41 protein-coding genes and 1 pseudogene (2 of these 42 running past the window's edge) are annotated in these 57,671 nt (G+C 58.9%); 27 read left to right on the top strand and 15 right to left on the bottom strand.

Annotated elements, in window-relative coordinates; all coding sequences use genetic code 11:
* The 6 genes and pseudogenes from CRN80_RS26785 to CRN80_RS26760 all read left to right on the top strand — a co-directional run.
* Positions 1-1,729: the 3' portion of a type VI secretion system Vgr family protein gene (locus CRN80_RS26785; protein ID WP_098952015.1), read on the top strand. Its footprint begins 791 nt before the window's first position; the window shows 1,729 of its 2,520 coding nt (coding positions 792-2,520); its start codon lies beyond the left edge, outside the window; its stop codon occupies positions 1,727-1,729.
* Positions 1,726-3,522, top strand: coding sequence for a triacylglycerol lipase (locus CRN80_RS26780; protein ID WP_098952014.1), 1,797 nt, complete (start codon positions 1,726-1,728; stop codon positions 3,520-3,522). The genes CRN80_RS26785 and CRN80_RS26780 overlap by 4 nt, the downstream gene beginning before the upstream one ends.
* Before the next feature lie 83 nt (positions 3,523-3,605).
* Positions 3,606-4,763, top strand: coding sequence for a T6SS immunity protein Tli4 family protein (locus CRN80_RS26775; RefSeq protein ID WP_256588581.1), 1,158 nt, complete (start codon positions 3,606-3,608; stop codon positions 4,761-4,763).
* The gene (locus CRN80_RS26770; protein WP_256588580.1) at positions 4,760-6,094 is read left to right on the top strand and encodes a T6SS immunity protein Tli4 family protein; all 1,335 of its coding nucleotides are present in this window, start codon (positions 4,760-4,762) and stop codon (positions 6,092-6,094) included. Before CRN80_RS26775 ends, CRN80_RS26770 begins: the two co-directional genes overlap by 4 nt.
* A 20-nt stretch (positions 6,095-6,114) precedes the next feature.
* Positions 6,115-9,673, top strand: a pseudogene (gene tssM, locus CRN80_RS26765) (type VI secretion system membrane subunit TssM).
* Between the two features lie 49 nt (positions 9,674-9,722).
* Entirely contained in the window at positions 9,723-11,045 is a 1,323-nt protein-coding gene (locus tag CRN80_RS26760) for a hypothetical protein (protein ID WP_098952012.1), read from the top strand.
* 150 nt (positions 11,046-11,195) lie between these two features.
* Here the strand turns inward: CRN80_RS26760 and CRN80_RS26755 are convergent, their stop codons facing one another.
* Positions 11,196-11,423, bottom strand: coding sequence for a hypothetical protein (locus CRN80_RS26755; RefSeq protein ID WP_044273243.1), 228 nt, complete (start codon positions 11,421-11,423; stop codon positions 11,196-11,198).
* A 237-nt stretch (positions 11,424-11,660) separates the two neighbouring features.
* A complete protein-coding gene (locus tag CRN80_RS26750; protein ID WP_098952011.1) occupies positions 11,661-12,614 on the bottom strand; it encodes an AraC family transcriptional regulator in 954 nt (317 codons plus the stop codon).
* Positions 12,615-12,716: 102 nt separating this feature from the next.
* Between CRN80_RS26750 and CRN80_RS26745 the strand changes: the two genes are divergently transcribed.
* Entirely contained in the window at positions 12,717-13,967 is a 1,251-nt protein-coding gene (locus tag CRN80_RS26745; RefSeq protein WP_098952010.1) for an MFS transporter, read from the top strand.
* 40 nt (positions 13,968-14,007) lie between these two features.
* On the opposite strand, the gene yecR is transcribed toward CRN80_RS26745, so the two are convergent.
* Positions 14,008-14,310, bottom strand: a complete 303-nt coding sequence (yecR, locus tag CRN80_RS26740) for a YecR family lipoprotein (protein WP_032892382.1) — start codon at positions 14,308-14,310, stop codon at positions 14,008-14,010.
* Positions 14,311-14,431: 121 nt separating this feature from the next.
* Positions 14,432-14,731: a hypothetical protein gene (locus tag CRN80_RS26735; protein WP_014718001.1), complete on the bottom strand. Its 300-nt coding sequence runs from the start codon at positions 14,729-14,731 to the stop codon at positions 14,432-14,434.
* Between the two features lie 411 nt (positions 14,732-15,142).
* On the opposite strand from CRN80_RS26735, the gene CRN80_RS26730 reads away from it, so the two are divergent.
* The 3 genes from CRN80_RS26730 (at position 15,143) to CRN80_RS26715 (ending at position 27,973) form a co-directional block, all read left to right on the top strand.
* A complete protein-coding gene (locus tag CRN80_RS26730) occupies positions 15,143-17,182 on the top strand; it encodes a M3 family metallopeptidase (RefSeq protein ID WP_169918620.1) in 2,040 nt (679 codons plus the stop codon).
* 92 nt (positions 17,183-17,274) lie between these two features.
* On the top strand, positions 17,275-22,479 hold the full coding sequence (locus tag CRN80_RS26725; RefSeq protein WP_098952008.1) for a DUF6543 domain-containing protein: 5,205 nt from the start codon (positions 17,275-17,277) through the stop codon (positions 22,477-22,479).
* Positions 22,480-23,149: 670 nt separating this feature from the next.
* Entirely contained in the window at positions 23,150-27,973 is a 4,824-nt protein-coding gene (locus CRN80_RS26715; protein ID WP_098952006.1) for a hypothetical protein, read from the top strand.
* Positions 27,974-28,620: 647 nt separating this feature from the next.
* Here CRN80_RS26715 and CRN80_RS26700 read toward each other — a convergent pair.
* Both CRN80_RS26700 and CRN80_RS26695 read right to left on the bottom strand, forming a co-directional pair.
* A complete protein-coding gene (locus CRN80_RS26700) occupies positions 28,621-29,895 on the bottom strand; it encodes a glycoside hydrolase family 68 protein (RefSeq protein ID WP_032892378.1) in 1,275 nt (424 codons plus the stop codon).
* Positions 29,896-30,108: 213 nt separating this feature from the next.
* Positions 30,109-30,987: a LysR family transcriptional regulator gene (locus CRN80_RS26695; RefSeq protein WP_032892377.1), complete on the bottom strand. Its 879-nt coding sequence runs from the start codon at positions 30,985-30,987 to the stop codon at positions 30,109-30,111.
* Between the two features lie 155 nt (positions 30,988-31,142).
* Between CRN80_RS26695 and CRN80_RS26690 the strand changes: the two genes are divergently transcribed.
* The 8 genes from CRN80_RS26690 (at position 31,143) to CRN80_RS26650 (ending at position 37,142) form a co-directional block, all read left to right on the top strand.
* Positions 31,143-31,568, top strand: coding sequence for a VOC family protein (locus CRN80_RS26690; RefSeq protein ID WP_014718007.1), 426 nt, complete (start codon positions 31,143-31,145; stop codon positions 31,566-31,568).
* 112 nt (positions 31,569-31,680) lie between these two features.
* Complete coding sequence (locus tag CRN80_RS26685) at positions 31,681-32,937, top strand: cation:dicarboxylate symporter family transporter (protein WP_098952005.1); 1,257 nt, start codon at positions 31,681-31,683, stop codon at positions 32,935-32,937.
* A gap of 104 nt (positions 32,938-33,041) precedes the next feature.
* Entirely contained in the window at positions 33,042-33,623 is a 582-nt protein-coding gene (locus tag CRN80_RS26680) for a TetR/AcrR family transcriptional regulator (protein ID WP_032892373.1), read from the top strand.
* Between the two features lie 56 nt (positions 33,624-33,679).
* A complete protein-coding gene (locus CRN80_RS26675) occupies positions 33,680-34,807 on the top strand; it encodes an alkene reductase (RefSeq protein WP_098952004.1) in 1,128 nt (375 codons plus the stop codon).
* Positions 34,808-34,851: 44 nt separating this feature from the next.
* Positions 34,852-35,595, top strand: coding sequence for an SDR family oxidoreductase (locus CRN80_RS26670; protein ID WP_032892370.1), 744 nt, complete (start codon positions 34,852-34,854; stop codon positions 35,593-35,595).
* Between the two features lie 92 nt (positions 35,596-35,687).
* Entirely contained in the window at positions 35,688-36,074 is a 387-nt protein-coding gene (locus CRN80_RS26665; RefSeq protein WP_032892368.1) for a nuclear transport factor 2 family protein, read from the top strand.
* A 313-nt stretch (positions 36,075-36,387) separates the two neighbouring features.
* The gene (locus tag CRN80_RS26655; RefSeq protein WP_003190416.1) at positions 36,388-36,609 is read left to right on the top strand and encodes a PLDc N-terminal domain-containing protein; all 222 of its coding nucleotides are present in this window, start codon (positions 36,388-36,390) and stop codon (positions 36,607-36,609) included.
* A gap of 14 nt (positions 36,610-36,623) precedes the next feature.
* Entirely contained in the window at positions 36,624-37,142 is a 519-nt protein-coding gene (locus CRN80_RS26650) for a hypothetical protein (protein ID WP_098952003.1), read from the top strand.
* A gap of 15 nt (positions 37,143-37,157) precedes the next feature.
* On the opposite strand, the gene CRN80_RS26645 is transcribed toward CRN80_RS26650, so the two are convergent.
* Positions 37,158-41,303, bottom strand: coding sequence for a CheR family methyltransferase (locus CRN80_RS26645; RefSeq protein ID WP_098952002.1), 4,146 nt, complete (start codon positions 41,301-41,303; stop codon positions 37,158-37,160).
* A gap of 308 nt (positions 41,304-41,611) precedes the next feature.
* Between CRN80_RS26645 and CRN80_RS26640 the strand changes: the two genes are divergently transcribed.
* On the top strand, positions 41,612-42,469 hold the full coding sequence (locus tag CRN80_RS26640) for an SDR family oxidoreductase (protein ID WP_098952001.1): 858 nt from the start codon (positions 41,612-41,614) through the stop codon (positions 42,467-42,469).
* 699 nt (positions 42,470-43,168) lie between these two features.
* Here the strand turns inward: CRN80_RS26640 and CRN80_RS26635 are convergent.
* From CRN80_RS26635 to CRN80_RS26595, 6 genes are all read right to left on the bottom strand, one after another.
* Positions 43,169-43,408 carry a hypothetical protein gene (locus CRN80_RS26635; protein WP_032892362.1) on the bottom strand — a complete coding sequence of 80 codons (240 nt, stop codon included), beginning with the start codon at positions 43,406-43,408 and terminating at the stop codon, positions 43,169-43,171.
* On the bottom strand, positions 43,405-43,662 hold the full coding sequence (locus CRN80_RS26630; protein ID WP_003190423.1) for a DUF6555 family protein: 258 nt from the start codon (positions 43,660-43,662) through the stop codon (positions 43,405-43,407). Before CRN80_RS26630 ends, CRN80_RS26635 begins: the two co-directional genes overlap by 4 nt.
* A 102-nt stretch (positions 43,663-43,764) precedes the next feature.
* Entirely contained in the window at positions 43,765-44,046 is a 282-nt protein-coding gene (locus CRN80_RS26625) for a hypothetical protein (RefSeq protein WP_032892361.1), read from the bottom strand.
* Between the two features lie 40 nt (positions 44,047-44,086).
* Complete coding sequence (locus CRN80_RS26620; RefSeq protein ID WP_098952698.1) at positions 44,087-45,376, bottom strand: SDR family oxidoreductase; 1,290 nt, start codon at positions 45,374-45,376, stop codon at positions 44,087-44,089.
* A gap of 80 nt (positions 45,377-45,456) precedes the next feature.
* A complete protein-coding gene (locus tag CRN80_RS26615) occupies positions 45,457-46,209 on the bottom strand; it encodes an OBAP family protein (protein ID WP_098952000.1) in 753 nt (250 codons plus the stop codon).
* A 986-nt stretch (positions 46,210-47,195) separates the two neighbouring features.
* Positions 47,196-47,603, bottom strand: coding sequence for a low affinity iron permease family protein (locus CRN80_RS26595; RefSeq protein ID WP_003190428.1), 408 nt, complete (start codon positions 47,601-47,603; stop codon positions 47,196-47,198).
* Positions 47,604-47,726: 123 nt separating this feature from the next.
* Between CRN80_RS26595 and CRN80_RS26590 the strand changes: the two genes are divergently transcribed.
* Entirely contained in the window at positions 47,727-48,227 is a 501-nt protein-coding gene (locus CRN80_RS26590) for a CinA family protein (RefSeq protein ID WP_069558777.1), read from the top strand.
* Positions 48,228-48,246: 19 nt separating this feature from the next.
* Here the strand turns inward: CRN80_RS26590 and CRN80_RS26585 are convergent, their stop codons facing one another.
* Positions 48,247-48,525, bottom strand: a complete 279-nt coding sequence (locus CRN80_RS26585) for a hypothetical protein (protein ID WP_098951999.1) — start codon at positions 48,523-48,525, stop codon at positions 48,247-48,249.
* Between the two features lie 5 nt (positions 48,526-48,530).
* Entirely contained in the window at positions 48,531-48,785 is a 255-nt protein-coding gene (locus CRN80_RS26580) for a hypothetical protein (protein WP_003190434.1), read from the bottom strand.
* A 192-nt stretch (positions 48,786-48,977) separates the two neighbouring features.
* On the opposite strand from CRN80_RS26580, the gene CRN80_RS26575 reads away from it, so the two are divergent.
* The 7 genes from CRN80_RS26575 to CRN80_RS26545 all read left to right on the top strand — a co-directional run.
* Positions 48,978-50,192: an EAL domain-containing protein gene (locus CRN80_RS26575; protein WP_098951998.1), complete on the top strand. Its 1,215-nt coding sequence runs from the start codon at positions 48,978-48,980 to the stop codon at positions 50,190-50,192.
* A gap of 20 nt (positions 50,193-50,212) precedes the next feature.
* Positions 50,213-50,635 carry a hypothetical protein gene (locus CRN80_RS26570; RefSeq protein WP_032892354.1) on the top strand — a complete coding sequence of 141 codons (423 nt, stop codon included), beginning with the start codon at positions 50,213-50,215 and terminating at the stop codon, positions 50,633-50,635.
* Between the two features lie 137 nt (positions 50,636-50,772).
* On the top strand, positions 50,773-52,107 hold the full coding sequence (locus CRN80_RS26565) for an EAL domain-containing protein (protein ID WP_098951997.1): 1,335 nt from the start codon (positions 50,773-50,775) through the stop codon (positions 52,105-52,107).
* A 324-nt stretch (positions 52,108-52,431) separates the two neighbouring features.
* A complete protein-coding gene (locus tag CRN80_RS26560) occupies positions 52,432-53,097 on the top strand; it encodes a response regulator transcription factor (protein WP_032892352.1) in 666 nt (221 codons plus the stop codon).
* 151 nt (positions 53,098-53,248) lie between these two features.
* Positions 53,249-53,914, top strand: coding sequence for a response regulator transcription factor (locus CRN80_RS26555; protein ID WP_003190442.1), 666 nt, complete (start codon positions 53,249-53,251; stop codon positions 53,912-53,914).
* Between the two features lie 29 nt (positions 53,915-53,943).
* On the top strand, positions 53,944-56,304 hold the full coding sequence (locus CRN80_RS26550) for an ATP-binding protein (RefSeq protein ID WP_098951996.1): 2,361 nt from the start codon (positions 53,944-53,946) through the stop codon (positions 56,302-56,304).
* A protein-coding gene (locus CRN80_RS26545; protein WP_098951995.1) for an ATP-binding protein crosses the window boundary here: on the top strand, positions 56,301-57,671 show its 5' portion. It continues 972 nt past the right edge of the window; the window shows 1,371 of its 2,343 coding nt (coding positions 1-1,371); it begins with the start codon at positions 56,301-56,303; its stop codon lies beyond the right edge, outside the window. Before CRN80_RS26550 ends, CRN80_RS26545 begins: the two co-directional genes overlap by 4 nt.

The raw sequence follows: 57,671 nt of genomic DNA, 5'->3' as shown, positions 1-57,671 counted from the left end.
CGGCCGCTACAAACGCGACATCGCCGGCAAACCCTTCACCAAGACTCGACTCACCGCCCTGCGCAATGACGCCAAACTGGCCCACCTGGCCGGTGACGACGCACGCCTGCAACCGGGGCTGGCGTTCGACCTCAACGAGCATCCCCGCGAAGACTTCAACGACCGTTGGCGCACCATCGCCATCAAGCACGAAGGCAAACAGCACACCAGCTTGCAAGAAGAGGCGTTCGGCAGCGACCACGGCACCTCTTATGAAATGAACGCCAGCGCCATCCGCTGGACCTCCGACTGGAAAGCCCCGCTGCGCGACAAACCCTGCATCGACGGCCCGCAGATTGCCACGGTGGTTGGTCCGCCAGGGGAAGAGATCTATTGCGATGAATGGGGCCGGGTGAAAGTGCAATTCCCGTGGGATCGTGCGGACAAAAACAACGATCAGAGTTCGTGCTGGATTCGTGTGGCTCAGGGTTGGGCCGGAGCGACCTGGGGCGCCATGGCCGTGCCGCGCGTGGATCAGGAACTGATCATCAGCTTTCTGGATGGTGACCCGGACCAGCCCATCGCCACAGGCCGGACTTATCGCGAGACCAATTTGCCGCCCTACGAGCTACCTAAGCTCAATGCCGTAGCGACAACCAAAAGTCGCGAATTCAAGGGGACCCGCGCCAATGAGTTGCGCATTGACGACACCACCGCGCAAATCAGCGCGGCGTTGATGAGTGATCACGAGCACAGCGCGCTGCATCTGGGTTACCTCACTCACCCCCGCCATTACGGTGGCGGTAAACCCAGGGGGGAGGGGTTTGAGTTACGGACGGATGGGCACGGTGCGTTGCGCGCGGCAAAAGGTTTATTGCTGACTGCGGAAGCGCAACTGAAGGCCGCTGCGGGCCAACTGGAGCGCCAGCAAGTCATTGAGGTGCTGCACACCGCCCTGGCATTGGCCAAGCAGCTAGGCAGTTCGGCGGAGGTTGCCCAAGGCATTGTCCAGGATTGGCAACCGCAACAGACGCTTACCGAGGCCGTCAACACCCTGGGGCAGGGCGCCAATGACCAGCCCAATGGCACGGGCACTGGCGCGCAGCCCATCATCGCCCTGAGCGGGCCCGCGGGTATTGCTGCCGCCACATCCCGCAGCATTGCCATGGGCGCAGGCGAACACATCGACAGCGTCGCGCAACAGAACCTGCAACTGACCGCCGGTAAAAAAGTGGTGATTAACGCGGGTGACGAGCTGGGCCTGTTCGCCCAGGGCGGTGACATGCGCCATATCGCCCAGAACGGTCAACTGCTGCTGCAGGCCCAGCACAACAGCATCCAGGTGCAAGCAGATCAGAGCGTGGAAATCAGCGCCAGCCAGCAACACGTGCTGGTGGCGGCGGACAAACACATCACCCTGCTGTGCGGCGGGGCCTACATCAAGATGCAGGGCGGCAATATCGAGCTGGGCATGCCCGGCGATTTCATTGTGAAAGCTGCGAACAAACAATTCATTGACCCCAGCCATGCCGCGACGCAACTCAACAGCTGGCCCAGCACCTCGTTCAACGAACGCTTTCAACCCTTTTTCAACGGTCAACCCATGCGCAACCGTGCCTACGCCTTGGTTCGCAAAGACGGCGCACGCTTCGAGGGCTGCACCGATGGCGAAGGCTACGTCACCCTGCAACAGGGCATGACACTGGAAGGGTTGACATTGGAATGGCTAGAAAACGGAGACCCCACATGACCAATAGCCCGACGACGCCCCGTGTCGCCCCCATGCACTACAACGCGCGGGGCAACCCTGTGCATACCTGGACCCTCACGCCCAGCCATATCACCGACCCGGTGCACTGCATATTGCCGCCGGACGGGGTGCTGCCGGTGATTTTTGTGCCGGGGATTATGGGGTCGAATTTGAAGAGCAAGCCGGAGAAAGGAAAGGATAAGAAAAAGGCGGGGCCCGTCTGGCGGTTGGATGCGGGGTTCATGGGTAAGAATATGTGGTTGGCCCTGAACTGGATAAACAAAAAGGCGGGTATACGACAGCAACTATTGCACCCAGCCAGGGTAGAGGTTGATAACAAAGGCGCAGTGCCGGAGCGCTCTGTCGGCACGGTCATAGTGCCGCCAGAGCCGGACAGGAAAAAAACAATCCTGGCTCTGACCAAGCGCTACGAAGAGCGGGGCTGGGGCGAGGTCAGCGAAACCAGCTACCACGCGTTTCTTCTGTGGCTGGAAGACACCCTTAACAGCGAATTCATGCCGCACAAATGGCCGCAGTTCGACATTCGGCCTGAGCATCTGCATACCCGCAGTGTCGAGCCCGGCCCGGTTCAAGTCACCGAGTTGAAACCCGAAATGCCCATCGCCATGCCGGGGTTGGGCGCTAACCTGGCGGCGCAGTTGCCGTCGATTATTTCGCACGAGTTGGCGGCGCGTGGTGGCTACCGCATGCCAGTGCATGCCTGTGGTTACAACTGGCTGGACTCCAACGAGGAGGCCGCTTCAAGGCTGGCTGAGCGTATTGATGAACTCATGCAGCAGTACGGTCGCAACTGCCAACAGGTGATTCTGGTTACCCACTCCATGGGCGGGCTGGTGGCACGGCGATGCGCGCAGCTACCGGGTATGGCCGACAAAATTGCCGGCGTCGTGCACGGCGTGATGCCCGCCATCGGGGCGCCGGTCGCTTACCGTCGCTGCAAGGTCGGCATGCGCGACGAAGACCCCATTGCCGGTGCGGTCATTGGCCCCACCGGTCAGGAGGTCACCGCTGTATTTGCGCAGGCACCCGGTGCCTTGCAATTACTGCCCACCCAGGACTATGCCCCGGGCTGGCTGCGGCTGGTTGACGAGCGCGGAGCCCCGGCTATGCCGCGTCAACCGGTAAAGGATCCTTACGAAGAGATTTATCTACGCCGTGACCGCTGGTGGGGATTGTTGCGTGAAGAGTGGTTGGCACCGAAGGATGGGGATCCGATTACGTGGGAAGATTTTGAGGAAAACATGTCGGAAGCGAAGCGGTTCCATCAGAAACTCGCTGGCTCCTACCACCCTCAAACCTACGTTTACTACGGCAACGACGATAAGCACCCCAGTTTCGAATCCATCACTTGGGAAATGCGTCGTGGGTCTCGCCTCAATGGCCCTTATGCCTCAAGCCCGGATGCTTTCACGGTGTCCAGCCTGCAAATGCATGAGGTGCGTGACGACGGGCGAAGCCCGTTGTACGTAGGCGGGCAAGCCGAAAGTGTAATGCCCCCACGCGGTGACCCGAATGCGCCAGTAAAGACCGTACAGACCAGCTATTGGGAACTGCATTGCCGTATGCAGGACGGCGCTGGCGACGGCACCGTACCGGTGAGCTCCGGCCGCGCGCCGATCAGGCAGGTCCGCCAGGGTTCTGTCCGCCAGCAAGTGCAGGCCCCAGGGTTCGATCATGAAGCGTCCTACGCCAACCCGCTCACCCAGCAATTCACCCTCTACTCCCTGATCAAGATCGCGGCGAAAGCCAAGAGGCCTCTATGCGCAGGTTGACCGTTTTTTTTACATGCCTGCTGCTTGGATCGGTTGCAGGGTGCACCACTTTCAGACAACCCAGTGAACAGGAGAAACAAATCGTGCACGAACTGACCAGCAACATGCGCACCTGGGCGCTGGGCCGTGGGCTGATAGATTTGCCCGCCAACTGGACGGGGGGCGGGGATGTGAAATTGTACTACGGGCTGGGGGCCGATCATGCATCCGTTGAAGTGCGGGTGTTGGGCGAAGGGGTGTCACAGCAACGCTTTTCCGCTGCCTTGCAGGAGCGGGCCAGCCGGATCGCCGCGGTCAAAAATTATGAGATGGATGACGTATCAATGCTGGTGTCAGCCAAAGCGCAGACACCGCAAAGTGTCATGTTGCAATACTACCGGCGTCCAACACCGCGTCAGACTTTCGTTCACGAACTCCACCTGCTGGTCGATGATGTCTACGTCATGCTCCGAGCAGACTCCTTCAAGGGTAATACCGCCCCTGTTGAAGATCGTCTGTTAAAACTTTCAAAAGAGATCTTCAAAGTCACCCCTGAAACCGCAGGCGCAGGCTTTGCACTGGACTCCATTGTCATTCGCAGTCATCACGATCAGGAGATCGCTAGTTTCGACTTTAGCCCACCAGCCTCAGATGTCTCGCTGAGTATCTATATCAACGCTTTGTCGCCTGATGATGAAGAACGCTTGCACGTGCGCACCCCCAAAGACGGGCAAATTTTTCTCGCAGGGGATTACGAAAATTTGCGGGCGAGGAAAATTACCTTGGCCGGCATGCAAGCTGAAGAGTCCCTGATCGGCTTCAGCGATGACACTCACCGTCAAATACTCTTTGTGAGCGAAAACTACCGGGACAATCCTTCGCTGGCTCGGCCTGGCATGAGCATCCGTTTGTCGGCGGGTGGCATGAAAGGAGAGCCAGTTGATCCCAACGAACCCGAAGACCTAGTGCGCTGGACCCTTCCCCAGTTCGCCAACAAAGGCTACGAACGGCCTCTCTGGCAACAACCCGCGTCACCAGAACCCGTCAACCCCTCGCTCACCGACTACGAAGCCATGGCCGTGTGGGACGCCATCCTCAAATCCGTACGCATTCGCTACGGCTCGGTCGTGCCCAAGCCGGACCCCTGGGCCAACATTCGCGGGCCTAGTGCCGAGGAGGTTGCCGAAAGCAAACGCATCCTCGATGAGTTCATTGCCAGCTTGGAAAAACGTAGGTCGTTACCAGGGGATAGCGATCAATGAATAGCGCCCACCGGCTTTATTTTGGCCGTCTTCATCCTAAAGCCCCCCAGCTTCTTTTCATGGGCTTGACGCTCGCGTTGCTTGCGGGCTGCGCCGCCTTCAAACAACCCAGTGAACAGGAGAAACAAACCGTGCACGAACTGACCAGCAACATGCGCACCTGGGCGCTGGGCCGTGGGCTGATCGACTTGCCTTCCAGTTGGACCGGCGGAGGGGATGTGAAGTTGTATTACGGGCTGGGGGCCGATCATGCATCCGTTGAAGTGCGTGTGCTGGGCGAGGGGGTGTCACAGCAACGCTTTTCCGCTGCCTTGCAGGAACGGGCCAGCAGGATCGCCGCGGTCAAAAACTATGAGATGGATGACGTATCAATGCTGGTGTCAGCCAAAGCGCAGACACCGCAAAGTGTCATGTTGCAATACTACCGGCGTCCAACACCGCGTCAGACTTTCGTTCACGAACTCCACCTGCTGGTCGATGACGTCTACGTCATGCTCCGAGCTGACTCCTTCAAGGGTAATACCGCCCCTGTTGAAGATCGTCTGTTAAAACTCTCAAAAGAGATCTTCAAAGTCACCCCCGAAACCGCAGGCGCGGGCTTTGCGCTTGGGCCGGTTGTCATTCGCAGTCATCACGACCATGAGATCGCCAGTTTCTATTTTCACCCCCCTGCTTCAGACGTATCGCTGAGCGTCTACTACAACGCCTTATCACCTGATGATGGAGAACGTTTGCATGTCCGAACCCAAAAAGACGGGAAAATATTCCTCGCTGGCGATTATGAACAACTGCGTATAGGCAAAATCACATTAGCCGGAATGCAAGCCGAAGAATCCTTGATCGGCTTCAGTTATGACACACATCGTCAAATACTTTTCGTCAGCGAGAACTATCGAGATAACCCATCCCTAAGCCGTCCAGCTATGAGTATTCGCCTATCGGCAGGCGGAAAGAAGCGTACCGCCATAGATCCTGATAAACCCAGGGATCTTGTGCGCTGGACCCTTCCCCAGTTCGCCAACAAAGGCTACGAACGGCCTCTCTGGCAACAACCCGCGTCACCAGAACCCGTCAACCCCTCTCTCACCGACTACGAAGCCATGGCCGTGTGGGACGCAATCCTCAAATCCGTACGCATCCGCTACGGCGCGGTCGTGCCTAGACCTGACCCTGAGGCCAACAGTCGCGGCCCCAGTGTCAAGGAGGCTGTCGAAAGCAAACGCATCCTCCATGAATTCATCGCCAGCGTTGAAAACGCAAGCCATGCCCCCGGGCGTGGCTCAGCGGGAGCAAAAGGGATGCGTTCACCGTGTGTAAGCAACGAACTCTAAAAAAGCGTTAGGAGCGATTCATGAAAACAGTCTGGAGTTACCTCAAACGCTGGGGCCTGCCGGTGCTGCGCCAATTCAACCAGGCATGGCCGGTGTTGGTGCTGTTGGGCGTGATGTTCTTGCTGGTCGCCATCTGGTGGCTGGGCCCGCAGTGGACGTGGCGTGAGCGCCAACCGTTGGGCGAGCTGGCGATGCGGGTCTCGGCCAGTGTGGTGGTGATCGTGGTGCCGCTGCTGATCTGGGCGTGGCGCGTGCGCGAGCGTTATCAGCGTTTGCAGGTTGAGCGCCAGCACGAGGCTGCCGTGCAAGCCGACCCTTGCTTGCCTTATATCGAAGCTCAAGAGCGGGCGCTGGACCGCAGCCTGGGCAATTTGCTCAACAACATGGAGCGCCGCCGTTCACTGTATCAACTGCCGTGGTACCTGGTGCTCGGTGAGGAGAATGCCGGCAAGACCAGCCTGATCACCCGCTCCAACCAAAGCTTTTCGTTGTCTCATGTGACCAAGGCTGGGGTCAGGGCTCAGGAAGAGCAATTGGCCTATCCGGTGGATTGGTGGATCGGGGACGAGGCGGTGTTGATTGACCCACCGGGTGAATTTCTCAGCCACCCGGATTCACCGGCTGAAAACGTCGAGCAGCAGGGCAAGGTCAAGCCGGTGTTGCCCGCCGGCACTCATGCGCGCCTTTGGTCGCACCTGCTCGACTGGCTGACGCGTAACCGCAGCCGTCGGGCATTGAACGGCGTGGTGCTGGTAATTGATATACAGGCCTTGTTGGCGCAACGTCCCGAACAACGCGAGGCCCACGCCAACCTGCTGCGAAGGCTTCGAGGAGTTCTTCGCCCGGTTGTCACGCAGTGGTCGCGAAGATCTGCTGGGTTTCACGTTCAGCCTGGACGCGGTGGATGACTTTGATGCCTGGCTGGCGGAGCTGACGCGTCAATATCAAGCCTTTGTCGATTGCCTCTGCGAACAGGTTTTCAACAGCACCCGGGAGTCGCGCACGTTGGATGAGCGTGATCGCTTGCAGGCGCTGATGCATCAGATGGCGGGCTTGCGCCCCGCGTTGTTTGGCTTCCTGACTGAAATGCTTGGCAGTGATCGGTTCACCACACCCGCGTTGGTGCGCGGGCTTTATTTTTCCTCGGTGTTGCAGCAGGGCGCTCTTAGTAACGCTTTCATCAAAGAAGCAGGGCAGGCGTATCAACTGCCACCACCGCCACCGGAGGTCAAACCGGCCGGTGGCACGGCTATCTACTTTGCCCAGCAACTGTTCCAGCGGGTGATCTACCCCGAAGCGGGCCTGGCGGGCGACAACATCAAGGTGGCTCGCAGCAAACGGCGGCTGCTGATCGCCGGGTTCAGCGTTGCGTCTTTGGGGTGTCTGGTGGTCGTTGGCACCTGGCAGTTTTACTTCGATATCAACCGCAACAAAGCGGCCAACGTGTTGGCCAAGAGTCAGGAGTTCAGTGAGCGAGACATCGACGCCACGGTCGACCCCACAGGGCGCAACTTGTTGCTGCCTCTGGACCAGATTCGCGATGCGGTGTTGGTCTACGGTGATTACCGTGAAGCCTGGCCGTTGTTGTCGGATATGGGCTTGTACCAGGGCAGGGCGATTGGCCCGACGGTGGATGAAGCCTATTTGAATCTGCTGTCCAAGCGCTTCCTGCCGGCCATTGCCAGCGGGGTGCTGGAGGCTATTAACACCGCGCCCGCCGGCAGCAATCAGCAACTGGCAGCCTTGCGCGTGTACCGCATGCTCGAAGAACGCCCCAACCGCCGTCCGGCGATTGTCGAGGAGTGGGTCGCCAAGCAATGGCAACGGGCCTATCCGGGCCAGGGCCAACTGCAGGCCGACTTGATGGGCCACCTGGGCTATGCGCTGAAATACGCCGATGCCGACCTGCCGAACTACCGCGAGCGCATCACTCAAGTGCAGCAGCAACTGCGCCAGTTACCCATGGCTGAACGGGTGTATATGAGCCTGAAACAGGACGCCTTGGAGCGTATGCATCGGCCGCTGGACCTGCGCACTGAGGTCGGCCCGGCGTTCGATATCGTCTACCGTGCGCTGAACACCGATCAAGCCGGCAGCGGTCTGCAATTGCCGCCGCTGCTCACCGCCAAGGGTTTCAAGGATTACTTCGAACCCGGTACCAAGGGCATTATCGAGCTGGCGATGATTGACCAGTGGGTGCTTGGCGAACGACAACGCCTGGACTACTCCGACGAAGACCGCAACGTGCTGACCCAGCGTATCCGCGCCCTGTACAGCGCCGACTACGTCGACAGCTGGCGGCGTGCGCTGAACCAGTTCGCGGTGACCGACTTTGACGACCTCAGCCACGGCGTGGCGGTGCTGGAACAAGTCACCGGCCCGGCCGCACCGCTACGACGCCTGTTGGAAACCCTGCGTGACAACAGCGTGATCTACCCGGCCGTGCCCCTGGCTGAGGGGCAAGCGCCGCTCAAGCTGGTCAAGGTGCCCGAGGGGCAACAACAGGCAGCAGGGATTCGGCGCGCATTTTCAAGTCTGTCAGAACTGATCACCGCACGAGGCGAGCAGCCGTCCTATTACGAAGAAACCCTGCGTTCGGTCAGCGCCGTCTATGACTACGCCAAGGCCGTGCACGACAACCCGGACCCCGGCAAAGCCGCCCTTAAAACCGTGCTCAACCGATTCTCCCTGGGCGGCGCCGACCCCATCGCCAACCTGCAACGCGTCGCCGTGGGGCTGCCCGAGCCGTTGAATCAGCAGGTCAAAAAACTCGCCGATCAAACCTCGCAAGTGCTGGTGATCGCCGCCCTGCGCGAGCTGGAAAAACGCTGGGACAGTGAGATCTACAGCTTCTACCGCGAGCGCTTGGCGGGCCGTTATCCGTTCAAGGCCAGCGGCGAGGACGCCTCGCTGGAAGACTTTGAAGCCTTCTTCGGCCCGCAGGGGCGTTTGCAGCAGTTCCACGACCAATACCTGAACGTGTTCCTCAAGGACAACCTCGATGCCCTGTACTCCGACAGCCTCGGCGGCTACCTGGTACGCAGCGACGTGCTGGAGCAACTGAAAAAGGCCGAGCGCATCCGCGACACCTTCTTCAACCACCGCGGCCATCTGGCCGTGCAACTCACCATCGAACCCCTGGCCCTGAGCGCCACGCGCCTGAGCAGCATGCTCAGCGTCGACGGCCAACTGATCCCCTACCAGCACGGCGCGCCGCAACGCACGGGGCTGGTGTGGCCCAACAGCCTGGGCAATACCAACGGCAGCCAACTGACCCTGGTGCACAGCACCGGCAACACCGCCAGCCTGAGCTACCGCGGGCCGTGGTCGTTGTTCCGGCTGCTGAGTCGCGGGCACCTCAATGGCCGTACCGACACCAGTGTGGACCTGACCTTCTCAGTCGCCGATGGGTTGATGCGTTATCGGATAGGCGCGGAGAAGGCTAATAACCCGATTACACAGCGCAGTTTTGAAGGGTTTGTGTTGCCCAGGACCTTGTTGGAAGAGCGTAAAGCGAAGAGGGACGTGAACAAGGTTGGGGGTGTCGCCGCAATAGCTTTCAGCGTTGAGCGTCCATAAGGCAGCGATGACTGGACAAAATAATCACATACGAAACAGGACTGTTTACATGGCAATCAAGCTCCAAATGTTGACCGACGATCCTAAAGAAATTGAATTGATCGAGCGTTACTGGGCTGTCGATGAATCAGGGCAGTACGTTGAAAAAGTGGGTGCGCTGACGGACGTTATTGAAATGGCACCAGGCGTTACACTCGCCAGCTTCATACGGCAACGTTGCAATGCATTTGATGACAATCAGGTCTGCCCTAAGTGCGCGAAACTGATCGAAATCAAAAATCGCTCAGAGGCCAAAAAGGTCCCTCAACGGTCCACGAAGCTTTGTACGCTTTGCCAAAACGACCATGACGCCATTGCGCTTGAGGCTAAAAAGACCAAAGCCGCAGAGCTTGAACGGCAGTTGGCCGAATACGTACGCAAGCAGTCAACCCGCACGGTGGACTACTCAGCGGTGCCGGATAATCAGGTGGTGCTTCTGCTGGCGTTGGACAGGGCTGTTACCCCGAGGTTGACCAATGGCGGCTTCAGACCGGGTGATTGTCGAGGGCTGGCGCCTCGGTATGTCGATGACTTCATGATGCAATTGCGTGAGGCTGGGCTCGTCCTTGATGACCCCAGTAAAGCAAGCCCGGGCACCTACTATTGGGAGGGCGATGAGATTTGGGTGTTGAGGGACCAGGTTGTCTATCGTTTGGCGCCAGATGTCGCATCAAGGCGTGCGGACGAGGTCATTCGTAACCTGTCGGATAGGGTGTATACCGACGCTGACGGGCTTTTCAACCTGTGGCTTGATTACGCAGTCGCTGATGTCATGCGCTATCTGGACGTTCAGTGCGAACTCTATAACCATGATCTGTCGGAACAAGAGCTGGCAGAAATTAAAAGTACGATGCGCGCAGCATTGCATACCTACAGTGTTTCACAGCTGTGGTCGGTGGCCTGGAAGGTTGTCAGGGACGCCGCAAGTTTAGCTAACCGCGAGTACTACAATCGCCCTAAAGCGGCGGCGACCATTCCTGGAAAGATTCGGCGGAACTTGGAAAAGGTGCAGCGAGAGTCAATTGAACTCAAGACTTGGAGCCGCCCGGAACAACATCCTGCCGGCACACTGGGAATGGTGTTAGGCGAGATTTTGGGTGTTGATGAAGACACCCCAGGCCATAGGGTCTCGTCCCTTGTTGCCTGGCTCACAGGGCAGGCGTGTTCACCCAGCGTCGAAGCAGCGCTTGATGAACCCATACGCGAACTGATGACCTTGGCGCTGTCCCACGATGTCGGCTCTTCCGTGATGCTGCGGTTCGCGGAGTTGATTCGTGCGGGGCATGACGTTGGTTTTGCTATTGAAGAAATTGGTGAGGCGCTGCGCTCGTAAAGCGGGCAGGGTGCTCCATACAATAAAAGTTCTTGTATCTGCGACGGCTCGATGAGGGCACGTTCTGCCTGTGCCACTCCCATGGTGGTGAACAAGCCGACCGCCAGCGTTACGCTGATGCTACGTGAACGCAGGTTCATGAGCGAATGCTCAGGCCGGGCGTGGCCGCAGTTTTTTTGTGATGCGCGCGCACCCTGTAATCTGGTTGAACTGCACGTAATGGGCTTGCGCCGTCCATTCCTCGACCAGGATCAAATACTTGGCCGGCGGATTGATCTGGCGCAGATAGCCGCACAGCAGACGGGTGCGTCGCGCGTTCATCGGTTGCTTTAGCGTCAAGATGACGTTGTCTGCGGCACGGCATTCAGTGATCTCCATGACTGAGCCCCTCATCGAGTGCTGGCGGCAAACGTGCTGGCCCAGTCTCAGAGGCTGGGGATTCTCGCCGCGGGGTGTTCATTCTCAGGTGGGGGCGTCGCAGGCGTCTACTGTCATACTTGACAGTCCTTTAGCCGGTTGTGCACTGCCGTGACCCATTCCTCGACGTAACGGGCGTTAAATTATTCAGGGGTAAAGATCGTCGACTACATGCGCTCAGCTTCACGTGACAGTAGGCTACCTCACCTTGCGACTGAACCCCGGTGTCTTCCCCGTAATACGTTTAAATGCGCGACTGAAAGCCGCCTGGGATGTATAGCCCAAGCGTTGTGCTACCTCTTCGATCGGCAGCCTTTCGAGGGTCAGCCATTGGCTTGCAAGCCGCATTCGCAGTTCGGTGACATAGCGCAGCGGCGTCATGCCAATCGTCACCTGGAAGCGGTCCGCGAAGGCCGAGCGTGAGGTGTTGCATTGCGCTGCCAATTGCGCAACGGTCCAGTCGCGGCCCGGTTGTTGATGGAGCGCTAGCAGTGCACCGGCCAAGCGGGGGTCGCGCAAGGCGGCGACCAGGCCAGAGGCATTCCCGCAGGCGCACTCCACCCAGCCGCGAACGACCATGGCGGCCACCACGTCGGCCAACCGCGCGAGGATACCGGCGAAGCCCACACGTGCGGCGCTGGCCTCGCGTTCCATGGTGGTCAGGATAGGCACCAGTCCAGGGTAGCGCTGGCCGTCGGCATCAATCAACATCAGGCCCGGCATCAGCTTGCCGAGGCCATGGATACTGCTCAGTTCAAACTCCATGCAACCACTGAACAAAATGGTGCTCGGCGTTGGGTTGGCATCGGTTCCGGTGTGCACCGCGCTCACGGTGTCACCGAGGGGGACGCCGTCTAGGCGGTCGATGTCCTGAACGGGCACGTCCGCATGGGAATACAGTTGATGGGCCGCGCCGTGGGAGATGAACACGGCGTTGCCGGCAGACAGCGCGTAGGTGGTGCCGTCCTCCATTCGCAGTACCGCATTGCCGACGGCCATGAAATGGAACCAGGCATGCCCAGGTTTTTCAGCGAAGCCCAAACCGAAACTCGGACTGGCTTGTATACGCCGGTATTCGACGCCACGCAGGCGCATGCCGCGCAACAGCTCGTTGATGAGATCCGAGGCAAGCGCAAACTGTTCTGCAGACATTGTTCAGGTGTTTTAGTCAAAAATGAGAAATTTTGGATCATAGATCATCCAGATTCGCGCGCCTAGACTGCGGGTCGCAATGATGATTGGGAGATCCCTGCAATGACTGACTGTGTATGTAATGCCGTATCCAACCGCCATCCCGACGCCTTCTCGGATGCAGAGCCTGCGGCCCCCGCGTGGATGGCCGTCTTCTCGCTGGCAATGGGGGTGTTCGGATTACTGACCGCTGAGTACCTTCCGGCCAGTTTGTTAACACTGATGGCGACTGATTTGGGCGTGTCCGAAGCGCTGGCTGGCCAGGCGGTAACGGTGACAGCAGTGGTAGCGTTGTTCGCCGGTTTGTTGGTGCCAGGCCTGACCCGCGGCATCGACCGACGTTGGGTGTTGCTGGGGTTTTCCACGTTGATGGTTGCCTCCAATCTGTTGGTCGCCGTTTCTTCCAGCTTCGCGGTGCTGCTGTTGATGCGCATCTTGCTGGGGGTTGCCCTTGGCGGGTTCTGGAGCATGGCTGCGGCGGTGGCGATGCGCTTGGTGCCGAGTGCTTTGTTGCCTCGGGCGCTTTCGATCATTTTCAGCGGCATTGCCGTCGGGACGGTCGTTGCAGTGCCGCTGGGCAGCTATCTGGGCGGGCTGTACGGCTGGCGCAGTGCGTTTTTTGCAGCAGCGGCGGTCGGCATGGTGACCCTGGCGTTTCAGTCATTGACTTTGCCGCGCCTCGCGCCGCGCCGGCCGGCACGTCTGCGCACGGTTTTCGACGTGTTGCAGCGCCCGGGCATCGCCATGGGGATGTTCGGTTGTGTGCTGGTGCATAGCGGCCACTTCGCGATGTTCACCTATGTTCGGCCATTCCTTGAAGGCACTACCGGCATCGGCCCGCAAGGGCTGTCGCTGATGTTGCTGGGCTTCGGGGTGGCGAACTTCGTCGGCACACTGTTGGCCGGCAAGCTGCTGGAGCGCCACCCGCTGGCCACTCTGGTGTTGATGCCTGCGCTGGTCGGCGTTGCAGCACTGGCGCTGGTGCTGTTGCCGCCCTCGTTGCCGGGGCAGGCGATACTGCTGGCAATCTGGGGCTTGGCCTTTGGCGGTGTGCCGGTGGCGTGGTCGAACTGGGTCGCCAGCGCGGTACCTGATCAGGCGGAAAGCGCCGGCGGCATGGTGGTGGCCTCTGTGCAGTCCGCCATCGCCACGGGCGCCGCTGCGGGTGGTGCAGTGTTCAGCCTCGGTGGCAGCGCGGGCGTATTCATAGCGGCAGCGGTGCTGATGCTGCTGGCTGCGTTGCTGATTGCGCTGCGTGTGCGGGTGCCTTCTGTCCATGGCGTTCGCGAGTCCAGGCCCGCGTTGCATCTTTGATTCGTTTTTTTAAACCGCCTCTTTGCGCCTTGGGTGGATGTCACTTTTGACACCGATAATCCTGAGTCACCGTGGTTTCCAGGCAATGAAACTGCCCCATCGTTCGGCACACGGATTTCTCTGTGCCTGCGCGTTCTGCCCGCGCATAGTCCCAAAACTGGCAGCGCCCCGTGGCGATCGCCAAGCCTTGGGATTCGCGGATTTGGCCGTACTCGAACGGCGTATGTACGTAGGAGAGTTGGACCAGCCCATCAGACGGGTTGCCGCCGGTAGCTTCCCAGTATTTGGGCGTGACGCAGCCTGCAAAGAGCGGTAGGGCAATGGCGACGATGACGGGTTTCATTGTCGAGGACGATCCTTCATGGGTAGAAATGACGTGGGTAGGCTGCGTTTTTGTTCGCCAGTATCAGCGTTGGATCTGTGCGCATAGCCGGTGCGCGCAATGCCCGCACCGGCTGCCAGGCTTACTTCGTGCAGGTCAGGCGCGAGTACTTCGGCGGCTCAAGCAGAATGCCTGGCGTCATGACCGTCGAGCAGTTGAACACACGGCCCTTGGCGGTCGTGGCTTTGAAGTTCAGTTCAGCGCCGCCCAGGAAGTCCTCCTTGCTCTTGGTGACCGGGCCCATGGTCAGCTCATCCGTAGAGGCCAAGCCAATCGCCTCGGCGGTGACTTTGTGTATCTGCAATACGTTGGGGTTGGTGGTGCAGCCCGCCAGCAGGCTGGCCAGTGCGAGCAGGAGGAGGGCGGTTGAGGTCTTGGTCATTGGGTGAGGCTCCTTGCGAGTGGCGGCGGCAAAAAATGTGCGCCATGCCGCCTGTGGGAATCATGAGGGAACAGGGGATTTGCCCTACGGCGGCGAAGTCTAGGAGCGCGTAAAAGGCCCCACAATCACCTGGAGGAAATCGAGACGGAGGCTACGGTGAAGCGTGTTGGGGCTGAAGGAAATCACCTACAACAATCCAAGCGGTTATCGGGCTCTGCCACGCTGCATGACGCGCGCTTGCGGCAGCGCATGGGTAAGGAGGGGGGGGCAAAGGCTGATGTTGATGACTGACGATCGTGTCCAGCGCGCTATCGCTTTTTTGTTCCTATTACTCATACCTATTTAGCCCACCCAACGATGATTCACTCCCTAGGCTGGCTGCTTCGCAAGCTACCTTTGAAGAGTGACTTCATGTCTGAAAACAACCCACTGCTACAGCCCTACGACTTGCCACCGTTCTCAGCCATCCGGGCCGAACACTTGGTGCCTGCCGTTGAGCAGATCATCACTGAAAGTCGCAACGCCACCGCCACGATCATTGCCAGCCAGGCACCACTTCCCACCTGGGACGACCTGGTGCAAGCCCTGGAGGCGTTGGAGGCTCGCCTGGATGGCGTGCTCAACCTCATTGAGCTGCTTGACGCCCAGCCTCAAGGGCCGACGTGGGCGCAGGCATCGCACCGCAGTTACGAGTTGGCCATGCAGTACAAAGCCGAGTTGGCCGTGAACAACGACCTGTATCAGCTGCACCGACAGCTTGCCGATAGCCCGATTGCGGCGCTTTTCAATGAACAACGCCACAGTGCGTTGCGTAAAATATTGCGCAAGTACCATTTGGCTGGCCTTGATCTTTCTCCTGAGAAGCAGCTACGGCTCAAAGCGCTGAACCAGCAAATCGGTGAGTTCAGCCAGGAGTTCCTGCGCCGGGTAAGAGACTCCAGCGATGCATGGCGTAAGCACATTCAAGACAAGGCGCTGCTGAGCGGACTGCCCGACGCAACCTTGGCGCGCCTGGCGGTCGCGGCTCGGGACGCAGGTCTGGATGGCTGGTTACTAACCCTTTGCGAACAGTCCTTTCAGGACGTGATGAGCTACGCCGACCATCGAGCCTTGCGCCAGGAAATGATGGTGGCTTACTACAGCCGTGCCGTGGACACCGGTGCGGATGCCCTTGCCACCGATAATGAACCGATCCTGACGGTGTTGCTCGACAGCCGTCACCAGAAAGCACAATTGCTGGGCTATGCCAACTTCGCCGAGCTGGCGTTGGTGGAGCAAATGGTGCAGACGAGCGATGAGGTCGTTGCCTTTATGCATCAACAGGTTGAGCAGGCACGCACGACATTCGCCGATGAGGCGCAACAACTGCAACGCTATGCCGCGCAGCACGGGGTTGACGCGCTGCAACCCTGGGATCACAGCTATTTCGTGGAAAAAATCCGTCAGGACGTGGCCGGCGTTTCCCGGGATGCGTTGCGCAACTATTTCCCGTTGGACACCGTGCTGCAACGCTTGTGCACCTTTACCCAGACCCTGTTCGGCGTTGAGCTGGTCGAACAGACCAGGGTCGCTACCTGGCACGCGGATGTGCGGGTATTTGAGCTCAGGGAGTATGAACAGCCGATCGGACATTTGTTCATTGACCCTTATCGCCGCGTAGAGGGTGGCGAGACTGGCGCCGCCTCTGGCTTGCGCAGCCACCGAATGACGGCCGAGGGGCGTCCGCAACGGCCTATCGCGGTGCTACGCAGCAAGTTGCCACGGCCGACAGAGGCCCAGCCTTGCTTGCTGGATCATCTGCAATTGAGGGTCTTGTTGCATGAGTTCGGCCACTGCCTGCAGCACCTGTTGACCGTCGCCCCCTATCGGGCGATTTCCGGTATGGACCAATGGAGCCATGATGCGGCGGAATTCTTCGGCCAAGTGCTGGAGCAGTTCTGCTTTACTTCGCCGTTCCTGGTCTGGCTCTCTGGCCATTTTCAGACGGGAGAGCCCTTGGGTGATGATATGGCTAATAAAATGCGCCGATGGGTTCACACCCAGACCAGTCATGAAACCGCCAGTGTGTTGCTCACAGGCCTCGTCGACTTCGAGTTGCACCGTACCTACGGTGACGGGCGTACACCACACGAGGTGTTCACCCAGGCCAACGCTGAAGTGGGGTACTTGCAGTGGCCTGATGGCGCCCGCCCGATCAACCGCTTCGAACAACCGATGGGGAGCTATGGGGCCAAACTGTATTCCTACCCGTGGTCCGGTGTGCTGGCCCGCCAGGCTTTTGAGCGGTTTGAGCGCGATGGCCTGTTCAACCCTGAGACCGGCAAAGCCTTCCGGGACGCTTTTATCACTGAGGGGGACACCGGGACGCTGCTGCGCTCACTTGCGCTGTTCCGCGGGGACGGCAAGCGATGCGCCGAGCTACCAGCGGGGCATGAGCATAGGCATATGTAGCTCCTCGACTGAAACGTGAAGCGCCAGAGTGATCTTTTCCGATCACTCACCGCTGCTCAGTTCAGCAGCCCATCCGGCGTGGAGCGTATTCAATGGTCACGGACAACCCACCGTACTTTTTCAGCGAAACTCAAACCGAGCGCACGCAGCTCAGCAAGCGCCAACGCGCACGCAACTTTACCCTCAAGGACCTTGACTGGTTCGACAGCGTCTACCTGGCCACCGATGCGTTGCGACGCGCACAAACAGTGCCGATGCACGTCCAAACCCTGCAACTGAACGTACCCGGCCAACCGGCTATTGAACTGGCGGGCGCCTTCGTCATGAGCCCCGCCCCGGAAGGGGGAGTTATTCTCTACACGCCCGTTCGCGGCCTGGAAAAGCTGCAAAGCCATGACGCACTCAAGACGCAACTGGGGGCGTGGCTCAAAGACTCGTCGCAGCGCCAAGGGTTGCTCGATTACCTTTCCATCTCCCAGCAGCACATCCTGACGCCCACTGCGAACCTGACAATTAGCGCACATACCGTGGGTGGCGCTGTCTTCCAAGCCCAACACACGACCCTCGCCAACAACCTGCTGGAAAACGCCCGTCTGATGCGCGAGGAACTGCTCAAGCTGCCCAGTTTCACCTCGCTGCTGGATGAATACATTCGCACGCAGTTGGCGCAGACGTTTGCGGGCGTCGATCAGCACCGAATCCAGGTGCACACGTATGTTGCCGACACCTCCAGCGAATCAGGCACCGCCGACAAGCCACCGCTGCGGCAAACAACCACCCGCACGTTGAGCGCAACCATCCTCCAGTATTTCGTTAACAATGGCTGGCCTGAAGGCGAAACCCGGCGCTACGTTGACCCTCAACGCACGCCTGACCCGCAGCAGCCCGCTCAGGGGGCTGACGATCAGTTGCGCTGGGAAGCCTCGGTGCAAGGGCTGGCGCGGGGTTTGCGAGCCCACATGAAGCAACAGCCTAAGGCATTTTGGGCGCAGCCTGCTTCCACCGGGGCCTCACGGCTGCAACTGTTTACCCATGCCATGGCCAATGCCTTTATCACCGTGGCGCTGGACCAACAGCAGCAAACGGCGATTACGGTTGACCAGCGTTTGCAACTACTGGCCTTGCCGCTCAAGGCTGCGCTTGCCGCAACAACGGCAGTTCCCAGCGTGACTGTTGAAAAGGCACTGCTGCAGGCGCCAGGGCAATCCCCTGTCGAGCTGGCAGGCACACTCATCATCAGCAGTGAAGAAAGTGACGATGACTCGCCCTGGCTGCTCTACACCCCCCACCAAGGCTTGCAATCGTTCACTGCACTGGATGCGCTGAAAACCCACCTTATCGATAGCCTCAACCCTCGGCAACACGCCGATGCCTGGAGACATCACCTGTCCAGGTCGCAACGCTTTAACGAGGCCGATCTGTCGGCCTGCGAGGTCATCAAAGCCCCGATCACGGGGGGTGTTTTCGACAGCATCATGGTGGGCATTATTGAGAAGCAAGGCCGCAACCTTGAATACGCCCTCGATCAATATCGCCTGAGCCAGGGCACGATGGACCTCGATGCCCTGGTCGATCATGTGCTGGATGTGCGTGGCATGATTGATCCAAAACTACTGACCTTCGACCCCATGGGCCGCTGGAGTACCCAGTTGGCAAGTACCTGGACTGCGGCGACGACGGAACCCAGGGTTCCGCCAACGCTCTCGGCACTGCGCACCTCTGCGCAATTGCTCGAAAACGTCAGCGCTGAAATCGCACGACATCTGGCATGGCGCCCCTCGCTGGAGAATTCCGCCACCACCTACCTCAACACCAAGCTGCATGCTAAGCATCAACACCTGCAGGCAGCGTGCCTCTCGGTACGTCAATACAGCAGCCCCTCAAGTGACACCGATACACCTCAACTGCTGTCATCGAGCAGTATGGTCGAGTATTTTCTGGCGCGTTTATGTGGCGATGTGGGGGCACTGAACGACCCGTTGAACACTCACGTCTACTCAATCACATCTGACAATACCGCCACCAAGATTTCAGGCCTGGACATCACCGACTTCAATGCGCTGATCGACAGTGCAGTCGAGGGTTTCAAGCCGTATCTGCGTAGAACCCACAGTGCGTACCCCAACATGCAACCCTTGCTGAAAAAAGCAATGGAGATGGGCTTGACCGGGGAAATGCAAGTCAGGCTGTGGAATAACGCGTTATTGCCCCTGTACTACGAAGTACTCTCAACCGTGCTGGGTATTTACGCTCGAGACTTGCGCCTGAGTGTCAACGGGTTTCGCCCTGATGCGTTTGCGTTGGCGATCACGCCCACAGGGCAACACACCCAACAGTTACTCACTCACTGTTTCATGTTGACCGAGCGCGGCGGGCTTGACCCCCACTATTGCGGTCGTGCACTGCTCTGGACGCCCGCGTTGGGACTGGAAAGTTTCGCTTCATTGAGCCACTTCAAAGCAGAGGTTGATCGACGCCTGGCAAGCCCGGACGAGCGACAGGCTTTGCTGGAGAACCTGGCGCAACCGGACTGGCACGCCCATCCGTCCTATGCACTCAGTTCCCTTGAGCTGATCGAAGACAACCTCGTCGAACACTTGCAACGAACCTATGCTCAACACAAAGACCGTGAGCTGGAGCGAATCCTGGCCACGCAGCTGTCGCTCGAACAGTTGCGCAAGCTGTGGCAGGTTCAAGCCACGCAAGACCTGGCGCCTACCAACCTGCGGCGTGCCATGGACATGGTCCAGGCCATGATCGTGCAACATGGTTTGCAATGGTTGGGCAGCGCCAGTGCTGTCGATCAACAGCTCTATGCCGAGTTGTTGGAGCAGTATCGAAACAATGTCACTGATAATCAGGATTACCTGCACGGGATCGACTCGCTGGCTCGGTTCACGCACGACAAACTCAGCGGTGTGCTCAAGGACGGTGACGTTCAGGCCAGCCTGACACCGGATGACGTCGAAGTCGGGCTGCCGGCGCAGGGCAGTACGCCTGCGCGCAACCAGTCACTGCTGGACTATGCCTTGAGCCATCAATCGTACTGGAACGATGAGGTGCCGCTGTTCGCCAGCACCGGTAAAACGCCATTACCCTCCGCGCTGGATGCACAGACGCTGAAAACGCGGATACAGGCGCTGAATATCAATGGGGCTTATCAGACTTACATCGAAGGATTACTGGGCCCCACCAGCCCGGATTTTGAGCAACGTGCTACACGATTCGCCAAGCAACTGCCGTGGCAACTGATGCAATACGCTCATGGCATGATGTTGCAAGGTCAGCTTTCACCGGCGGCCTTCGGGCTCATTCAACAGATCATGGACATGCCCGATGCTATCGCCCGGGCCACAGTGGTGGACGCCCACGCCATGATCCGCCCTCTGGAACTGCTGGTTGATGACGGGAAGAACACCATCAGGATTCCCGGGGCTTATTTGATCGGTCCCGCCTCAGGTGACGCGGGGCCTCTAGTCCTTTATGCCCCCTATAGTCCAGGCTACACCCTCAAGGAATATTCGGTTGAGGCCGCACTGCGTGCCGAGCTGACAGCCAGCGGCACCTTACAGCGTTGGGTTCGGCTGCTGGCCCCGGCCGTTGACCACGCAGCACTGTCCAGCGCACTGGAGCAACCCCAGGCCAGCACCGCTCTGCAGCTGGCATGCAACCCCATCAGCGCGCCTTTGTTTAAGCAGTTGTACACCGAGAATGTCGAGTTGCTGACAACGTTGCTGGGCTGTCAGAAAACCGCCAATGCAGGCACTGCCTGGGATACGGCCAAAGCCGTGTTCGCTGAGGGTGTGCAGCAGGCCATCGTGTTTTTTGCCGGAAAACTGGCTTACCCCTTGATAGTCTGGCAGAGCTTTAAGTTGTTCAAAGCGTCTGCCGAAGAGCTGCAAAGCCACCAATGGCATGAGGCGCTGGGTCATTTTATCGGCGGCGTCGCCTTACTGGTCGGTCTGCGCAATTCCATGCCTGCCGTATCGGAGGGCGGCACACTCCCGACAGCCGAGCCGACCCCACCGTCTTCCACGCCTGCGACCGCCGTGGTGTCCTGGCCCGCGCTGGACATTACCGCTGCGCCACGCACCCGGCTCCAGCGTTTCGAAGTCCTTGAGCCGAGCTTGGCCAGCCTGATTAAAGACACCTCACTCAACCTTTATCAATCGGCCTCCAACCACTATTACGCAGCAGTGGCAGGCAAAGTGTTCCAGGTCATCAAGCACGACCTAGGCTGGCGGATCACGGGGGAGGGGGAGGCCGGCCCGTTGGTGCACAGCAACACCCGACAACAGTGGATGCTCAGCAGCACTGACCCATTGCTGACGGGGCGACGAGCTATTGCGCGACTGACCAATCGCTTCTATTCCGAGCCATTTGCGCGCCCCAGCATGAATATATTGGCCAGCGGCATGCGCCAGATTCGCGCGCTTTACGCTCAGGAGTCGTTGATGATTACTGAGGCACTGGCACTGGCCACGTTTTATGCAAGGAACGCCCAGGACAACCTGCGCCTGCTCGCACAAACACCCCTGGCTGCACCTGATGTCGCCAAACGAATCAAAACGTTTTTTGGCCTGCAGACCATCGAGGCCGAACACCTTGAAAAAATTCAGGCGATCGTCGACACGGTCTGCAGCGCGTTGATGGAGCCCTCACTGACCGGCGCGGACTCAGCGCGATTTGTCATTGGCCACTCGCGGATACCGGCACTTCAGGGGGCCTACAAGGTGATGGCTTTTACGATCGTCCCCGACCCCTTGCAACTGGTGTACTTGACCGAAGCATTTTTCAGCCCGGGTCTGCAATATGATCATTTGTTGATAAAACCTTTCCATGTCGACGTCCACGCCCGTGCGACCACCCTCATTCACGAAATCACGCATCATGTCTGTGCGACATTGAACTTGGCTTACGTGCAGTCCACCCATCCTTTTCATGACCTGATTGACCCCCAAACCCCGGCGGGCAGTAAAACCAAGGCGGCCCTGGAAAACCGCCAGCTTTCAAGCCTGTCGCTCAGCACCCCGACGCAGCAGCTGTTTCAGGTGGTTGATATCGCCACCCGCCTCAAAACCGATCCCGCCAAGGGCTCGTCGACACAACCTGTGCTCGACCGGCTGCTCACTGTCACCGGCACCCAAACCCTCGCCGATGCTCGACAAACTTTCCGTACCGATCCGCTTAAACGCATCCTTACGGTACTGAGCAACGCCGACTCCGTCGCTTACCTGGTTGCACAGCTGGGGCGTCGCAAAGAGATACCTGTTGCCCTGACCAGCGATTCGCCCTGATTCACCCAGCAGTAACCACGATGCGAAGCGAGCCGCTCTTGCTCTTGATCTGCTTTTGCTTTTGCTTTTGATCTTAAGCGCCCCGTCAAACCACGCTGGCCGGAATTCGACAGGGATTTGGGGGGTAAACCGGCAGGGATGCCGGTTTAGCCGCCCCGCGCCATGGATGGCGCGTGGCGGCGGCCCCCCAAATCACTGGCGGATTACGGGCACACCGAGCCCAAGCGAGGTGCCGAGTGGTGGGGCAAGAGCCCTTTGGTTACTTTGGGGCTTTTCCAAAGTGACCCGCCGTCAGGCGGAACCCTAAGCGGCCGTTACCGCAGCAATGGATATGCACACAATCCAACTGTGTTGGCTGTCAGGTCGCTTTCGCGAGCAAGCCCGCTCCCACAGGTTGATCGTTGGGTGTCAGGTAGAAAAGCGTCGGCTGTCAGGGTGCTATCGCAGGCAAGCCAGCTCCCACATTTGGATTGTGGGGTGTCAGGTAGATAAGCACCGGCTCTCAGGCCGTCGCGGGAGCAAGCTCCCTCGCCACAGGTTCGGCGTCATACCGAAGTATCACGGTGCACTACACCGTTACCGCGTTCGAATACGCCTGCGTGGTACTTCTTTTTGCCAGGCTCCCCCACCTCGGGTTTTGGAGCCCCAACGGACAAAAAGGACGTTTTCCATGCCTCGCAACCTACCGCTGCCACCCCCCGACACGCTGATCGCCAGAGACGTCGGTACGCAGTTCATGCATCACCCCACCTTGATCTCCGTCACCGGCCAATGGCTGGAAAAGGGCATCAAGGAGGCCTATCCCAACCTGGACTTCAACCTGGTGACCACCAAACTGGCCACCCCCAATGCATTGGGCGGGTGGGACCTGCGGGTTTTGCTCAATGTCGCGCTCGACTACCTGGGCAACGGTACTTCGCTGGATTTTTCGACACGCTACAACCGGGATCACTTCCTGACCAACCAGGCGCCCACACCGCTGGCCCTGGCGGACGAGGCGGCGCCGGCCGTGGATATGCGCGTGATCGAGCAGGTCATTCGCGAGCTTGCTGACGTGGTCCCGACGGCGTTTCAGCAGGCGTTGATTGCCTATTGGGACCAAGGGACAGGGGATGAGCCAAACCGTTGGCACGGGCTCAGCGAGCTGCTGCGCAGTAACTTGATCCACACGGCCATCACGACGGCATTTGCCGAGCCCGCCCGTGCCGTCATTCAGCAGGTCACCGACTACCCGGATCGGCTCGACCGTGTGGCGGCGATGAAAACCAAGGCCGTGCACATCTATGTCATGGAAACCACGCTGACCCGAGCGGGGGCCTCGTTTACCCTGTTATCGCCAGACCTGCTGGTGGTCAACGCCTCGCTGATCCTGCTATGCCCACTTTCGGGGGAGGTTGAGTCATTCACTTCCCATGATGCGTTCGATCAGTATTGGGCGGCGAAGCTCGACGCTGCCTTTGTCGCGGACACGATGACGTGGAAGCGTTTTGAGCCCAATGGCAATGTGTTTCAGGTTCAGGCCGCGGCGGTGCTCAATCAGCAGCTGCAGGACCTGGCGGCCATCGCGTTACCTTCTGGCCGGGGGCTGCATGCGCTGGAGCAGCAGTATGACGCAGTGAGCGATCCATCCCCCTTGTTTGTGAACCCGGCGCCGCACTCAGCGGGGCCGACCGGCCTTATGGAAGACCGGCTGCCCGACTGGCTGAAGGACGCTGCGCAGACTCAACGCCTGGCTTATCGCACCCATGTGCTGGAACTCGCCAGTGCCAAGGCCCGAGCTGGCGGGCAGTCTTTTCTCGACGGCGTGAGCGACCTGCGTACGTTTGCAGCGAAGGCCCTGCATGCGCAGATGCTGGTCGATCAACCGATAGCCCCCGGCTACAACCCTGACGAATTGGAGCTGACCTTTGCCGTAGCGGCCGGGTACCCAGGCGGCGCGGGGATTATCCAGCGCCAAACCCTGTCATTGACCGACCTCGCCCTGTGCAACCTGGTGGGCAAGCCCAAAGGCCCGATGACCATTCGGCATACGGGCGGTCAATTGATCCAGGACTGGACCACCCCCGATTACCTCACGGATCTGGTCCAGCGCGTGGACGTCGGCAAGGCCTACCCTGACTACCTCAAGCGCCTGCTGCTGGCCGATAGCGACGACACCTTGCAACGCCAGCGGCTATTTGGCGAGCAACTGCGGGCGCAGTTACCGTTGCAGGCGTTGACGCTGGCGATCCAGGGGCAACAAGGGTTTACGGTGCTGGGCTATCGCTATGTCGCTGCGCTGATGCAACGCAGTGATGCTGAGCGGGTGGTCGAGGGGCGCAAGGTCGTCATCCGTGCGCTGGCCCTGCTGCGCAAACCGGGGGCCGAACCGGACAAGGTCGACAACCTGTTTGTGATCCAAGCCCAGGACCTTGAACCGGGCCCGGTGATTCTTTATCGCCCGCTGTATGCTCAAGCGTTGACGCAGTACGCCAGCCGCGAGGCGTTGCTGGCGGCGATTGCCCAGCCTGGAGCCCTGCAGGACAGCGTGCTGATGTGGCTTGGCGAACCCGCGCGGCCGGTGTATGCCAACGGTGGGTTCACTGAGCCGCATATTCTGCGTTTCGGCCTGGGGGCTGAGTTTGACCGGCTGGAAACGCCCAGCCCCGCGACCTTGGCCGCCGATGAGGGCAGTGAGCAATTGCTGCAACACCAACGCAATGACCAGTTATTGCCGTACCTGTTTGGCGAGCATGTGCGCGCACTGGTGGACTTGGCTGAACGCGAGTCGGTGTCCAATGCCGAAAGTCGCTGGGCGCTGTTGCTTGAAGGTGGCGGGCTGTTGCTCAACACCTTGTTGTTGCCCTTGTTGCAAGGCTCGACGATGTCGATCGCATGGTTGCTGCTGCTGACTCAAAGCCTGCATCAGGACATTCCCGCCCTGCAGAGTAATGATCCGACCACTCGCGAGCTGGCCTGGGTAGACCTGCTGAGTAGCCTCAGCCTGGCGCTGTTGCACATCTCTGCGCGCGCCATCCCTGAACAACCCTTGATCGCCGCAGACCTGAGCAGTACGGCCGTGGCCCTGGCGCACTTGCGGCGTCCCGCTGGAATGCTGTCCAGCGCAGCCAAACAGCTGGCCGGCCCGGTTATGTTGCCTGCCGTGCCGATTGCTGAAGGTCGCACCGCCTTTGACTTCTCGTTCTCCAATGCGCTGAACGGCCTGAGCACCAGCCAGCGTGCCTATATCCAGCGTTTTAAAGTGCCGCGTCCCGCAAAACTGCCGATGCCGGTGATGACCGGGCGTCTGCAGGGTCTTTACCGCCTGGACAACGGGCTGCACGCCTTGATCGGCAATGACGTGTACCGCGTCAGCCGCGAGTCGAATCGCGTATTTATCGTGGATGCGCTCGACACCTCACGCAGCGGCCCGTGGTTGAAAAACGATGGTAACGGCCGATGGAGCCTGGACCTCGCGCCGAAGCTGCGGGCGGGTGCGCCGGGTGACCAGATCAAGGCGCAACAACAAAAAAATCGCGCTGCGAAAAAGCACATGAAAGCCGAACAAGCCCGGCTTGATTTGCAAACGGAGCGCGAGGCGGATGTAATGACCACCCGTTTCGACAGCGTGAAAGCGCAGCGCGATCTGTACCTCTCAGCCAGAAACAAACTCAGGAACTGGTGGGCACTGCTTGAGCAAAATACCGATGAGCGAAAAGTTGCCTTCCTGAAAAAACAGCACGAAGACGAACAGGCCAACTGTCAGGCACTGCTGCAATCCTTCAACCAGGCCCTGGAAGCGTTCGTCGTGCAGGCGGGACGTTTGATCGAGGCACGCCGCACGCTGATCAAGGCGATCAAACCCGCAACAGCGGCGTTGGAAACCAGCGACTTCGAGAAGGCTCGTTCCACTGAGTATGGCGCCATCAGCGCCACGCAATTGCTCATCCATAACCTGCACTTGGCGCTGGCCATGGACAGCAGTTTTTCACCACGAGGCGAGTCGGTAGGGGCGATCGCCCAGCGTATCGACGTGAATACACCGGCGCGAACACCTGAGGCTTATCAAGACCTCATCGCGCGTATGGTGGCGATGAACGACCACGAGCAGCAATTGCTGGAAGACACCTACGCCCTGGAGGCCACCCTGAATGAGCACGCACAGGACTCCACCCGAGGGTTGAGTGAGAGTCGGGCATTCATCCAGTCGCTGCCCACCCAGGAGATGGCCGACCCCTTCAACGTGGCGCTGAACAATCTCAACTTGCTCAGAACCTTGAGCATCGACAACCTCGCGCTGACCGACGCACCCGCGGTCCAGCATTTTTACCAATTGCTCAACGAGCAGGGCCTGCGACTGGCGACGTCCTCCCACATCGCCCTGAGGACCTATGCACATTTTTCGGTGAGCGAGCGCAAGGCGGTGCTGGCGACCTTGATCAACCAGTACGCGCGCCTGGCGAGTGCATCCGAAGCGCTGCACGAGCTTGACCCAGCGTTGAGCCGCCCGCTGTATCAAGCCCGCTTCCTGGAGCGGCTGGATCAAGCGCGCCAGAGCGCCGAGGCCGATCTGGCGGCGCTGGTACGAGAGGAGGAGGGCATTGCCATGCCAAGCCGCGCACCCGCACTTCGAGCCCCCAGGCGTTCCAACCATCGAGCCTTTAAAACCCAGCGACGCGGCACGTTGATCGGCGACGTCCGGGCGGCGCAATCGGCCGAGCAGGTGGCGATCATGGAAATTCGCGACCCGTTCAATCAACAAGCGGTTGGCCGTTTTGTCGAGCATCCCAGCGAAGGGGTATGGAAGGACTTGGTGATCGCCCGCCCTGAAAAGCCGACGCCTGTGCCCCCTCAACGCTCTTTGGCAACGTTGAAACGCGCTGCCGATCAACTGACGGCGCAAAAGCAGGGCATCCGGCGCTCTATCCAGTTCCAGATGAAAAAGCTGCAGGACCAGACGCGCCGCGAACAGGTCGACCCAAGGGATTGGGAGGTCATGCTCACGCAGCACGCCAATAAGCTCAGCGACATCATCCGGGAAATTGAGGCGGACCATGCGGACAAGCCCGGTGTGCCGACGTCGCTCGATCACTACCGGGCCGAGGTTGCCAGCCTGCTCGAAGAGGGGCGCGACTACCGCAGCACCGGGTACAAGGCGCAACGCCCCTCCCAGGAAAACGTCGATTACCTGTGGACCCATCGCCAGGTCGATATCAACCTGGTGCATGGGCGCCAACTCACCGCCAGCGGTGACTATGTGGCGGAGTTCGCCGTGCGCGAAAAAAACGCCTCCACGGTGCTCTGGTATGCCCACTTTCATTATGCCGACACTGAGGTGGCGGACAGTGCCTACCGTGTTGCCCATCTCAAGTTGGCCCACCAGCGCTTCCTGCGGCAGAAGGATCTGGTGCGAGACGCGGGCGCCAACGACAGGGCAGTGTTGAAGGTGATCTATGCCGACGTGACACCGCCATTGGATCAAAAGCTGTTTCTGGGGTTGTTGGTGGGGGACTGAGTACCTGGCCGGTACAGCTTTGATGCATTACGTGCCCTCAGCCAACGGTGATGGGCAGGATAACTACCTATCTGACGGTCCACGGTCCAAAATGTGGGAGCTGGCTTGCCTGCGATGACGGCCTACCAGCCGACAGCTATCCACCTGACGCCCCACGGTCCAACTGTGGGAGCGGGCTTGCTCGCGAAGGCGGCCTGACAGGCGACACTGTTATACCGAGTAAATATCCATTCCTGCGGTAACGGCCACTTAGGGTTCCGCCTGACGGCGGCTCACTTTCGAAAAGCGCGAAAGTAAGCAAAGCGCTCTTGCCCCACCACTCGGCACCTCGCTTGGGCTCGGTGTGCCCGAACGCAGGCTTGAATCCGTGGGCCGCCGCCACGCGCCATCCATGGCGCGGGGCGGCTAACCCGGCGTCCTGCCGGGTTACCCACGAATTCAAGCCTGCGTTCGGCCAGCGTGGTTTAACGGGGCGCCTAAGATCAAGAGCAGATCAAGATCAAGAGCGACTCGCTTCGCATCGTGGTTACCGGTGGTTGTGGCGAGCTGCACAGTGGGGTGAGTGCCTATGTGCATTCGCTCGACTGTCAGGCCGCCACAGGTGCGGGTTTGCCATGTATTCAAACCCGCTGCCTCATAGCCTCCGTTTACTTGAGCGTGACGTCGAGCATCGGCGGGATGTAGCCGTAGTCATACTCGGCGACCACGAACGTTTGCTGCCCTTTGATCTTGATGCCCACCGTCGGTGCTTCGGTGCCACCGATACGGATCTGCGTGCCGGTGTCGTCGGTCGGTACGCTGTCGATGAAGGAGGTCACCAGGCCGTTGGGCATGACGCAGTGCGAGTAGGTCTGGAACGGTTGGGAGGACGGGTTGCCCAGTACCAGGCCAGAGCCGTTCAACGGTACATACGGGCCGAACAGCGAGTCGGCGACGAAGCCGTACACGCCGTCCGGGCCGGTCACGCCGTCGGCGTAGGTAAAGGTGTGGCTGATGGTGAACAGGTAGTACTTGCCGTCCTGAAACACGAAGTGCGGGCGTTCGGTCTGGTCGTTGACGCCGACTGCGGTCAGCAGCGGCGGCAGCATTTCCCAGTCGTCGCCGTCTTCGTCACGGGCCACGGCGATCCCGACGCAGGCGGTCTGGAAGCGTGAGTTGCCGACGTCTTCATAGCCTGGCGGCACGTCGCCGATTTCGGCTTTACCGACCTTGTGCGAACCGCGTTCGCCGGCCACGTTGCCTTCGAACAGCATGTACAGCTTGCCGTCCTTCGGGTCGCGGAACGGCCATGGATCGCGAAAGCCCCAGAAGGCGTTTTGCGCTTCGGTCTGGTACATCTTGCCGTCCGCTTCGAACAGCGGCTTGACCTTCTCGAAGCCCACCAGGCTGACGCCATGCTCGGTGGTCACCACGCGGCCACGCACCTTGACGATGGTCGCGCCGGGCGTGACGGCGGTGTAGTACAGGTCCACTTCGCCTTGCTCGTTCAACAGGATCGGCGTGCCGGCCCACTCGCGCACGGTGGGCGAAACTCCTTCAGCCATTACCCGGCCGCCGAGCTTCCAGTCTTTGCCGGTGCGGGAGAACCAGTAGTACATCTTTGCCCGGCCATGGCGATCGTTCCAGTCGCGGATGACGTCGTAGTTGCCATTCTGATCGAGGTATTGCGGGTCGTTCGGGTGGCGATCCGCAGTGAGGGTGAAGATCACCGACCAGCCGTCAACGGAGGTGATGTTGCCGTCGATATCACGCAGCGGCATGGTGTCCCAGATAAAAACCTCGTCACTCAATACCGGGAAGTTCGCACTGACCAGTGGCTGGGTGGTGGTGGGGTCGTCCGCATGGACTTTGAGCGCATCGGCGCGGGTCCACAGGCTGGGTTGATGGGGTGTTTTACCAAATTTCTCAGGGGTGCTTTTCATAGTAAGCCTCGTCCATGAAGGGATTCAAAATACTGTATTCATATACAGTTATTTGAATTTAAAAGACTCGGCTTTCTCGGTCAAGGATAAAAATGCATTTATGCATAAAATGTGTTTTTTGTGAGGCTGATACGTTTCATCTCGTCTCGTTTCTAGACGTTCTGTCCTCGAGCTATCGGCGTGGTCGGGTGGCGACCACTGGCGAGCGCTTGGTTAGATCAGGCCTCGCTTGAACTGGTCAGAGATCAAGTCAGCCAGTATCCGCACCGGTTCGGTGAGGCTTTGGCGAGAACGGTGTATGAGCCCGATATCACGATGAAAGGTGTGTATGCCCAGATCGAGTGCTCGAACACCCATAGGCCACTCCGGATCTCTGCACGTTTGCGGCACCAATGCGACGCCTACGCCCTTTTTAACCAACTGGAGGATGGCTTCCAGCTCATCCAGTTCGCACACCTCATGCAGCGCGAAATGCATTTGCCGCACAAATCGATCAACCTGCCGGCCGCCGAACGATGAGCGGTCATAGCGAATGAAAGGATGGCTGGACAGGAGCGCCGACCAGTCTTCACCCGGCACTTCGCTCGGTACTATCAGCCGGTAGGGCTCCCGCGCCAGCGTCGTCCAGTGCAGGTCACTCTGAAGCGAGAAGGGGGGGCGAATGATGGTGGCCATGTCGATCTCGCCAGCGTCGACGAGGTTGACCAATTCCATCGACAGCCCTGGAATGATTCGCGTGCGACATTGCGGGCATTGCTGGTGAAACCTAGCCAGCGATTCGGGCAAATATGAGCGCTGCACCGACGCGATTGCGCCGATAGTCACCCGCTCGTTGGTGGGTTGTCCCATCGTCGAGGAACCCAGGTTGTCGTAAAGATTGAGCAGCTCCTGAGCTTGCAAGAGTACCTGGTGGCCCATTCTATTGAGATGCGCAGAGCGTCCTTTTCTGTCGAAAATTTCGACGCCCAGTTCAGCTTCGAGGCGCTGGATTTGCGCGCTCACAGCGGCCTGGGTCAGGCCGATTCTGTTGCCGGCAGCGGCAAAAGTGCCTTCCCGCGCAACAGCGATGAGTGTCTTGAGTTCTTTGATCATTCATAAATATTAATTGTGTTTCTAAGAAATATATATTGATTTTTATGTTGGGTTTTCCGTCCTACGATGTTTTCCATCCCCGGCAACGGCTGAGCCAAGCGAGGCAATGACGGGGGAATGTTCGCCAAGCCCACAAAAAAAGCACTGGAGATCTGATGAGCCTCTCGCCATTCCACCTCGCAATACCTGTTTACGACCTGGCTTCAACACGGACCTTCTACGGTGAGGTTTTTGGTTTAGAAGAAGGGCGGTCCAGCACTCAATGGGTCGATTTCAATTTCTATGGTCATCAACTGGTGATTCACGAGCATCCCAAAACCGCCTCTCAAGAAAGTGTTCATAGCAATCCGGTCGATGGTCATGATGTTCCTGTTCCGCACTTCGGCATCATTCTGGGTTGGGAGCAATGGGAAGCGCTGGCCGAGCGACTGAAGTCGTTTGGTACCGAATTTGTGATCGAACCGTACATTCGTTTTAAAGGTCAGGTTGGCGAGCAAGCCACCATGTTCCTGTTTGATCCTTGCGGCAATGCCCTTGAATTCAAGGCGTTCAAGGATATGGGCCAGCTCTTCGCGAAATAAGAACACCCATGGCACAGCTGAGCTGTGCCATGGGTGCTCACGTGAGCTGCAAGCTCATGACTCTAGCAACTGCTGATAACGCAGACCTTTCATACCAACAAGAAGGCTAGACATGAAACGTATTCCCTTGGTGTGGCAAATCGTTGCCGGGCTGTTGCTTGGCGTGCTTGTCGGTTGGTACTTCAATACCCATCCGCACTATCAGGCATGGGTCAGCGTGCAGGTTCTGAAACCGCTTGGTGACATCTTTATCAAGATGATGAAGATGGTCGTTGTGCCAATCGTGTTCTGCTGCATGATTCTGGGCATTGCCGGTGGCCCAGACAGCAAGTCATTTGGCCGCATGGGTGTGCGCTCGCTCGGTTATTTCTTTGCGATTACCGCGCTGGCCGTCGTCATAGGCTTGTGTTTCGCAAATCTCTTCGAACCGGGAACAGGTACCGATATTTCCGGTGTTTCGCACGGTGCCGCATCCATCATGCTGGAGCCGCCGAAAGGAGCGCTGGTAATATTGCAGAACATCGTGCCCGATAACGTATTGGCTGCGATGTCCGAGGGGAAATTGCTGTCGGTGTTGTTTTTTGCCGTGCTGTTCGGCTTGGCATTGAACGCCTTGCCGAAAGAGAAAAACGCACCGGTCATCGCACTGCTTCAAAGTGTTTGCGATGCGATGTTCAAGGTTGTCTCCATGGTTATGGCTTATGCGCCTGTGGGTGTGTTCGGCATGATCGGCGCGACCGTGGCGACGTTTGGTTTCGCTTCTTTGTTGCCATTGCTCAAGTTGATTGGTGTTGTGTACCTGGCGCTGATTGTTTTTGCGTTGGTGGTACTTGGCGGTATTTGTTACTTGATAGGCGAAAACATTTTCAAGTTGATCCGGTACTTGCGCGATGAGTTGATGCTCGCGTTCTCAAGTGCCGCCTCGGCCGCAGTGATGCCGCAGTTGATGACAAAGATGGAAAGTTACGGCGTGCCGCGTCGGATCGTCAGTTTCGTGGTGCCGGTGGGGTATGCGTTCAACCTCGATGGTGCGTCGATTTTTCTTGGGGTGGCGACGATCTTTGTCGCGCAACTCCATGGCATCGACCTGTCGTTATCCCAACAGATGCTGTTGGTGGTGACCATGGTGCTGACTTCCAAGGGCGCAGCAGGGGTGCCAGGTTTCGCCATCATCATCTTGTCAGCGACATTGGCCTCAGCAGGTCTTCCACTGGAAGGCGTGGCGTTGATCGCTGGCATTTTCAGGATCATCGACAGTGGAACCACTACGTTGAACGTGTTGGGCAATGCCATTGCCCCGTTAGTCATCGCCAAGTGGGAAAAGGTCGAGCTCAGACCTTCAGCGGATTATCCAGCCGCACGGGCTTAGTCGTTTGCAGGAGCAACGATAGGCGAGAACGCAGGAGGTCATTCGTCAGGTATTGCTAATGTTTTGTAGACGACCGGTCTAGTTTTGGATAGGCTCTCGTCATTATGAAAAAATCTAATCTGGACATGCGACAGCACATCATCGATGTAGCGAAGACACTGATGACCCACAAGGGCTATACCGCCGTCGGTCTTATGGAAGTATTGACGACGGCGGGCGTGCCCAAGGGCTCGTTTTATCACTACTTCCGCTCCAAGGAGGAGTTCGGCCAGGCACTACTGGAAGAGTATTTCCAAGAGTATATCGGTCGGGTAGACATCGTCATGGCAGCGCAAGGGACTGGCGCCGAGCGGCTGATTGGCTACCTGAGTTACTGGGCGAAGACACAGGCGTTCGATCATCCCGAGGAGAAATGCCTGGTGGTGAAGCTCGGCGCAGAAGTGTGCGACCTCTCGGAGGACATGCGCAGCGTACTTGAAGAGGGCACCGCGCTGATTATCCAGAGGATCACCCGGTGTATTGAACAGGGGATGGCCGATGGCTCCATCACGTCGACCCAGAACGCCGAGACATTGGCTGAATCGTTGTATCAACTGTGGCTTGGGGCTTCACTGTTAGTGAAGGTGCGAAACACAACGGCTGCTTTCGAAACAGCGCTGAACACGAGTAAGCGTCTGCTGGCATAGGGGCGTTTTTTTTTACCACTTTACTAGACGACCGGTCTAATTTATCGAGAGGCTTTATGACCGATATCACCACGGATACCGACCTTTTTTCTCCCATGCATCTGGGGGCGCTGCAATTGGCTAACCGGATAGTCATGGCGCCCGTCACACGGAGCCGGATGGCCGACGACGGTGTGCCAAATGAAATGCACGCCACTTACTACGCTCAACGTGCCAGTGCCGGCTTGATCATTGCCGAAGCGACGAACATTTCTGCCCAAGGACGTGGCTATGCCATGACTCCGGGAATCTGGTCGCAAGAACAGGTGGCCGGCTGGAAAAAGGTCACCGACGCAGTGCACGCGGCGGGCGGCAAAATTGTCAGTCAGTTGTGGCACGTGGGACGTTTTTCCAGTGTCGAGTTGCAACCCAACGGCGAAGCGCCGGTAGCGCCTTCGGCGATTAAGGCTGAAGGTAGCACCTACACCGAAAATGGCTTTGTCGAGGTGTCGACGCCTCGTGCGCTGCAAACCTCGGAGCTCCCAGGGATCATCGAGCAATACAAGCGGGCCGCCGAGAACGCCAAACGAGCCGGTTTTGATGGCGTAGAAGTGCATTCGGCCAACAGCTATCTGCTCGATCAATTCCTGCGTGATTCCACTAACAAACGCACCGATCAATACGGTGGCTCCATTGAGAACCGGGTGCGACTGACCTTGGAAGTCACCGAAGCCGTGGTTTCGATATGGGGTAACGACCGTGTCGGTATTCGCCTTTCACCGGTGACCCCTGATGCCGGTAATACGCCTCCTGACAGCAATGTCATGGCGACTTATGGCTACCTGATCCAGCAGCTCAATCAATTGAACCTGGCGTACCTGCATTTTGTTGAGGGCGCCACGGCGACCTCCCGCACCGTGCCCGAAGGCGTGGACCTGGATGCACTGAGTGCCCAGTTTGAAGGGCCATTCATAGGCAATAACAACTATGACCTGGCGATGGCAATCGAACGCCGGGCGCAGGGCCGGATCGATGCGGTTGCATTTGGTCGCTTGTTCATTTCCAACCCCGACCTCGTCGAGCGTCTGCGTCGCGGTATTGAGCTGACCATCGCTCCACGCGAGAGTTACTACGGCGGGGGTGCAAAAGGTTACATCGATTGGCCAACCGCTGACGCCTCACTAGCAAGGTCCCGCGCTAATTAAGGCGCAGGCGTCGCAATAGCAGTCATTGCAAAAAGGTATTGAACATGAATTACCTGCAAAACAAGGTAGTCATCGTCACGGGCGCATCCTCAGGCATCGGCGCGGCAACCACCCGGGCGCTGGTAGCGCAAGGTGCGCGTGTGGTTGCCGCCGCCCTTGATGAAGAGGCGTTGGAGTCTTTCGTCGCTGACCTGCGCGAGGCCGCAAGTGAGGTGGTCGCGTTTACTACTGATGTGACTCAACCGGATCAAACCCAGGCACTTGCCAGGTTTGCCCGTGAAACATACGGCGCCATCGACATTCTGGTGAACAACGCTGGCCTGATGCTTTTTTCCCGTTGGGTTGATCTGGCCGTGCAAGATTGGGAAAAGATGATCGATGTGAACATCAAGGGTTACCTCAACATGACGGCTGCAGTATTGCCGTTCATGTTGGAACAGAAGTCCGGGCAGATTCTCAATATGGACTCTGTTGCAGGGCATCAGGTAGGGCCGTCTGCGGGTGTCTACAGTGCGACCAAGTTTTTCGTCCAGGCCATGACCGAGTCCATGCGCAAAGAACTTGGCGTGCAGCACGGTATTCGCGTTAACACGATCAGCCCTGGCGTCATCAATACAGGGTGGGCGGACAAGGTCAGTGATCCGCAGGGGCGCAAGGCTGCCCAGGCGCTGAACCGGATTGCAATTGGGCCTGACGATGTCGCCCGTGCAGTGATTTACGCGCTCAACCAGCCGGAAAACGTCACCGTCAATGACTTGATCATCTCGCCGACGCGCCAGGATTGGTAACGGGCGGCGGTCATTGACTCATTCAGCAAGACCCCTCGGCTATGTCAGGCGAGCGGTGTGGCATCTCATCCCCCATGAAAGGAAAAACAAGCATGTCAAAGAATATCAAGGCAGTACCCACCCACGCGTACGACGCTGTCATCGCCACAGCCAATCAGTACGTGGAAGGTCTGCGTACCGGTAATGCTCAAAGCGTTGCACAAGCCTTCCATCAAGACGCAGTGATGTATGGGTTCACCAATGGCGAGTTGCTCGGCGGCCCGATCAACAACCTGTTTGATTTCGTTGCGAAGAACGGCGGCGCCCCCCAAATCACCACTCGCCTTGACGTATTGGCAATTACGCCGAGCACCGCAGTAGTACGTGTCGATATGGAAAACGATGCGATTGGCGCCGATTACAACGACTACCTGACACTGATCAAAATTGAGGGTGTCTGGAAGGTGATTGCCAAGGTGTATCACCAGTTCGACGCGTAAGCATCAACCGATCCCGGCACGCCTGATGCCGGGATCGCCGGGCTGTCTATTCAAAGGGTCATACGATGCCAATGGTTGAATTCTCCGCTGTTTTGAACGCCGTGCACAACGCGCCTGGAGCGTGATGAAGAAGTTTGGTGAGATCCAGCAATGGCACCCTGCGATTGTCAAAAGCAGCCTCGAAGACGGCGAGTCCGATGGGGCTGTTGGGTGTCTACTTGCTCAGTGTCGATGAGTCCAACGGTAGGCCCTTAAAAATAATGAACCCTGCCTGCGCCTGTGCACCCAAAGTTACATAACCTGGAGGTGCATCATGCAAACCACTTACTTCTGGATAGGCCTGGCAGTGATCCTCGTACTGCTTGATGCGTGGATCATCAACAGCATCTGGCGCAGCGATAACGCCTCGGCGAGCAAGGCAGGCTGGAGTGCGGTAGTCGTGGTCCTGCCGTTCTTGGGCGCCGCAATATGGGCGATTGCCGGCCCAAGGGGTGTCACCAAGGGGCCGTCTTCTCCCGAGCACAGCAAGGGCTGAGTCCGGGCCGCGCTATGAACAACCCAGGCCCCGACGACTTACACAGCCGCAATTATCCGGTGCAGGAAAACATGGCCTTGCAGCGCAAGGTCTGGCGCTTTGAGCGGGTGGGTTGGTACGCGCTGCTGGCGCTGATCGGCTTGAGCTTGGCAGGCTTGTTTTCCAGCGGGCCGCTGAGCAACCGCGAAGTGCGCAGTGCCGATGGGCAGTTGCGCGTGGAGTACCAACGCTTTTTGCGCAATGGTGCCTCCGACGGGCTGGTGATTCATGTGCAAGGCAAGGCCCAAGAACCCCTGGAGGTCGAGTTGAGCGGTGAGCTGCTGCGCGGTTTCAATATCGAGATGCTGCAGCCTCAGCCGCTCAAGGCCAGGGCGGCCGGGGAGGGCGTGAGCGTCTGGATGCAGAGTGACAACGCCGGCCACGCCGTGTTGTACCTGACCTTGCGCAGCGACACGATGGGCAGTGTGGAGACCCAGGTGTCGCGACCAAAAACGGGCGCGTCCGTGCGCTTTTCTCAGTTCATCTACCCTTGAGCGCCTGCCCTACGCCTAAGGGCGTGAGCGGCACAGTTTTTCGATCAAAGTGATGAGCGAATCATGGCCTACGGGTTTGCTGACATGCGCATTAAAGCCCGATTCAGTCGCCTTTTTCTGGTCATTGCCAGCGCCGTAGCCGGTCAAGGCAATAGCCGGAGCCTGTCGAAGGTGGCCTACTTTGCGCAGCTTCTGCATCAGCTCATGGCCATTCATTTTCGGCATGCCGATGTCCGAAATAATCACGTCGTAATGGGCATCCCGGGCTGTTTCAAGCGCGCTCAAAGGGTCGCTGAAGGCGCTCACTTGGGCGCCTTCCATTTCCAGCAGCATATTCAGTACTTCAAGCACTTCGGCTGAATCATCGACCAGTAACACCTTGAGGCCATTGAGGCGCTGATCTTCGTGCTGGGTAGCGCCGCTATCCAGCAGATGATTCTGTTGTTCGCACAGCGGCAACCAGATCGAGAAGGTGCAACCAAAGCCCAACCCTCGCGAGTGCACACTCACCGAACCACCATGGGCCTCCACCAACTGCCGTACCAGCGACAAGCCAATGCCCAGGCCTTCACGCTGATGGGTCTGATGCTGGTTTTCCGCTTGCCCGAACAGGTCGAAGATTTTCTCCAGGCTGTCTGCGGCCAGGCCTGCGCCGCTGTCGATGACGTCCAGTTGCGCGCGCCCGTCCGTTCGGCTGACCACCAACTGCACCTGGCCGTCCTCGGGGGTGAATTTCAGGGCGTTGTTGACCAGGTTCCAGATCACTTGCTCGATGCGCGTGGGGTCTACGTCAACGATCAGTGGGCCCGGCACCGAAGGAGTTTGAAGGCTGACCTGGCGACGGTGGCCGTCGGCAAGCACCACGCTATGAATGTCCTTGAGGGTGCGAATCAGGTCGATCGGTTGCTTTTTCAGCTTCAGCTTGCCCGTGCGAACCCGGGCGACGTCCAGCAGGTCGTCAATGATCCGCGCCTGGCTGGACACCGCTTCGCAGATGGTATTGACCGCCTTGATGGCCGGGCCCGCAACCTTGGTGGCGGGCAAGCGCCGCAACAGTTCGGCGTTCAGCTGGATCAGGTTCAACGGATGCTTGAGTTCGTGGGACATCACCGCGAAGAACTCATCCTTGAGGTGGCTGTTGGTCTGGGTTTCCTTCAAGCGCTGATTCTGTTCATCTTGCGTGCGCTTGTGGCCGGTAAGGTCCCGGGCAATCTTGACGTAGCCGCGCAAACTGTTGCTCTTGAGCTGGGTGACCTCGCCACTGCAATAGAAGCGGCTGCCGTCCTTGCGCACGTGCCAGCGTTCATCTTCGCCACGCCCATGTTCGCGGGCGGTGCGCAGTTCGCTCTCCGGTACCCCAGCGGAGCGGTCTTCCGGGGAGAAAATCAGGTCGTAATAAGCGCCCAGCACCTCGTCCTTGGTGTAGCCGAAGATCAGTTCGGCACCGGTGTTCCAGTCGGTGATGGCGCCATGATCATCGAGGATGATGATGGCAAAGTCATGGGTGCTCTCGGCGACCAGGCGCATGCGCTCCTCGCCCAGGCGCAGTTCCTCTTCGGCCTGGCGCCGCTTGGTGATATCAATGAAGGTCAGCACGGTGCCGTCAATGTGATCTTCGCTGGAGCGGTACGGCAGTAACCGCGCAATGTACCAGCGGTCGTCGTTGCTGCTGATTTCCCGCTCGATCATGCTCAGCGACTCAAACACGGTGGTGGCGTCTTCGGTCATTTGCGGGTAATCGAGGCGGTGGGTGATGTCCAGCAGCGAACGCCCGGTGTCCACGGGCAGCATGCTAAAAATATCCGTGGCCCGCGGTGTGAACCAGCGAATGCGCATGTTGCGGTCGACGAAGACCGTGGCGATGTCGGTGGACGCGATCAGGTTGGTCAGATAATCGTTGACCTTGTCCGTCTCTTCCACCTTGGTCTTGAGCTCGAAATTGACGGTCAGCAATTCTTCGTTGATCGACTGCAACTCTTCCTTGCTGGTTTCCAGCTCCTCGGTGGCCGAGCGCAGTTCTTCGTTGACCGCCTGCATTTCTTCGTTGGAGGCCTTGAGTTCCTCGCTGGAGACTTCCGCCTGTTCGATGGTGTCCTGCAGGTGCAACTTGGTGCGTTGCAGCTCGCGCTCCAGGTTGCTCATGATCGCGTTTTCGGCCTGGCTGACGGCGTCGATGTCGGGCAGCAACGGGTCGACGGCGGTTTCCTGGAAGATCACCAGCACGTAGTCGTTTTCGGTCGCTTCATCGCGGTAGGGGCGGGCGCTGATGTCCACCAGGAAGGGGCCTTGCTCGCGTTGGATGCGGATCTTGCGCGAAGACACCGGGTTATTCGATTGCTGGACCTGGAACAGCGTGGTGCGAATATCCAGGCGCAAATCGGGGTGCACCAGCGTCAGCAGGTTGTGCGTCACCTCGCCGGCCACGTAGCGCAGGAATCGCCCGGCGCCTTCGCTCATGTGCAGGATATCGGCCTGCATATTCACGATGACGCTGGGCGGCGCGGCTTTTTCCAGGGCGCGCAGGTGGATATCCGCGAACGAGACCTTGTTGGGCGCCTTGGTTTCAATCGTCAGTGTCGTGGTGCTCGGGCGCAGATAGCCGCCACGTGGCATGGTTGGGGCGCGGCGTACGGCGGATGAGCCGGCACGCACCCTGAAAATGCGGTTGCGCTTGTCCACCGGTACGAACAGGTCCAGGCAGCCGTCGGCCGACTCCGAAGAGCCGAGGAACAGGTAGCCACCGGGGCGCAACGCGAAGTGGAACATTTGCAGGATGTCGCGCTGCACTTCGCGGTCCAGGTAGATCAACAGGTTGCGGCACACGATCAGGTCGATCTGCGAGAACGGTGGGTCGGCCAGCAGGCTGTGTTTGGCGAACAGCACCTTCTCGCGAATTTCCTTGCGCACCCGGTAGTGCTGATTCTTCTCCTTGGCAAAGTACTGGCGCAACCGTTGAGGCGGTACGTCGGTGATGATCGCTTCGGGGTACACACCATTGCGGCCATGGGTAATGGCCCGCTCATCAATATCGGTGGCAAACACCTGCATCTTTGCGCCGCTGGCATCCAGCGCCAGTTGCTCGGCCACCAGCATCGCCAGGCTGTAGGCCTCCTCGCCGGTTGAGCAACCCGCCGACCAGATACGCACCTCCTCACGGTGCGGCACGCTGTCTTCCAGTGACTTCACCAGGTTGGGGATCACGTCTCGCTCAAGGGCTTCGAAGGCCTCGCGGTCGCGGAAGAAGTTGGTCACGCCAATCAGCATGTCGCCCAGCAACGCCTTGGTTTCGTCCGGGTTGGCCTGGAGGAAGTTGTAATAGGTGGCCAGGTCGGGTTGAGCCGTGACCTGCAAGCGCCGCTCGATACGGCGTAACACCGTGGCGCGTTTGTAATGCTTGAAGTCATGCCCGGTACTGGCGCGCAGCTGGATCAAAATATCCAGCAACAGCTGCTCGGCCACGGCGGCATCGCGTTCGGAGCTGGGTGGGGTGGTCTTGATCTCCGGGTCGTTGGCGGTGGGCAGGACAATCGACTGGGCATTGCGCCACAGTTCCAGCAGCTTCTGCGGCATTTCCACCACAGGCAACACCAGGTCGACCATCTGGGTTTCGATGGCCGCCAGCGGCATGCCGTCGTACTCGGCGTCTTCCGGCGCTTGCACCAGGGTGATGCCGCCTTGCTCTTTGATCCGTGACAGCCCCACCGCGCCGTCTGAGCCGGTACCGGACAGGATCAGGCAAAACGCGCGTTCTTTATGGGTGTCTGCCAGGTCGCGAAAAAACAGGTCGATAGCAATGTGCGATCCACCATCGCGCACGGCAGGCGAGACCGCGAGGTAGCCATCGTTCATCTTCAACAACTGCGCCGGTGAGATGACGTACACGTGGTTCTTTTCGATGGGCGTGGCGTCATTGACCTGTGACACCGGCATGCGGGTCGTTTCCTGGATGATCTTGTCTGCCACGCTTTGATGGTCGGGCGAAAGATGCAGGACCACCACGAAGGCCATGCCGCAGTCTTTGGGCATGTGCTCAAAAAACGCTTTCACGGCTTGCAGCCCTCCCGCCGACGCACCGATACCCACCACCGGGAAACTCAGGTTGCTGGGGGTCAGATCTTTGCGTTGCGGTACGTTGGGGGACCGCGGGGGGGCAGACTTCATAAATACCAACCTTGGTTAACGGCGCACAGGAAGACGGGGTGTAGAGGGAAGAACTTGAACAACGAGGGCGAGGGCTGAACCGACAGTGAAATATAGCTGAAAACCTGCTGCCAACAAAAATGCCTTGAGGCCACCCGGTCATTCGACGGGCCACTACGCCCCGGTTGAGACGCGTAACCGTCGGAAGGTTTAATCAAACTGACGAGTGGCCACCGTGGGTGCACGGTTATCCGATTTTCTGAAAATCCGTCTGAACTTCGCTTGCTGGCAAACCCTCGCAAAGAGAAACCCACCCAGGAGAAGCTCTGATGAACAGCTATCCAAAACCACCGTTCCAACCCCAGCAACAGTCCGTACCCGGTGAGCAGCGCAAGATGGACCCGATGCCCGATTGCGGTGAGCAGTCGTACCAAGGCTCGGGCCGGCTCGCCAATAAAATCGCCTTGGTCACCGGAGCCGACAGCGGCATCGGGCGGGCGGTGGCCATTGCCTTCGCACGTGAAGGCGCGGACGTGGCGGTGTCGTATCTGGATGAACATGAAGACGCCAAGGAAACCGCACGCTGGGTCGAGGCGGCGGGCCGTCAATGCCTGTTACTGCCCGGCGACCTGGGCAATGCGGATCACTGCACGGCAATCGTCAACGACACCGTGGAGAAGTTCGGCCGCATCGATGTGCTGGTCAACAACGCGGCGTTCCAGATGACCTATCAGTCGCTGGAAGACATCCCCGACGAGGACTGGGTGAAAACCTTCAACGTCAACATCACCGCGATGTTCCGCATCTGCAAGGCCGCGCTGCCGCACATGGCCGAGGGCAGTTCGATCATCAACACCAGCTCGGTCAACTCCGATATGCCCAACCCCAGCCTGTTGCCCTATGCGGCCACCAAGGGCGCGATTGCCAACTTCACCGCCGGCCTGGCGCAGATGCTCGGCGAGCGCGGGATTCGCGTCAACAGCGTGGCACCGGGGCCCATCTGGACACCGTTGATCGTCTCGACGATGACGCCGGACATGGTGAAAAACTTTGGCGGCAACACCCCACTGGGACGCCCCGGCCAGCCGGTGGAAGTGGCGCCGATCTATGTGCTGCTGGCGTCGGATGAAGGCAGCTATATTTCCGGCGAACGCTACGGTGTGACGGGTGGCAAGCCGATACTTTGATCAGTGAGGAAGGAGGGGGATATGAGCGAAGCCTCGAAGCGCCACGAACCGAATCACTCCGAGCGAAAGGTGCGCCCGCCGGCGGCTAAGCGAAACGATAAATCCCAGGCACCGGCAGGCGGACAACACGGGAAGGAGCAAGGCGGTGTCGCCCCTGGAGGGCCATCGAAAGATCCCGAGTCAGGGGCATGAACGCGAGGGGTATTCGCCGGGCCTGACATCCTGAGCGGCTGTCAGACCGCTATCGCAGCATAGGTATCGACACAATTTTTTAGCTTGTAGCAGCACCCAACGGTAACCACGATGCGAAGCGAGCCGCTCTTGATCTGCTCTTGATCTTAGGCGCCCCGTCAAACCACGCTGGCCGGAATTCGACAGTGATTTGGGGGGTAAACCGGCAGGGATGCCGGTTTAGCCGCCCCGCGCCATGGATGGCGCGTGGCGGCGGCCCCCCAAATCACTGGCGGATTACGGGCACACCGAGCCTAAGCGAGGTGCCGAGTGGTGGGGCAAGAGCGTTTTGCTTACTTTTGCGCTGTTCAAAAGTGAGCCGCCGTCAGGGCGGAACCCTAAGTAGCCGTTACCTAAATAACGGATATGTACCCGTTCCAACTGTGTTGACTGTCAGGCCGTCTTCGCAGGCAAGCCAGCTCCCACATTTGAATCGTGGGGTGTCAGATCGATGCGTGCCCACTGACGTTATTTTCGCTTGGAGCGATGAATCCGCATCCACTCCCGATAAGCCACCGTACGCTGCGCATCCGCACGTTTCTTCGCCTCGGTAAAGCGCGCCCACGTCTGCGCATCGCCGCTGTAGGACTCGATAATTTCGTACGCCAAGGCATCCAATCGATCCGCTTCAAAAAACATCTCGGCGTTTCGCGCGACCTCATCGTCCCGCCTGTTTGTCGTTGTGTAACCAAGAGTCTGGCTGTTCATCCTCTGAGGCCCTCCGCCCATTGAATCTGTGCCGCGCCACTCCAGCGCACCTGGGTAATGCCGTATTTCTCCGCCATCGGTTTGGACACACGCTTGAAGGTGTGTTGCCCAAATTTGGGGATCACCGCCACACCAGCGTCACAACTGGCCCAATGCCAAGCCTCGGCATTGTCCATGCGCGGCGCGCGCACGATGAAAGACTTGGGCTCGCCGTGCAGCTGGTACTCGATAGTGAATAGGTCGTTGTGTTTCATGAGGCCTCCTTGATACTCATGAAGTACAGATATTTGACGTCAAAAATAATTCAAATAAGTTGTCCGACAATTCGATGACTGGGCGCAGGGCGTGGATGAGGCCTAGTCATCTACCGTAAAGGTGACCCATCCAGGCCCATCCGCCGGGCGTTTGAGCTCGGCGATAACCCCGCTGACAGAGGAACCGTCAGGCAAATTGACGGTAATAAAGTTGGGATTGCCGGGCCAATCCAATGGCGTGTCAAAGTCCAAGCGCGCGATGGTCGGTTTACCGCTGCTGGTCATTTGGATGTTTTTAGACTCATTAAGGCGTTCATCTGAGGGTGTTCCAAGATGGCGCGAGGCAGTGATGACACTGGCAGTACCTTTGTAATCGTAAGACATGCTGGGTTACCTCATGTAAAGGGGGCAGTCGCCCCCGTGTTCATTTGTGACGAGCTGAATATTTGCGCGCAACGACAACACCGCCCACTAGCAGCGCAGCGCCTATTGCGACCACCCCATAGGGTGTCCGGCGGGTTTGCCGCCAGCCGCCTTCCACGCGACGTTCACCGCTTGCCGGGGTGTAGAGGTTGCCTGCCGACGTCGCGGCGCGCTGGCTGCGCTCAAGGCCGAGGCGGGTGAGCCAACCGGATAACCGGGCAAAGCCAGGCAGCAAAAAATGCGCGACACGAGCCACGGTGGCAGCGCTGCCTACCGTGGTGCTGTCTCTGGGTTGCAGCGCACAGGCCACCATCGCTTGCGCGACTTTATGTGGGTCATACACCGGTGGCGGTGGCGTCAACACGTGGCCGGTAAAATTGCCGCCATCGCGAAAGCCCGGTGTGTCCATCACGGCGGGGTAGATGTCGCATACATGAATATCCGGGTAATCAGTCAGCTCGCCACGCAGGGCTTCAGTCAGGCCGCGCAGGCCGTATTTACTGGCTGAGTACGCGACCGCATAGGGCTGGGCTACCCAACTGCCCAGCGACAAGGTGTTGATCAGGATCCCGCTGTTCTGGGCTTTGAAATAGGGCCACACCACGTGGGCGCCGCGCAGGTACCCGAGCAGGTCGGTTTGCAGCACTTGTTCGTGGGCTTCCAGGGGCGTGTTCTCGAAACTGCCGACCGCGCCAACACCAGCGTTATTGATCCAGATATCGATGCGGCCATTGCCGAAGGCCGCTGCCTGTTCGGCCAATGCGCGCATCTGGTCGCCCTGGGTCACATCGGTTTTAACGGCGACGGCCTCGGCGCCGCGCGCAGCGCATTCCTCGACCACCTCTTCCAGGGCTTTTTCATCCCGAGCCGCCAATACCAAGCGGGTACTTTGCTCGGCAAAGGCGTGAGCAGCCGCGCGGCCAATGCCACTGGAGGCGCCGGTGATCACCACGGTTTTGCCGTGCAGTTTCCCTTTGGCCTGCACGACGCCAGGCGAATCCTCGGGCACGTGGGCGGGCACCGGGTGCAGTTGTAGGCGGGCGCCGTCAGTCAGTATCAGGGTCAAGTTTTCGAGGGTGCCAGCGACGCGGTCGGGAAACACCGGTTCGCCTGTGGCATCGAGCTCATCGTAGATAAACGTCTGGCCCTCAAGCCATCCGACTGCCGTCATCAGTTCAGGGCCCAGGTAGTACTTTCCGTCCAGGAAAAACCCGCTGAAGTTCGGTGTGCGCTCCAGGTTTTCCACGGCGTATCGCTCGCCAGGCCTCATTCCGGTTGCGGTATCAATCATCATGACATCCTCCTTTGGCTGGTCTTGGGTAGAGAAGGGCCCGCAAATGATCGTTCAATCCAAATGACTGAATGGCGGTGTCAGTGCCGGTGGGCCTTTTGGGTTGGGTCGGCGATCTGGATAACCGTGCCCTGGCGCCACGCGTCTGCACCGGGTGCGATGGGCGGCGCGGGGATATCGGCGCGAGTCTTTTTCTTTTCGGTACTGTCGATGCCCAGGCGTTTATCTCGCTCGGCGACCATACGCGGGTCGGCCTGGCCGTCAGCGGTGAACCCCATCATCAATTGCGGGACGCCCAAGGGCAGGCGTTTATCCAGATCGGTATGCCAGGTGTGCCAGGTCTTGCCATAGGTGTGCACCAGCTTCTCCATCAGTGCATGCTCCGCCACCTCGGGGATTCCCGGAGCCACCAGTTGCCCTGACTTCACTTCATGCACATGGCTATGCCACAGCGCCTTCTCAGGCGCGGGCAGCGTGTTGAATTGCGCCTCGCTGATGATGTACTCCACGCCCATCAACTTGGCATCCTTGAGGTTGCCGTCGTAGATCACGCACTGGATGACCTCTTCATTGAGGATTGCGCAGTAGTGATGGGCTTCCATTTGTACATCGGGGTGGCCGTTGTAGAAGTGAAAGCCGTCCAAGTAGGCGTTCAGTGCGTCAATGGGGGGGCGTGATTGAAGCAGGGCGGCGCCGGCTTCCAGCGTTCGGGTCGAGGGCGTCGTGGGTTTTCCGGGGGCTTCGACATTCGAGGGGGAGTTGTTGCCAGCGCAGGCGCTGAGCAGGGCCAGCATCGCTACTGCGGCTAAGGGTTGGGTGGGGTTGTCAGTCATGGTCGGCTGCCTCCTGTTGCCGGTGTGTTCACGCTCGAGGATCAAAGCCAGGTTTAATCCTGTTCTCGTTGGAAAGACGAGCGTACGGAGCGTTCAAAATGCTTTGAGTTGAACACTCACGCATGTGGCTTGCCGGCGATGACGGCCTCACGGCCGGCCCCTATCTATCTGATGCCCCGCGATCAAACTGTGGGAGCTGGCTTGCCTGCGATGACGGCCTCCCAGCCGGCTCCTATCTACCTGATGCCCCACGATCAAACTGTGGGAGCTGGCTTGCCTGCGATGACGGCCTCCCAGCCGGCCCCTATCTATCTGATGCCCCGCGATCAAACTGTGGGAGCTGGCTTGCCTGCGATAACGGCCTCCCAGCCGGCTCCTATCTACCTGATGCCCCACGATCAAATTGTGGGAGCGGGCTTGCCTGCGATGACGGCCTCCCAGCCGGCCCCTATCTATCTGATGCCCCGCGATCAAACTGTGAGAGCTGGCTTGCCTGCGATGACGGCCTCACAGCCGGCCCCTATCTATCTGATGCCCCACGATCAAATTGTGGGAGCGGGCTTGCTCGCGAAGGCGGCCTGGCAGGCGACAAAGTTGGATTGTGTGCATATCCATTGCTGCGGTAACGGCCACTTAGGGTTCCGCCCTGACGGCGGCTCACTTTTGAAAAGCGCAAAAGTAAGCAAAACGCTCTTACCCCACCACTCGGCACCTCGCTTGGGCTCGGTGTGCCCGAACGCAGGCTTGAATCCGTGGGCCGCCGCCACGCGCCATCCATGGCGCGGGGCGGCTAACCCGGCGTCCTGCCGGGTTACCCACGAATTCAAGCCTGCGTTCGGCCAGCGTGGTTTAACGGGGCGCCTGAGATCAAGATCACAAGCAGATCAAGATCAAGAGCGGCTCGCTTCGCATCGTGGTTACCTTTGAACGCTACAGCGTTGTGCCAGGGGGCAAGGCACGCAGGCCCACGCAGACCTACGTAGGCCTCAGATTGGGCCGCTAGAAGAACCGGAAGAATCCGCCTCCCGCTCGCTGTCATCAACCGCGTTAGGCTGCCCCAACTTGCTGTATTGCTCGCGCAATTTCTGCAGCTCTCGCGACCCGAGCTTATCCAGGCTCAACGCCGCATTGTGGGCTTCTTTGGTGGCACGAATCAGCTCGTCCAGTTTCAGATGAAGAATATCGTTGTCGCGGTTCTGGGTATTCTGGATCAGGAACACCATCAGGAAGGTGATGATGGTGGTGGAGGTGTTGATGATTAACTGCCAGGTGTCGTTGTACTGAAAATAAGGCCCGGTGAGCGCCCAAACAGCAATCAAGCTGACGGCTGTCAGAAAGGTTTTTGAGCTGCCCGCCTGGTTGGAGAGTTTTTGGCAGAATTTCGCGAACTTCATGGTGCTGTCTCCTGGGGGATGTTCCTCTGTAGACCCCAGCAGATTTTCGAAATTCTTTTTTACAAATCGATTTTTTTTGACAAAAATCAATCAGCAACACCCCTCTGCACAGGAGCGTTCAGCATGTCGGTCGCTGCTTCTATCGTTGAATACCTCAAGCACCATCAATTGGTCATCACGACGGCGGAGTCGTGTACCGCAGGCAAGATCATCACCTTGCTTTCACAGGTCGACGGCAGCGGTTCATGGATCGAAAGCGGGTACGTGGTGTATTCGCCAGAGGCGAAACAGCGCCTGTTAAAGGTGCGCCCCTACACCATCGAAACGTTCAATCTCACCAGCTGTGAGGTCGCCCAGGAAATGGCTCACGGCGCGCTGCGCGACAGCCCCGCCGATGTGGCGGTCGCCACCACTGGCCTGCTGGGGCCGGATGGGATGGACGGCATTCCCCCAGGCACTGTCTGTTTTGCCTGGGCTTATCGAAACGGCGGGGCTCTGAGTGTGTTCAGTCGCAAGGAACGCTTTATGGGCTCTCGTGAGCAGGTGCAGTTGGCCGCGTCTCTTCACGCGTTGAAATGGCTGCCGCATTTTCACCAGCGGGCGTTGGCGGGTGAACGCGCCTAATGCTGCCAAGTGCGCGCTTTTACGGCTGCGGTTCGATGTCCAGCAGCAAGTCGCCATTGGTTAAGGACTTAGCCTCCTGCACCACACCCCGATAGACCTGACCGTTCCATTCAAAGCTAATCCAGTGGGCTTTCAGCAATTGCGCGGGCCATGGTGGCGCAAGTTGCAATTGCACACCGGGCGCAGCGCGCACAAGCTGCGCCATGCACTCGCTGGCGAGCGTGTTCACACCGAACAGCGTGTCTTGCAGGTATTCAATGTTGACCGGTTGCAGCGTTGCGTCAGTAGCGTCTGGCATATCTGTTACCCCACCGATGACAGCCAGAAAGACTGCCTGGCGATGACCATTTCTTCACGTATTTCCCGCACAAGCCGGTTGATCCCCGAAACACCGTGGTAGTGGGCGCGGTTGATGTTGGCGATGGTGAATTGGTCCATACCGTGCGCCGTTACAGTGACTGAAAGGCTGCCGTCCGGGTTGAGCGCGCACTTGACCGCGCACTTGGGAAGGCGAGCGGAAAGGGCCGTTTCGATTTCGGCTTTCGTTAACGTATCCATGAGTTCACCGCATAAAGGACTCAGCGCGTTAAGGCTAGCTCAGAATCAGTTGGCGTAAATACTGGCAAGGTAATGGCTGCTGGGGCAGATGTTCTACCTTACATATTTCTGGCCCTTTCTAGGAGCGTTCCTAAATACGCCGGCTGAAGGTCTGCCGATAATTCGCACATCCCCACTTATGTGTGCTCTGCCATGTCCTTCCTACCTATTCGTGTTCTGGTCATCGAAGAACACCCGTTCAAGCGGCTTGTTGCCACCCAGGTGTTCCGAGAGGTCGGGTGTGAAGAGGTGGCCGCCGTTGCCGATGTCGTGGCGGCCGTTGAGTTGCTCGAGCGTACCGGGCCTGTCGATATCGCCTTGTGCAACTTGAAGGACGAGGGCGCACACGGCTTGAGGGCCATCGAAGTGCTCGGCCGTGGCCACTTGGCTAAAGCGCTCATTATGTTCAGCGCCCATGGCACGGACCTGCACGATGCAATTGATCGCATGGCAGGCCTGTTGGGCATCAGTGTATTGGGTTATGTGGACTTCCCGGTGCCAGCAAGCGCCATTGCGCCTATGCTCAGCCGCTACTTGGAGAGGATTGGCGCGCCGACAAAGCAGGCGCGCCGAAGCAGCCGGTCTGGGTTCTTGAGCAAGGCCTGCGTGGCTGGGGGTTTTTCAAGGCATGAGTTCAAGGCGTTTTTCCAGCCCAAGTTCAATTTGAGCACGGGGCAGGTGCGCGGTTTTGAAGTGCTGGCGCGTTGGCAACATCCACAGTACGGCCTGTTGTATCCGGCAGATTTTTTGCCGCTGCTCGCTCAAGTGGGCGCGTTGGATGAACTGTTCTTCGCGCTGTTGCAACAAGGCCTTGAGTTCTTGCAGCAGTCGGCAGAGCAGGAGCAGTTCCTATCGCTGGCGTTTAACCTGGAGTCCGACCAGCTCGGTCATGGCTTATTACTGCCGCGTCTTTGCGACTCACTCCAATCCCACGCCATTGCTGCGTGTCGTCTGACGTTTGAAATCACTGAATGCGGCCTGCTGGAAGTTTCTCCCGCCGTGCTCGACACCCTGATACGACTGCGCATGATGGGCGCCGGCCTGTCGATTGATGACTTCGGCACCGGCTATTCCTCGCTGGAGCGCCTGTGCCAGTTGCCGTTTACCGAAATCAAACTGGACGCTGCATTTACTCGCGACCTTGAAAACAGTGCGCGCAACCGTGCCGTGGTCAGTAGCACATTGGCACTGGGCGAGGCACTGGGCATGCGAGTGGTGGTGGAGGGCGTCGAGAACGAAAACCAGCGCCAGGGATTACTGAAGCTGGGATGCAACGAGGCCCAGGGCTATCTCTGTGCTCGTCCCATGAACGCTGCGCGCGCGTTGGCCTGGCTGGCGACCCAGTTGAACTCGCGCAGCAATATTTGATGTCAATCAGGAGGGCTTTTATGTCCAATCCACGTTTGCGGATCGCGTTGGTAGATAGCGATGCCACCCGGCGAATGAGTATTGAAAAAGACCTTGGCCATTTGGGATACCACCGCGTTGTGCCTGTCGATTCCCTCAAGGTGTTGATTACGTTATTGGATAACGCAAGAGATGTATTCGATCTGTTGGTGATCAATGAAGAAACCGTGCACGCGGCGGGCGCACAGTTTAAGCAAATGCTTGAGGAGTACGCGTGTGTCAGACACTCATTGATTTATCAGGGCGTGACCCTGCAAGCGTTTCCCGATAATCCAGTCACGGCGCAACGCTGCGGCTTTATTGCCTCCGGTGTTCCGGACCGATCGATTCTGGCGCGCGTCATGGATCGGGTGGATGTGCAAATAAAACAGCGCTCGGGCAGACCGTTGCTGGAATCCAATTAATCCTGATGTGAGCTATTGCACGCTTTTCGCGGGACCCGCCACCGCCTCAGTTTTATGCTTTTAGTCCCATTCCTATTTGCTTCTTTTTAGGCACTGATAAGCTTTTTCGCTGAAACAATCTCGGGAAATTCTTTGTCATGATCTTAAATGCCGCCGTGCCTAACGAGTTCAGCGCCCTGCGCGTGATCACGTTGGCAACCGACCCTGCGTGTGTCTTGCGCCTCGCCTCTGCGTTGGGTGGCATGGGGGTCACGCCGCTGGCCACGGTCGCCTCGCTGGAGGCGCTGCAGGCGTGGTTAAGCGCGCACCGCGTGGACATCATCGTGTGCGAAATCCGCTCCGAGTGTGGCGATGGCCTGATGTTGCCAAGTGTGCTCAAAGCACTGCATGACGCGGGTACGTTAATGCAGTTTCCGAGTATTTTCTGGACCGGCGAAACCACCCTGAATGTGCAGGAAAATTTGATCGAAGCAACAGTTACACCGGCGTGCGAAGCGCCCGCTAGGCAGTTGTGGGTCAAGCACATGGGCGGCGTAGCCATCAGCGCACTGGAATCCCATTCGCGCCTGGCGCAGTCGGCGGGAATCAGCGTGCAGATCTTGCGTGACGGTGGCCCGCTGGAGCTGGGCGATGCCTTGCGCACGGTGCTGCTGACCCTCGCTCAACCGGACCCCAAGCTGCAGGCCATGACGTTTGAGTCGCTGGCTGAGGATGAAGTCATCAACGCCCTGACCACCGGCGAGGGATTGCGCTTTGTCTTTCAGCCACAGTTCGAGTTGCTGAGCCGGCGCATCGTCGGCGCTGAGGCGTTGGTGCGCTGGAAGCACCCGCGCTTTGGTGAAATTCCGCCTGCGGTGTTGATGCCGCTGGTCAACCGTCTCGGCCTGGACCTGTTGCTGTTCAGCCTGGTGGAGATGTGGACTCTGCGCGTGATGCTAGCGTTAAAGCGCGAAAACATTACGATCCCTATCGCGGTGAATGCGTCGGCCAAGACCCTGTGCACCCCCAATTTTGCCGAGCGCCTGGCCTTGCGTATGCGCCAGGCAGATCTGCCGAGCCGCTTGCTGAAAGTCGAACTGACCGAAGATGTGCAGGAGCCGGATGAGCTGCATCTTTCGGCGTCATTGACGACTATTCGCGCCAAGGGTTTTCAGGTTTCGCTGGATGACTTCGGCAGCGGCGCAGCCACTTTCAAGCTGTTGGCGAACCTGTCGTTTGATGAAATGAAAATCGACGGCTCGTTTGTGCGCGGTGTCGAGCAACACGCCTCGTCACGCAAGGTGATCGCAGGCATTGTGAACTGGGCAGGTCTGCTTAACCTGAGCCTGGTGGCGGAGGGGATCGAGGACGAGTCCACGATCCCCCTGCTGCACCGCCTGGGTTGCCGGGTAGGGCAGGGCTATGCGCTGGCGCGCCCGATGGAAATAGACGCCTTCTTGAACTTTGTGATTGAGCGGGAAAAGAACGGCTGAGGCTGTAAAGTTTGGCGGGCAGGTAAGTATTGGAACTTGATGTGTGTAGGTCAGCTCTTGGTTTTTAGGAGTTTTCTTATATTAAGTTTTTCGCAGATCTATTAAGTTTTATACCGTTGTTATTGTGAAGAATTGGCGCATTTTTTAACTGCGATGGTGAGCCTGTGCGCGTTAAGTTATAGGGAGTGAGCGTGTGGCGTGTGATGTTCAGTTGCACGGATGTAATTGATGAAATGGATGAGTCTGAGAGGACCTTAACTTATTCAGAGTGAGGCAGCGCTGTTGTCCATTTTTTTGCACGCTATACAGAGTGTTCCGTCATTTATGAAACGCCTACAAATTGCTTTGCTGGATGATCATGCAATCGTGCGGCATGGTTTGGTCAATCGGTTGGTACAGGAACCTGATTTTGAAGTGGTGGGGGTCTACGCTCGCAGTCGTGAGTTGATGGCCGGCCTGCTGACACACCCGGCCGAGGTGTTGTTGCTCGATTTTGTGCTCGGCCCTCATGAGCTGGATGGCATCCTGCTGATCCGTGCTCTGCGGGTAAAGTACCCGGGCTGCCGAATCCTGGTGTTTTCCACTCACCATGACGCGGCCACGGTGATTCTTGCCCTGCGCGTCGGTGCCCGTGGGTTTATCGGCAAGGGTGAAGACATGAGCCAATTGATCAGCGCAGTGCGGCTGGTGGCCTCGGGCGCTGTCTACCTGAGTGCCGACATGGCCTATCGGGTGGCCGAAGCCACGGCGGTCAACTATGACGGTGAGGAGCAATCACGCGATGACGCGATGCGTTTTGTCAGCTTGTCTGCGCGGGAGCAAGAGGTGATCCGCTGTTACCTGTCGGGCATGACCATCACCGAAATTGCTGAAAAATTCAGCCGCAGTATCAAGACCATCAGTTCGCAAAAGGCCTCGGCTTTTCGCAAGTTGGGCGTGATGTCCAACAACGAGCTGTTTCGGATCAAGCACATCATCGAGAGTGTTTAACGCTAAACGCAGGCCACGCCGACGCGCGCAAAAACAGCGGTAGGCGGGCGTGCCCTTTGGCGGTTGTTGCATATACTCCTTGAAGTGCCGTAATAGCTGTCCCTGTTGTTTGACCGCGCCACCTAAGCGGGGCCAAGTGGGTTCGAATACGATGAAACCTGTACGCATTGCTCTATTGGACGACCACGCTGTTGTTCGGCATGGGCTCGCCAACACCTTGGCGGCCGAGGCCAACTTTGACGTGGTTGGCATTTATGAAAAAAGCCGCGACTTGCTCGCCGGCCTGGTCAGCGCTCCGGCCGACCTGCTGCTGCTGGATTTCTCCCTGAGCCCCGACGAGATGGATGGCGTATCGCTGATCCGCGCCTTGCGGGTCAAGTTTCCCAGTTGTCAGATCCTGGTGTTGTCCGCCCATCATGACCCGGCTACCGTGGCTCTTGCCATGCGGGTCGGTGCCCGTGGCTTTGTTGGCAAGGGCGAGGACATGACGCAAGTGGTCAAGGCCATTCGCAAGGTGGTCTCCGGCGCGGTGTACCTGAGCACCGACATGACGTATCGCCTGGCGGAAACCGTCACCAGCGAGACGCGCAAAGACCCCAGCGAAGCCTCGGATGCCCTGGTCCAGGCCGAGCTGACCAGCCGTGAGCAGGAGGTGATCCGCTGCTATCTGGCGGGCATGACCGTGAGTGAAATCGCAGAAAAATTCAATCGCAGCATCAAGACCATCAGCACCCAGAAAACCTCAGCGTTTCGCAAATTGGGGGTCACCTCGAACAATGAACTGTTCAAGCTCAATAAAATCATCGGCTCACCATGAGGCGATGGCGACCGGGTGCCCTCTTATTCATGTTGCTGATGCTGGATGCCGCGCTTGCCTGTGCGGCGCCGGTTGAGCTGACGGAGCAGGAGCGGCTGTGGATAGCGCAGCATCCGGTCCTTCGAGTGGGGGTGATGGAAAACCTGGTCCCCTTCGAGTACATGAGTCGTGGCGTGCTGCAGGGGCGGCCGGTGCAGTACCTGCAATATGTGCGCGATGCCACGGGACTTGAATTCACCTATGTGCCGGTCAAGACCCGGGCTGCACGTGAGCGCATGCTGTTGGATGGCCAGGTAGACCTGCTGTCTTCGCACTTTCGCTTTCGTGACGAGCCGCCTATCGAGGATCTTACCGCGCTGGTCTACGACACTACCGTGCCGATCATCGTGACCCGTGTCGACGACGCCGATATTTTTGACCTTGACCAGCTACAAGATAAAACCGTCGTGATCCCCGATGTGGAGTATTACGAGCAGTTGCTCAGAAAAAGGGCACCCCGAGCCACTCTGATCAAAAGCCCCCAGGCCTTGGCCATGCTGAACACCCTCCGGGACGGTGGTGCCGATGCAGTCGTGGCCTCCGAAGCCTTCTTGATGCCCTATTTGTATCGACAGTTTCAGGGCGTGCTGGAAATTTCTGGCGTGGTGGGCAGTAGCATGTTGGATGTGAACATGGCGGTGCGCACCGATAACGCCATGCTGGCCTCGATCATTGGCAAAGCCCTAGGCTCGATCAGCCCCTCACAACAGAATGCGATGTACGAGCATTGGTACCGGGACCTGGAGGTAGATGCGCCGACCCTGTGGGACATCGCCAGCCATTACTTGCATATTTTGATCCTGGGCATGTTGGCGTTGATTGGCTTGTGTGTGCTGGTCTATCGCGGTTACCGCCAGCAGCGGCAGGCCGAGCGGAACGAGCAGGAAAAAACCATGTTCCTGGCGGTGATGGGTCACGAAATACGCTCGCCAATGAACGCCGTGCTGGCGGCCATGGAGCTGCTGTGGCACACCCGACTCAATGACCAGCAGCGCCACTTCGCGCACTTGGCCAACAGCGGCGCCAATATGCTGGTGCGCTTGCTCGATGATGTGCTGCACCGGCCGGATTCAGGGGCCAAGGCGTTACGCCTGACACTTGAGGCGACGGATGTCATCGCGCTGGTGCATGGCGTAGTGGGCTTGCATCGCCTGCGTGCCGGGGAAAAGCACTTGAGTCTGAATGTGAGCGTGCAGACACCCCTGCCGTCGTTGTGGCTTGACCGTTCGCGGCTGACGCAGGTGTTTCATAACCTGTTGTCCAACGCCATCAAGTTCACCGATACCGGCGCTGTTGACATCACCCTGCGCCTGGAAGACTTGCTGGACGGTAAGCATCAGTTGCAGGTTGAAGTCCGCGACACCGGCATCGGTATGGGCGAAGCGGTGCAGGCCTCTTTGTTCCGGCCTTATGCCCAGGCGAGTCAGTCCTATAAGCGTGCGGGAGGCAGCGGCCTGGGCCTGATGATATGTCGGCAATTGGTCGATTTGATGCAAGGCTCGCTGACCCTGCGCAGCGAGCCGGGAGTGGGAACGTGTATCAACCTGTACTTGCCCGCAACCCTTGCCCCTGAGGCCGCTGAACCGACGCGAGCCCCGGCCCCAATGCCTTTGCATGTCACCGATGGTTTGCAGCTGCTGGTGGTGGAAGACACCCTGGCCAACCAGGAAGTGCTGCGGGCGCAAATCAGCGGGTTTGGTTGTGTGCCAGTGATTGCCGCCGATGCGGCCCAGGCCCGCGTGCGGTTCGCTGAGCGCGCTTACGCGTTGGTATTGATGGACTGCGACCTGCCGGATCAGGACGGCTACAGCCTGGTCTGCGAACTGCGGGCGCTCGAACAGCAATGGGGGCGAGCGCGCTGCCCGATCATTGCCATTTCCGCCTTGACCGGCGAGCAGCACCTTCAACGCTGCCTGGCGGCGGGCATGGATGGGGCGTTGAGCAAGCCCATACGTCTGGGGCAGTTGAGTGACGTGATCGAGCAGTGGTGCGGCGTCACGTTGGCGGCACCGCGTGCCAGCTTGATGGCCCCGACACTTGATCAGGCCGCTATCAACCGTGAGATGGCGGCCGACCTGGGGAGCCTGCTCAGGGCGATGGCGCTCTGTGATCGCCCTTCGGCCATCCATGTTGCCCATCGGTTACACGGCGCGGCACTGATCATCGAATGGCCGGCCCTGGCCCAGGCGGCCGCGCACATGGAGAACCTGTTGCGGGCAGAGGAGGGCTGGGGCAACCCGGTTTACGTGCACACGCTTCAGGCGTTGGTTCAGCACTGGCGTGCCGCGAGCGAGGAGACCCCGCTGGACATGCTGGCCATGGTCGCGCCGCCGCCGATGACGCAACCATGAGGGTTGTACGGTTGCGCCTGCTGCTGGGGTGGTTGCTGCTGGCAAGCGCGGGCCTGGCCGGTGCGCAGGCCGACCCGCCGTCGATGACCTTGACCCAGCAAGAGCGTGACTGGATCGCCGCCAACCCCGTGCTGCGTGTCGGTGTGTTCGACAACCTGCTGCCCTTCGAGTACATCAGCGACGGCCAGTTGCGTGGGCTATCGGCCAAGTACCTGGGTTTGATTGCGGCGCGTACCGGCCTGCATTTCCAGTCGGTGGTCACCGGCAATCGTAGCGCCCGCAAGGACATGCTGATCAGCGGCGAGGTGGATATCTTGCCCACCCGGCGCCGCGATGACGATCCGGTCAAGGACCTGGGCATGCGCTATACGACGCCCTACAACACCAGTTCCACCATCCTCGTCAGCCGCTTTGGCCAACAGCCATTCGTGGACCTGGAACAACTTGCCGGCAAACGCCTGGTGATGTTGGGGCGCGAGGGGTATCAGGCGTTTTTGCAGCAGAAGGTCCCCGGCATAACGGTGATCTCCGGCCAGAACGCCGTCGACATCATGGCGATGGTCAAGGACGGTCGGGCGGATGCCGCCATCGCCTCTGAATGGTTACTGATCCCCTATCTTTCCCGGCAGTATCAGGGGGTGTTGCAAGTATCCGGGGTGGTGCCGCAATTGCACACCGGCGTGAGCATGGCGGTGCGTGACAGCGACGAGATCCTGTTGTCGATCCTGGAGAAAGTGCTGGGGTCCATCAGCAACGATGAGCGCAAAGCGATCTATGACGCCTGGTTCGATGACATGAACCTGGACATTCCGACGATCAAGGACATCGCCGAGCATTTCCAGGGTGAGTTGTGGCTGTTGCTGTCGGTGGTGCTGCTGTTGATCGCGTTCGCCTGGCAAAGCCGTCGTCAGCGCCGCCAGGCCGTGCAGAGCGAGCGGGAAAAGGCGATGTTTTTGGCGGTGGTCAGCCATGAAGTGCGTTCGCCGATGAACGCGGTGCTGGCGGCTATCGAGTTGTTGGAGCACACACCGCTGGACGAACAGCAGCGCCACTTCACTCAATTGGCCAACAGCGGCGCCAATACCTTGCTGCGGCTGGTGGATGACGTGCTGGACATTTCCAGGATGGAGGCCGGGCAACTGACCCTGACCCTGGAGCCTGTGGACCTCGGGGCCTTAGTCCAGCAGGTGGTGGAGGAGTATCGCGCCGGCGCCGAAGAAAAAGGCCTGTTGCTGACATTGAGTGGTGAACGCCCCAGCGGCCCCTTGATGCTGGAGGGCATGCGCTTGAGTCAGGTGCTGCGCAACCTGATCTCCAACGCGGTCAAGTTCACTGAGGTAGGCGGGGTGGAGGTGCAGCTCAAGGTG

Source organism: Pseudomonas sp. FDAARGOS_380 (assembly GCF_002591235.1).
In the GTDB taxonomy this organism is placed as follows: Bacteria; Pseudomonadota; Gammaproteobacteria; order Pseudomonadales; family Pseudomonadaceae; genus Aquipseudomonas; species Aquipseudomonas salmasensis.
The sequence above is the reverse complement of the archived record's forward strand: the minus strand, read 5'-3'. Positions and strand labels throughout refer to the sequence as shown.

Bases quoted from the DNA above. Each gene is read 5' to 3' on its own strand.
- CRN80_RS26780 (WP_098952014.1), top strand. From the start codon at position 1,726: ATGACCAATAGCCCGACGACGCCCCGTGTCGCCCCCATGCACTACAAC.
- CRN80_RS26770 (WP_256588580.1), top strand. From the start codon at position 4,760: ATGAATAGCGCCCACCGGCTTTATTTTGGCCGTCTTCATCCTAAAGCC.
- CRN80_RS26760 (WP_098952012.1), top strand. From the start codon at position 9,723: ATGGCAATCAAGCTCCAAATGTTGACCGACGATCCTAAAGAAATTGAA.
- CRN80_RS26755 (WP_044273243.1), bottom strand. From the start codon at position 11,423: ATGGAGATCACTGAATGCCGTGCCGCAGACAACGTCATCTTGACGCTA.
- CRN80_RS26750 (WP_098952011.1), bottom strand. From the start codon at position 12,614: ATGTCTGCAGAACAGTTTGCGCTTGCCTCGGATCTCATCAACGAGCTG.
- CRN80_RS26745 (WP_098952010.1), top strand. From the start codon at position 12,717: ATGACTGACTGTGTATGTAATGCCGTATCCAACCGCCATCCCGACGCC.
- yecR (WP_032892382.1), bottom strand. From the start codon at position 14,310: ATGAAACCCGTCATCGTCGCCATTGCCCTACCGCTCTTTGCAGGCTGC.
- CRN80_RS26735 (WP_014718001.1), bottom strand. From the start codon at position 14,731: ATGACCAAGACCTCAACCGCCCTCCTCCTGCTCGCACTGGCCAGCCTG.
- CRN80_RS26730 (WP_169918620.1), top strand. From the start codon at position 15,143: ATGTCTGAAAACAACCCACTGCTACAGCCCTACGACTTGCCACCGTTC.
- CRN80_RS26725 (WP_098952008.1), top strand. From the start codon at position 17,275: ATGGTCACGGACAACCCACCGTACTTTTTCAGCGAAACTCAAACCGAG.
- CRN80_RS26715 (WP_098952006.1), top strand. From the start codon at position 23,150: ATGCCTCGCAACCTACCGCTGCCACCCCCCGACACGCTGATCGCCAGA.
- CRN80_RS26700 (WP_032892378.1), bottom strand. From the start codon at position 29,895: ATGAAAAGCACCCCTGAGAAATTTGGTAAAACACCCCATCAACCCAGC.
- CRN80_RS26695 (WP_032892377.1), bottom strand. From the start codon at position 30,987: ATGATCAAAGAACTCAAGACACTCATCGCTGTTGCGCGGGAAGGCACT.
- CRN80_RS26690 (WP_014718007.1), top strand. From the start codon at position 31,143: ATGAGCCTCTCGCCATTCCACCTCGCAATACCTGTTTACGACCTGGCT.
- CRN80_RS26685 (WP_098952005.1), top strand. From the start codon at position 31,681: ATGAAACGTATTCCCTTGGTGTGGCAAATCGTTGCCGGGCTGTTGCTT.
- CRN80_RS26680 (WP_032892373.1), top strand. From the start codon at position 33,042: ATGAAAAAATCTAATCTGGACATGCGACAGCACATCATCGATGTAGCG.
- CRN80_RS26675 (WP_098952004.1), top strand. From the start codon at position 33,680: ATGACCGATATCACCACGGATACCGACCTTTTTTCTCCCATGCATCTG.
- CRN80_RS26670 (WP_032892370.1), top strand. From the start codon at position 34,852: ATGAATTACCTGCAAAACAAGGTAGTCATCGTCACGGGCGCATCCTCA.
- CRN80_RS26665 (WP_032892368.1), top strand. From the start codon at position 35,688: ATGTCAAAGAATATCAAGGCAGTACCCACCCACGCGTACGACGCTGTC.
- CRN80_RS26655 (WP_003190416.1), top strand. From the start codon at position 36,388: ATGCAAACCACTTACTTCTGGATAGGCCTGGCAGTGATCCTCGTACTG.
- CRN80_RS26650 (WP_098952003.1), top strand. From the start codon at position 36,624: ATGAACAACCCAGGCCCCGACGACTTACACAGCCGCAATTATCCGGTG.
- CRN80_RS26645 (WP_098952002.1), bottom strand. From the start codon at position 41,303: ATGAAGTCTGCCCCCCCGCGGTCCCCCAACGTACCGCAACGCAAAGAT.
- CRN80_RS26640 (WP_098952001.1), top strand. From the start codon at position 41,612: ATGAACAGCTATCCAAAACCACCGTTCCAACCCCAGCAACAGTCCGTA.
- CRN80_RS26635 (WP_032892362.1), bottom strand. From the start codon at position 43,408: ATGAACAGCCAGACTCTTGGTTACACAACGACAAACAGGCGGGACGAT.
- CRN80_RS26630 (WP_003190423.1), bottom strand. From the start codon at position 43,662: ATGAAACACAACGACCTATTCACTATCGAGTACCAGCTGCACGGCGAG.
- CRN80_RS26625 (WP_032892361.1), bottom strand. From the start codon at position 44,046: ATGTCTTACGATTACAAAGGTACTGCCAGTGTCATCACTGCCTCGCGC.
- CRN80_RS26620 (WP_098952698.1), bottom strand. From the start codon at position 45,376: ATGATTGATACCGCAACCGGAATGAGGCCTGGCGAGCGATACGCCGTG.
- CRN80_RS26615 (WP_098952000.1), bottom strand. From the start codon at position 46,209: ATGACTGACAACCCCACCCAACCCTTAGCCGCAGTAGCGATGCTGGCC.
- CRN80_RS26595 (WP_003190428.1), bottom strand. From the start codon at position 47,603: ATGAAGTTCGCGAAATTCTGCCAAAAACTCTCCAACCAGGCGGGCAGC.
- CRN80_RS26590 (WP_069558777.1), top strand. From the start codon at position 47,727: ATGTCGGTCGCTGCTTCTATCGTTGAATACCTCAAGCACCATCAATTG.
- CRN80_RS26585 (WP_098951999.1), bottom strand. From the start codon at position 48,525: ATGCCAGACGCTACTGACGCAACGCTGCAACCGGTCAACATTGAATAC.
- CRN80_RS26580 (WP_003190434.1), bottom strand. From the start codon at position 48,785: ATGGATACGTTAACGAAAGCCGAAATCGAAACGGCCCTTTCCGCTCGC.
- CRN80_RS26575 (WP_098951998.1), top strand. From the start codon at position 48,978: ATGTCCTTCCTACCTATTCGTGTTCTGGTCATCGAAGAACACCCGTTC.
- CRN80_RS26570 (WP_032892354.1), top strand. From the start codon at position 50,213: ATGTCCAATCCACGTTTGCGGATCGCGTTGGTAGATAGCGATGCCACC.
- CRN80_RS26565 (WP_098951997.1), top strand. From the start codon at position 50,773: ATGATCTTAAATGCCGCCGTGCCTAACGAGTTCAGCGCCCTGCGCGTG.
- CRN80_RS26560 (WP_032892352.1), top strand. From the start codon at position 52,432: ATGAAACGCCTACAAATTGCTTTGCTGGATGATCATGCAATCGTGCGG.
- CRN80_RS26555 (WP_003190442.1), top strand. From the start codon at position 53,249: ATGAAACCTGTACGCATTGCTCTATTGGACGACCACGCTGTTGTTCGG.
- CRN80_RS26550 (WP_098951996.1), top strand. From the start codon at position 53,944: ATGTTGCTGATGCTGGATGCCGCGCTTGCCTGTGCGGCGCCGGTTGAG.